Here is a 55,570-nt window from a genome sequence, read left to right on the forward strand (position 1 = left end):
TGATCGCAAGAATGAAGAAGCCCCGGAAACGGGGCTTCTTTTTTGGCTGCCCAATTGCCGGGAAGTGCCGTCAGGCGACGATCGGGCTTTCGACGCGGTTGCGGCCGAGCCGCTTGGCCCGGTAAAGCCAGGTGTCGGCGTCCCTGATCATCTGTTCGGCTGAAACCGGGCCGCTCTTCACAGTCGTCACCCCGATGCTGACCGTGGTGCTCAGCCCGGGTTCGGCCAGGGTCATGGCTGCGACCGCGGCGCGAAGACGTTCGGCGAGGATCGTCGCGTCCCCGGCGTTCAGGTCCTGGCAGACGGCGACGAACTCCTCGCCTCCATAGCGGAACAGGCGGTCGCCGCTGCGCAGCGCGCCGTCCAGCGATCGTGCGACTTCCTTCAGTACCTTGTCGCCAGTGACATGGCCGTACTGGTCGTTGATGCTCTTGAAGTGGTCGATGTCGATCATCAGCAGGCTCACCGGCATGCGGTCGGCCAGCGAGCGGTCGATCAGCGACTGTGCCACCGCTTCGAAATGTCCGCGGTCGCTTGTGCCGGTCAGCGTGTCCTTGCCGGTCTTTTGCAGCAGGTCCTCGTAGCGGTGGCGAAATGTCAGGCGATCGAAGACCTTGAGCAGTGGTTCGGGACCGGCCAGTGCCGGCCTGGTGTCGACATAGCGCAAATAGATGACGAGCATCGCGCTGTAGAGGGCCGCCGCTGCCATCTTGGCGATCCAGCCGCCATAGAGCGCGCTGATCGGCACGCCCGACACGAGGTGAAGGCCAAGAAAGAACATCAACTGGTCGAAGGTAAGAACCAGTGCGGCGCTCAGGAATATGCGCTTGAACAAGGTGTTGGCGATACGCTGGCCGAGCTTCTCGTAGATCAGGATCAGCGCGATGCTGTCGAGGAACAGCAGCGCCGTTCCCCAGACCATCAGCACGCCCATGTCGTCAAGGAAGGTCAGGTCAGGCTGGTGGCCGGGCATTTCCGCGACATCGCCATAGAGGCGCAGGATCAGGGCCAGTGCCACCATCAGGCAGTTGCCGATCAACAGCCCATAGATCGGCTGGCGCACCGTTTCGGCGTCCTCCTTGATATAGAGCAGGAGAAACATCAGCAGCTTGCCGGAGAACATGACCGTCGAGCCGGGCGATATCAGGCCGAAAGGCAGCTGAACGAAGAATACGGCGGCGAGGTAGGTCTCGAGGAAGTGCATCACCCCAAGCACGCAAACGAAGATTCCGATGCCGAATCTGTGGCGTGAATGAAAAACCGCAGCCATGGTCACGAAGTAGATCAGCGCCTGCAAGACCAGCAGCAATGCACCTGTCATGACGTGGCTGTTCCTCGCTTCCCACCCATGGCCTACCTACATCTTTACAGTGCGTAAACCGTTAATATGCCGTCGCTTCGGGGAGTTGGCATGATATGGCGCCGTCTGGGCGAGGGGCACAAGGCGCAAGTCGATTGCGCCAGACGGACGCAAGCGCTGACTTGGCCGAAAGGCCATGCTATGCGCGTTTTCGATGCCTGCTGATCCCGTATCTTCATTGCCGAGCCTGTCGACACGCCGCCTCTGGTACCTCCGAGGCGTGCGGGCCGCCTTCTCGATCCCTGGCCTGATCCTCGCCAGCGCTTTCATCGGCTTTGCCGGGCTCGCCAAGGAGGCGGGGCTAACGCTGGCGCAGACCGTTTTCATGGTCGGCATGGTCTGGGCGCTGCCGGCCAAGGTGGTGCTGATCGGCGCCATCCTGTCTGGCGCTTCGCTGCCGGCAGCGGCTTTTGCAGTCGCGCTGTCGTCGATCCGGCTTACACCGATGGTTGTGGCGCTCGTGCCCGAATTGCGTGGGCCAAAGACGCCGCGCTGGGTGCTCTATTTCCTGTCGCACTTCGTCGCCGTCACTTCCTGGGTGCTGGCGATGGAGCGGCTGCGCGGCATCCCGCGCGAACTGCGCACCAGTTATTATGCCGGGCTCGGATCGACGCTTGTCCTGTTCAACATGCTGGTCACGGCGGTTGTCTATCTCGTCGCCGACAGCCTGCCACCAGCGGTCTCGGCGGCACTGTTCCTGCTCACGCCGATGTATTTCCTGACCTCGCTGTGGGGCTCGGCGCGCGAGCGGGCAGGGCATGTCGCGATGGTCCTCGGGCTCATCCTCGGACCGCTTCTCCATCTCGTCGTACCCGGCTTCGACCTGCTCGGCGCCGGACTGATCGGTGGCGGGGCAGCCTTCGCCTGCCATCGCCTGTCGCGCCGGAAGGCACCGGCATGACCTTCGACGCAATCGACGCCTGGTGGTGGCCGTTCCTGTTCATCCTCGTCGGCGGGTGGCTCGCTACTGACGCCTGGCGCTTTCTCGGTGTCTATCTCGGCGACCGCCTCAGCGAGGATTCCGACCTGCTCGTGCTGGTCAGGGCGCTCGCCACCGCACTCGTCGCCGCCGTCATCGGCAATCTGATCGTCTTCCCCAGCGGAGCGCTCGTCGATACGGCCCTCGCCTTGCGTATCGGCGCCGCCGGCGGCGGCTTTGCTGCCTATCTGCTCTTAGGACGGAAGATACTCGTGGGTATCGTCGCGGCCGAATTCATCTTGCTGGTCGGCTTGTGGATTAAGTGAGCCAGGAATGCGAGGCGGGCCACGTCACGCTCTAGTTCACGAAGCTGCTCGAAATTCTGCATGTCATATTCACGACAGCACAATTACCGAGGTCTATAGTCCCCAAGGGGTTGGGGGACCCGTAGTGGCTGAATTACAGGCAACAAGGGCAGCACTCCGGCAAGAAACTGACGCCTTGCTGGCCGTTAAAGGGTAGGCATTGTTGTGGCGTTTGTCGCCTGGAAGGTGGCGGATCAACTCGCCCTGGCTGCAGAAAGTCGGACACTGTAGAGGCCTTTGCGCGATTGGCGGTGGGTGCCATCACCTTTGTGGTCTGGCGGCTGGGCATGGCAGTCTACGATGCGTTCGGCAGGCGGGTTGCCCAGTCGACGTTATCGCCGACCTGAAGGCGCTGCGCCAGTTACGCACCCGCCAGCGCAGCCCTGATCTTCTCCGCATTGGCCGCCAACACCTCAGGCTTCTCCATCACCGCGGCATGCCCCTTGGGAGCGACGCCTTCAAAGCGTGGGACGATGTGGACGTGGAGATGGAACACAGTCTGGCCGGCCGCTGCCTCGTTGAACTGCGAAATCACGATGCCGTCGGCATCAAAGGCTTGCTGCGCGGCTCGTGCCACCTTCTGGACTGCAGAAAACAGCTTGGCGAATGTTGCTGGCGCGGCGTCGAGGAGGTTGCGCGACGGCGTCTTGGGGACAACGAGCGTATGCCCGGTGCTCTGCGGCATCACATCCATGAACGCAACCACGGCGTCGTCTTCGTAGACCCGATGCGCGGGAATCTCGCCGCGCAGGATCTTGGCGAAGATGTTGTTTGGATCGTAAGCGGCGCTCGACATGGCCTATCCCGTTTGCTGCGATTTCGTGGTGGATGTTTCGGCGCTGGCAGGCGGAACGTCAAGCTGCGGAAGGCCGTAAGGAGCAAAGTTGAACTACATCTATCTGATCGTGGCGGTGGCCTTCGAGGTCGTCGCGACCTCCGCGCTGAAGGAAACCAATGGCTTCACGCGGCTATGGCCGTCGGTCATCGCGCTCGCTGGCTATGCCTGCGCGTTCTACTTCCTGTCGCTGGTGCTGCGCCAGGTGCCGGTCGGCATCGTCTACGCCATGTGGTGTGGCGCCGGAATCGTTTTCATCACGGCGATTGCCTGGATCTGGTTTCGTCAGGCGCTCGATCTGCCCGCGTTGATCGGAATCGGGCTGATCATGGCTGGTGTCATGGTGATCAACCTGTTCTCGAAATCGATTGTCCATTGAAGCTCAGTCGCGCCTGAACGGGCCGTGCTCCTCGAGATATTCGCCGATCTGGGCGACCTCCCGACGCTCGCGCTCGAGATACTCGGCGACCGCCCGGCGCAGGCCGGGGTGTACGATGTAGTGTGCTGATTGGGTCGTGACCGGGCGATAGCCGCGCGCCAGCTTGTGCTCGCCTTGAGCGCCTGCCTCCACGACCCTGAGCTTGCGTTCGATGGCGAAGTCGATGGCCTGATGGTAGCAGACCTCGAAATGCAGGAAGGGGTGATCCTCGATGCAGCCCCAGTTGCGGCCGTAAAGCGTGTCCGAGCCGATGAAGTTGATCGCGCCAGCGATGTAGCGCCCGCCGCGCCTAGCCATGACCAGCAGCACGTCGTCGGCCATGCGTTCGCCGATCAGCGAGAAAAACGTCCTGGTCAGATAGGGTCTGCCCCATTTGCGGCCGCCGGTGTCCATGTAGAAGGCGAAGAAGTCGTCCCAGTGCGCTTCGGTGATGTCCTTGCCAGTCAGGCGCTCGATCGAAATGCCGTCCGCCAGTGCCTCGCGCCGCTCCTTCTTCAGTGCCTTGCGCTTGCGCGAGGCAAGGGTGCAGAGGAAATCGTCATAGCTGCCGAAGCCTTCGTTGAAGAAGTGGAATTGCTGGTCAGTGCGGCGCAGGAACCCTGTGCCTTGGAGGATGTCGACTTCGTCGGCCTCGGCGAAGGTGACATGCGCTGATGACACGCCGACGCCTTCGGCGACGCTGCGCAGCGCCGTTGCCAGCGCCGCCTTTGTCGCAGGTGCCGTGGCGCCCGGAACAGCCAGCAGGCGAGGGCCGGTCGCCGGCGTGAACGGTATCGAGGCCTGGAGCTTGGGATAGTAGCGTCCACCGGCGCGTTCGAAGGCGTCGGCCCAGCCGTGGTCGAAGACGTATTCGCCTTGGCTATGCGATTTGGCGTAGCAGGCAAGCGCACCGAGAAAGGTGCCATCGGCCGTCTCCAGTCGGAGGTGGTGACCTTGCCAGCCGGTCTTGCGAACGGCGCAGCCGGACTCCTCAAGAATGCTCAGAAAATCAAATGAAATGAAAGGGTTGTAGGACGATCCTGCATTGGCTCTGGATGTCCCTGAGAGGGCGTTCCAGTCGTCGCGGCCGAACTCGCTGATGCTTGAGACGACGCGGACGGCATAACCGCCATCCGCACTCGTCGCCCCGACATCGCTCGCATTGCTCATGCGTTGTTACTTACGCTCGATAACAGCCGTTGCAAGGGTCAGGCCACCACCACGGCATCGGGATCGAAGCCTTCAAAGGTCATCTGGTCGGCTTGCGCAAAGGTCGTGCGCACGGCTTCCTGGTCGCGCACCGTCCAGGTGATGACGGGCATGGCGAGTTTGTCACGCACAAAGCTGACAAACCTGTTCGGCAGGTGCGTGACGGAGTACGACACAAACGAGATGCCGTGCGCCAGCATCGAAAAATGCGCTTCGAGCTCGTGATCCAGATCACCCCAGGCGGTCAGTCCGGCCGGAATGCCAGGCGCGTGGCGGGAGAAGTCGCGGATCAGCCAGTGATCGAACGACATGATCGCCACCTTGCCCTTGTAGTTGCGCAAGGCGGCGGCCACCCGTTCGACCAGTTCGCCGTCATGTCCGGGAATGCCCTTGAGCTCGATGACCAGCGGCACGCGTCCGTCGACCAGTTTGAGCATTTCGGCAAGGGTAGGCACGTGATCGGCGGTGCCGCCGACGCGAAGTGCCGCAAGTTCGCGTGTCGTACGCTGCCAGATGAAGCCATCCGTGCCGGTCAGCCGGTTGAGGACGTCGTCATGAAACACGGCGACGTCGCCGTTGGCGGTCAGATGCACGTCGCATTCGATGGCGTAGCCGCGCTGGGCCGCCCGCTCGAAAGCGGACAGCGTGTTTTCCCAGCATGTCTTGTTGAGGTCATGCAGGCCGCGATGGGCGATAGGGCGGGCGGTCAGCCAAGCAAGGTCGGTCATGGAGACGCTCACTCGTGCTCGATGATGGCTTCGATCTCGACTGCGGCATTCAGCGGCAGCGAAGCGACGCCGACGGCCGAGCGCGCATGCTTGCCGCGTTCGCCGAGTGCTGCGACCAGGAAGTCGGATGCGCCGTTGGCGACAAGGTGCTGCTCGGTGAAGTCGGATGACGAGGCGACAAAGACGCTGATCTTGACGATGCGCTTGATCTTTTCGAGGTCGCCAAGCGCAGCCTTGGCCTGGGCCAGGATGTTGACGGCGCACTGCCTGGCAGCTTCCTTGCCGCCTTCGACGTCGACGTCACGGCCGAGCAGGCCGGTGGCGATGAGCTTGCCATCCTTGAGCGGCAACTGGCCGGCGGTGAAGACGAGATTGCCTGATGCCATGAACGGCACGTAGTTGGCAGCGGGGGCAGCGGCTGCGGGCAAGGTGATGCCAAGATCGCTTAGCCGCTTTTCGATTGTTTCGCCCATCGTCTTTCCTTATCTCTGAGTCTCGGGTGGCGGGTGAGGCTGCGCCGAAACTGCTATGTTTGCCTCGCTTCCGCCACGACTTTTTTTAAGGTGGACCATCATTCAAGGCGGCTGGTCATGGCCGCGCCGATCGGAGCCAGTGTATGCGCGCAAAGCGCCTTGTCCTTCTTGCCACCCTGTCCACCATGCTGCTGCCATTGGCCCCGGCTCTCGCGGCTCCCGTGCTTGCGCCGCATCGCGCAGTCTACGATCTGGTACTCGACCAGGCTTCCGACCGGTCGGGAATAACCGGGCTTTCCGGCCGCATGGTCTATGAATTCAACGGCTCCGCCTGCGAGGGATATACGGTCAAGTTCCGCTTCGTGACGCAGATCGCCACCAACGAGAACACGCGGCTGACCGACCAGCAGACGACTACCTTCGAGGATGGCGAGGGCAAGAGCTTCTCCTTCGTCACAAAGTCCTTCGTCGACCAGAATCTCGACCGCGAGGTCAAGGGCACTGCGACGCGCGAAGCCAACGGGCTCAAGGTTGCTTTGGAAAAGCCTGAGGCGGGTTCGGTCGACCTCGCCAAGACTCAGTTCCCGACCCAGCACCTCGTCGAGCTGATCGACAAGGCGGAGAAGGGCGAGACCTTTTATGAAACAAGTCTGTTCGACGGCTCCGAGGATGCCGACAAGGTGATGACCACCACCGTCATCGTCGGCAAGAAGAGCGAGGCGCCCGAGACCGATCCGGAGCGTCCCGCGCTCGCGGCACTTGCCAAGGACAAGTACTGGCCGGTCGACATCGCCTATTTCGACGAGAGCAAGGGCGGCGGCGAAGAAGTGCCGGAGTACCGCATCAGCTTCAAGCTGCACGAAAATGGCCTGACACGCGACCTGGTGATGGATTACGGCGACTTCTCGATGACAGGCAAGCTGGTCAATCTGTCGCTGTTTCCGGTGCCGCAAGGCGAATGCAAGCCGTAGGCTGCAATGGCGGTCTATGTCGACGCGGCAATCTGGAAGTGGGTGGGCCATCGCTGGTGCCACCTGCTTGCCGACGACACCGACGAGTTGCATCGCTTCGCCGCCCAGTTGGGCCTGAAGCGTTCGTCCTATCAGGGGCCGCCCAAGACATCGGCGCCGCATTACGACATCACCGGGTTCGAGCGCGATCGTGCCGTGCGTCTGGGTGCGATCGAATGCAGCCGCGACGAGATCGTGGCCGTGTTTCGCCGCGTGCGCGTGCGCAACTTCAAGCGCCGGGAGCCCAAGGTTGTAGAGGATCCGGTGGAGCAGGAGCCTGGCATGTCGCGCTGGGCTGCCGGCAGTTGACCCCCTCATCTCAAGCGTAGGGAATCGCTGCCGACGATCCTGCAGCCGGGTTGCGGAAATGCCGCGCCTGGAGGCTTCCGGTGAAGAGCTGAAGCGCAGAAAGCCTCGTTTTCCGCGGTAATCAAGCCAGTCACGGGGTTGCGCTCACCAGCCAATACGTCTATATGCCGCCGCATTCCACACACGGACTTCGGTTTCTGCCCGGGAGAAATCCGGCTGAGACCCCCCGGTGGCGTTTAGAGCAATATCGCTAGAAGCGTCATGGTCCGTGGAGGCTAACCGGATAAGGAAATAACGATGGCACTGCCTGATTTCAGCATGCGCCAGCTTCTCGAAGCTGGTTCTCACTTCGGCCACCAGACCCACCGCTGGAACCCGAAGATGGCGCCCTACATCTATGGCGCCCGCAACAACATCCACATCATCGACCTCAGCCAGACCGTGCCGCTGCTGCACCAGGCGCTGAAGCAGATCTCGGACACCGTTTCGCGCGGCGGCCGTGTTCTGTTCGTCGGCACCAAGCGTCAGGCTTCGGATATCGTTGCTGACGCTGCTCAGCGTTCGGCTCAGTACTACGTCAACTCGCGTTGGCTCGGCGGCATGCTGACCAACTGGAAGACGATCTCGAATTCGATCCAGCGCCTGCGCAAGCTCGACGAGCTGCTCGCTGGCGAAGCCCACGGCTTCACCAAGAAGGAGCGCCTGAACCTCGAGCGTGAGCGCGAGAAGCTGGACAAGGCCCTCGGCGGCATCAAGGATATGGGCTCGACGCCGGACCTGATGTTCGTCATCGACACCAATAAGGAAGCCATCGCCATCCAGGAAGCCAAGCGTCTTGGCATTCCGGTTGTCGCGATCATCGACTCCAACTGCGATCCGGACAAGATCGACTTCCCGATCCCCGGCAACGACGACGCTGCCCGCGCCATCCAGCTCTATTGCGATCTGGTTGCCAAGGCTGCGATCGACGGCATCGCCCGCCAGCAGGGCGCGCTCGGTGTCGACATCGGCGCGTCGGCTGAAGTTCCGGTTGAGCCTGCGCTCGACGCGGCTCCGACGACTGAAACGCCCCAGGCGTAATCGCGAAGGCCGGGCAACCGGCCTTCCTTTTCAGGATTGGGCGCAATGAGCGCCGGCGTTCGGCGCATCATCGAACCCTCGGTGGTGCGTTCGCGCATTTTGAAGCAAAGAGGCCACAATGAGCATTTCGGCAGCACAGGTTAAAGAACTCCGCGAACTCTCGGGCGCGGGCATGATGGATTGCAAGGCGGCTCTCACCGAGACCGGCGGCGACATGGAAGCTGCGGTCGACTGGCTGCGCAAGAAGGGTATCTCCAAGGCCGACAAGAAGGCCAGCCGCACCGCGGCCGAGGGCTTGGTCGGCGTTGATGCCGGCGTGCGCGAAGCCGTCGTCGTCGAAGTCAACTCGGAAACCGACTTCGTTGCCCGCAATGCGGCCTTCCAGGAAATCGTCGGCAACGTTGCCAAGGTCGCTCTGGCCTATGGCGACACCGAAGCTGTTGCTGCTGCGAAGTATCCGGGTTCGGACAAGACCGTCGCCGACACCATCAAGGACGCTGTCGGCACCATCGGCGAAAACATGAGCTTCCGCCGTTCGGTCAAGCTTTCGGTTTCCGAAGGCGTCGTTGCGACCTACGTCCACAACGCGGTTGCCGACAACCTCGGCAAGCTTGGCGTTCTGGTTGCGATCGAGACCGCTGGCGATCACAATGCCGCCCGCGCCTTCGCACGCCAGGTTGCCATGCACGTTGCAGCGACCAACCCGCTGGCATTGACGCCTGACGAAGTCGACGCTTCGGCTGTCGAGCGTGAAAAGGCGATCTTCGCCGACCAGGCGCGTCAGTCGGGCAAGCCGGAAAACATCATCGAAAAGATGGTCGAAGGCCGCATGCGCAAGTTCTACGAAGAAGTCGTGCTGCTGAAGCAGGCTTTCGTGCTCAACCCCGACCTGACGGTCGAGGCGGCACTGAAGGACGCCGAAAAGCAGATCGGCGCGCCGGCCAAGATCAGCGGCTACGTTCGCTTCGCGCTCGGTGAAGGCATCGAGAAGGAAGAAAGCGATTTCGCAGCTGAGGTTGCGGCAGCCGTCAAGGGCTAAAAAGTAGCGCTGCATCAAGCGCTTCCTGAGGATAGCCGAAGGGCGCCGCGTGACATCGCGGCGCCCTTCGTGTATCGGAACTGCGATCTTTCAACAGCCGTGAGGAACTCATGACCGCCAAGCCGCTCTACCGGCGTGTTCTGCTTAAGGCGTCGGGTGAAGCCCTGATGGGCGAGCAGCATTTTGGCATCGATGTTTCGGTTGTCGACCGCATCGCTTCCGACATCGCCGAGGCGAGGTCGCTCGGCGTCGAGGTCGGCGTCGTCATCGGCGGCGGCAACATCTTCCGTGGCGTAGCTGTCGCATCCAAGGGGGGCGACCGCGTCACCGGCGACCACATGGGCATGCTTGCCACCGTCATCAATTCGCTGGCTCTGCGCACCTCGCTGGTCAAGCTTGGCGTCGACGCGGTTGTGCTTTCGGCCATCGCCATGCCGGAGCTGTGCGAGAGCTTCTCGCAGCGCCAGGCAACCGCCTACATGGATGCCGGCAAGGTCGTCATCTTTGCCGGCGGCACCGGCAATCCCTTCTTCACCACCGATTCGGCAGCGGCCCTGCGTGCCGCCGAGATCGGCGCCGACGCGCTGTTCAAAGGCACCCAGGTCGACGGGGTCTACTCGGCCGACCCCAAGAAGGATCCTGCCGCGACGCGCTTCGAGCATATCACGCATGCGGAAGTCATCACAAAAGGCCTGTCGATCATGGATACGGCCGCGATTGCTCTTGCGCGTGAAAACAACATCCCGATAATCGTCTATTCGATCCATGAAAAAGGCGGGTTCGGCGAAATATTGAAAGGTGGCGGCCGCTGCACGATTGTTGCGGACGCCTGACGATTGGAACGATGGTCCCGTAACTGGGACCAAGGAGACTGCAATGAGCACGGACTACAGCGATCTACAGCGCCGCATGGAAGGCGCCATCAACGCCTTCAAGCACGACCTTGCCTCGCTGCGCACGGGCCGTGCCTCGAGCAACCTGCTCGACCCGATCCATGTCCAGGCCTACGGCTCATCGATGCCGCTCAACCAGGTTGCGACGGTGTCGGTGCCTGAGCCGCGCATGATCTCGGTTTCGGTCTGGGACAAGTCGATGGTCGGCGCAGTCGACCGCGCCATCCGCGAATCGAATCTCGGTTTCAACCCGATCGTCGACGGCACCAACCTGCGCATTCCGCTGCCGGAGCTCAACGAGCAGCGCCGCAAGGAACTGGTCAAGATTGCCCACACCTACGCCGAGAACGCCAAGGTCGCCACGCGCCATGTGCGCCGCGATGGCATGGATGCGCTCAAGAAGGCCGAGAAGGATGGCGATATCAGCCAGGACGACCAGCGCGTCCAGTCGGAAAAGGTCCAGAAGCTGACCGACGATACGATCAGCCAGGTCGACAGCCTGCTTGCGACCAAAGAAGCCGAGATCATGCAAGTCTAAGCAGCCAAAGGCTGGCCTCGAAAGCGAACGGATGACTACGCCCGCGCATGTCGCGATCATCATGGACGGCAATGGTCGCTGGGCGAAAGCCCGCGGCCTACCGCGCGTTGCGGGGCATCGGGCCGGCGTCGAAGCGCTGCGCCGGACTGTTCGCGCGGCGGCGGACCTCGGCATTTCCTGGCTGACAGTCTACGCGTTTTCCTCGGAGAACTGGTCGCGGCCCAAATCCGAGGTCACCGACCTCATGGGGCTGCTCAAGATCTTCATTCGGCGTGATCTTGCCGAACTGCACAACAGTGGCGTGCGCGTCCAGATCATCGGCGACAGGGCAACGCTGCAGCCCGACATCCGCAGCCTGCTTGAGGAAGCCGAAACGCTGACATCGGGCAATGACACGCTGACGCTGGTCATCGCATTCAACTATGGCGGGCGCGACGAGATCGCACGGGCGGCGCGCCGGCTGGCGGAGGCGGTCAAGCGTGGCGACATCGCCAGCGAGCAGATCACGCCTGAGCTGTTTGCCGAAGAGCTCGACACATCCGGTATTCCCGACCCGGATCTGGTCATTCGCACCAGTGGCGAAATCCGCCTGTCTAATTTCCTGCCCTGGCAGTCGGCCTATAGCGAACTGATCTTCCAGCCTTGCTACTGGCCGGATTTCACCCGCGAGCACCTGTCGGAAGCCTTGCGCGAATATACCGGCCGCGAACGCCGTTTCGGCGGGCTTGCAGCCCGCGACGTCGCCTCGTGACCTTGCCATGAGCAATCTCCAGCTCCGGACAATTTCAGCCATCGTGCTGGCCGCTGCGGTGCTGTTGCTCACCTGGTTGGGCGGGCTGCCATTCAGGATGCTGACCGCGGCGATCGCGCTCGCCATCTTCTACGAGTGGTCGCGCATGTCGCGGCCAAACAGCGAAACCGGCTGGGCTGGCGGCAACCTCAACATGTTGCCGGAAGTGCTGATCCTGATGTTTGCCGGTGCGTTGGTCGCGGGGATTCCGGCACTCGCCCTGATCATCCTGGCCGCCGTCTTCACGCTCATCCTGTGGGGTCTGGGCAAGCTGCGCGGAGCAGGGGCGTGGGAAGCTGCCGGCTTTGGCTATGCCGCGCTCTCCGGCCTGTCTCTGGCCCTGCTGCGCGGCAACGACGCATCCGGTCTTGTCGCCATCCTGTTTCTGTTCGCGGTGGTATGGGCGACCGACATCTTTGCCTATTTTGTCGGCCGCAAGGTTGGCGGCCCCAAGCTCGCGCCAGCGATCTCTCCCGGCAAGACGCGCAGTGGCGCGGTTGGTGGCGCGGTTGGCGGCGTTGTAGCGGGGCTTTTGCTGGCCAACTTTGCCGGTAGCGGCAACCTGTTCGCCCTTGCGGCGATCGGGCTGCTGCTTTCGGTGATCTCGCAAGCAGGCGACCTGTTCGAATCATGGGTCAAGCGGCGGCATGGCTACAAGGATTCGGGTTCGCTCATTCCCGGCCATGGCGGCGTGATGGACCGTGTCGATGGGCTTGTCGCGGCCGCATTTGCCCTATACGTCATCGGCTGGATGTCCGGTTCTGCCGATCATCCTGCTCAGGGATTGTTTCCGGCCTGAGCGACCAAGCCAACGAGGCGCAAGCCTCGGGCAAGGCGCGGTGCTTCACTTGGGGCACAACGGTATCTGGTTGAGGGCTTGATTTGAGCGAGTATCTTCCCGCGTTCCTGACTACGGATGGTCTGTTGATCGGCACCATCGTGCCGTTCCTGTTCGTGCTCACCATCGTGGTGTTCGTGCACGAGATGGGCCACTATCTGGTCGGCCGCTGGTGCGGTATCGGCGTCAAAGCCTTTTCGATTGGCTTCGGACCGGAACTCCTCGGCTTCAACGACCGTCGCGGCACGCGCTGGAAGCTGTGTGCCATTCCTCTGGGTGGCTACGTCAAGTTCGTCGGCGACATGAGTGTCACCAGCAAGCCGGACAACGGCGAGGACGACAATCTCAGCCCCGCCGAGCGCAAGATCGCCTTTCATACCCAGCCGGTCTGGAAGCGCGCGGCGACGGTGTTTGCCGGCCCTCTGTTCAATTTCCTTTTGACGATCGCCGTCTTCACCGTGCTGTTTTCGGCCTATGGCCGCTACGTCATGGAGCCGACGGTTGCCGAGGTGCGCGCCGCAAGCCCGGCGGCGAATGCCGGCATGCAGCCAGGCGACCGATTCGTCAGTGTCGACGGCCAACAGGTCGAAACCTTCTCAGACGTTCAGCGCATTGTCTCCGGCCGCGGCGGTGATCCGCTTACCTTCGTGATGATGCGCGACGGCAAGGAAGTCACTGTTACCGCCACGCCAGAAATGATGGAACAGAAGGACGCGCTCGGCAATTCGGTCAAGGTTGCCGTCATCGGCGTCGTAAACAATGAGGAACTGGGGCAACCCAGGCTGATCAGCTACAGCCCGGGAGGTGCCTTTGTGCAGGCGGTTTCGGAAACCGGGCACATCATCGAGCGGACCGGCCAGTTCCTGAAGCGATTCGTCGTTGGCCGCGAGGACAAGTGCCAGCTCGGTGGACCGGTCAAGATTGCCGACATGGCAGGCAAGGCGGCACAGCTGGGCTTTGTCTGGCTGGTGCAATTGGTGGCACTTTTGTCGGTCGGCATCGGTTTTCTGAACCTTCTGCCGATTCCTCCACTCGACGGCGGCCACTTGGCGTTCTATGCAGTTGAAGCTGTCATCAGGCGCCCTGTATCCGAGCGGGCGATGGAGGCTGTATATCGTGTGGGGATGATTCTCGTGCTGGCCTTTATGGGCTTCGTTTTTTGGAACGACCTGTTTGGCTGCTGAAATCATGAAGAATTTTAGGGCCTGCAAGGGGTCCGTTGAGGGAGCGTTTACCATCCGGGGCAGTATGCGTGACGCGAAAGTCACGCTCGCTGGGGAAGTAAGCGCAAATTAACCAGAAGCCTTGCGTGTAGGGAAAATCCAGTTATTACGGTACGAGAAATTACCGCGACGTCCGGTTTTCTCGCCGTGGGGACTTCGAGAAAAGGTTGTAAAGGCCGACTATGAAGGCAGCATATAAGTTTGCGAGCGCCGCGTCCGCGGTGGCTCTATCCGCCGCTCTGGCCATTCCAGGCGCAGTGGCGGTTCAGTTTGTTGCCGTGTCAGCCGCGCAAGCGGCGGTGGTCAACCGGGTCGAAGTGCGCGGCAATCAGCGCGTCGATGCGGATACCGTCCGCAACTACATCACCATCAAGCCCGGCAAGACGTTCTCGAACACCGATATCGACGACGCCGTGAAGGCGCTGTTCGGCAGCGGCCTGTTCTCCGATGTCCGGATCAACCAGGTCGGTTCGACCCTGGTGGTTCAGGTTTCCGAGTACCAGGTCGTCAACAACGTGCTGTTCCAGGGCAACAAGAAGCTCAAGGACGCAGCCCTTGGTGGCGCGGTTCAGCTCAAGCCGCGCGGTGCGTTCTCGCAGGCCACGCTTGAGTCCGACGCCCAGTCGATCAAGGAAGCCTACAAGCGCGTCGGTCGTGACGACGTCACGGTCGGCACCAAGGTCATGGACCTCGGCGAAAACCGCGTGAACGTGGTGTTCGAGATCAACGAAGGCGGCCGCACCAAGATCGCTGCGATCAACTTCGTCGGCAACGACGCTTATGGCGACCGCCGCCTCGCAGACATCATTTCAACCAAGCGCTCGTCTTTCCTGTCGTTCATGCTGCGTGACGACATCTATGACGAAGACCGCCTGCGCGCCGACGAGGAAGCGCTGCGTCGCTTCTACTACAATCATGGCTACGCCGACTTCCAGGTTGTCTCAGCCTTTGGCGAACTCGACGAGGCAACCAACCAGTACACCATCACGATCACCGTTGACGAAGGTCAGCGCTATACGTTCGGTGACGTATCGGTTGAGAGCAGCATCCCCGAGGTCGATGGCGCGAGCCTCCAGCGTCTGGTCGAGACCCGCAAGGGCGACGTCTACAACGCCAAGGACGTCGAAGATTCGATCATCGCGATCACCGAAAACGTCGCTGGTGCTGGTTATGCCTTCGCCAAGGTGACGCCGCGCGGTGACCGCAATTTCGAAACCCGCACGATCTCGGTCGTCTACACGGTCGACCAGGGCGCCAAGGCCTATGTCGAGCGCATCGAAATCCGCGGCAACGAACGCACCCGTGATTTCGTGATCCGTCGCGAGTTCGACGTCTCCGAAGGCGATGCTTTCAATCAGGTGCTGATCCAGCGCGCCAAGAAGCGACTTGAGGCACTGAACTTCTTCGAGCGCGTCGAAGTCTCGACGGCTCCCGGTTCGCAGCCTGACCAGGTTGTGCTGGTTGTCGATCTGGTAGAGAAGTCGACCGGCGAGTTTTCGATCGGCGCCGGCTATTCGACCGGTGGCGACAATGCCGGCCCGTCGGTGGAAGGCTCGATCACCGAGCGCAACTTCCTCGGTCGTGGCCAGTTCATCAAGTTTTCGGCCGGCGGTGGCAAGAATTCGCGTGACTACAGCTTCTCGTTCACCGAGCCATATTTCCTCGGTCGCCGTATCGCTGCCGGTTTCGACGTGTTCCGTCAGACCCGCAAGTATGATCATTACGACAGCGACGTGACCGGAGGTACGATCCGTTTCGGTCTGCCTATCACCAACAATATCTCGACGCAGCTCGCTTACAACATCTCGCAGGAAGAGTATTCGCTTTCTGATGACTGTGTGACTGGTGGTGTCTATGACCCGCTGAAGTGCAATATTTCCCTGGCGATCCGCGACGGTGTCAAGGATAGCCCCTGGATCAAGTCGTCGGTCAGCGGAACGCTGGTCTACAACACCATCGACGACATGAAGAATCCGCGTAACGGCATCTATGCCAACTTCACGACTGAAGTTGCGGGTCTTGGCGGTGATGCGAAGTTCGTCAAGGTCACCGGACGCGCTAGCTACTATCAGACGTTGTCGGAAGAGCTTGATATCGTTGGTCTCGTGTCTGTTGGCGGCGGACATATCATGGGCTTCGGCGACGACGGCCTGCGTGTGTTCGATCAGTTCAAGAGCAACGATCGCATGATCCGTGGCTTCAGATATAACGGTATTGGACCTAGAGACATCGGTACCAACGAGCATCTCGGCGGTACGACCTACTTCAACGCTTCGGCTGAAACGCAGTTTCCCATCCCGGTGGTTCCTGAGAGCTTCGGTCTTCGCGGCGCCTTCTTCGCCGATGCTGCGACGCTTTATGGCAGCAAGGTCAACGGCGTTAACTTCGGAACGTCGACTGACATGGAACTGCGTGCCTCGGTCGGTGTTGGCCTGCTTTGGGCATCGCCATTCGGTCCGCTGCGCATTGACTATGCTGTACCTGTCAAGAAGGTGGACGGCGACGAGACGCAGGAATTCAACTTCGGCATTTCGACCCGCTTCTAATTGCGTGGTACAATTTTTCCGGGCCGTCACGGCCCGGAAACTCTTTGCCCGGCTTGGCTGGAACAGCATTTCATGACGGATCCGGTATTTTTTGTGCCGTCACGCCGCTACTCGGTGGGCGAGGTGGCCGGCCTTACCGGTGCGACGCTCGCCGACCCCAAACATTCTGAAATCGCCATTTCGACCATCGCAGCGGCAAGCAGCGGCGGCGATGGTGCATTGGTGTTTGTCGACGGCAAGCGCAACGCAGCACCGCTCAAGTCGCTGCATGCGGCGGCTGTCTTATGCACGGCGGATGTTGCCGACCTTGTTCCTGACGGTATTGCGATTCTCGTTTCGCCGCGGCCGCAGCAGGCCTTTGCCCGCATCGGCAGGCTGCTTTATCCAGACGCTGAGCGTCCGGTTGGCGTCAGCGGCGAAACCGGCATTTCACCATTCGCCCACATCGATCCGACCGCGCATGTCGAGGCAGGCGCCGTCATTGAGGCTGGCGTTGTGATTGGCCCGAATGCAGCTGTCGGCGCTGGCACGGTGGTGTCGGCCAACGCCGTTATCGGTCGTTCCACCCAGATCGGGCGCGACTGCTATGTCGGCCCGCACAGCTCCATCCAGTATGCACTGGTCGGCAATGGCGTGATCATCCATGCGGGTGCCCGAATAGGCCAGGATGGTTTTGGTTTTGCCGGTGGTGCACGCGGGCCGGAACGCATCCCGCAGATTGGCCGCGTTATCATCCAGGACAATGTCGAGATCGGCGCCAATTCGACGGTCGACCGCGGCGCGATGTCGGACACGATCATTGGCGAAAACACCAAGATCGACAATCTTGTCCAGATCGCCCACAACGTGCGTATTGGCCGCAATTGCGTTATTGCAGGCCTTTCGGGTATTTCGGGCTCGGTCGTCGTTGGCGACAACGTGATGATGGGCGGAGGTGTCGGCTTGGCTGATCACTTGTCGATCGGATCGGGCGCGCAACTGGCAGCGCGCAGCGGTCTGATGCACGACGTGCCTGCAGGCGAAGTCTGGGCAGGCTTTCCTGCGAAACCGATGAAATTGGCAATGCGCGAATTCGCGTTGATCAGAAAAATGGCCATTGGAAAACCAAAGGGGGGTGGGAGCAGTGACTGAGCAGGCTACCAAGACGCTCGAAGCCGTCGATATCCTCGGCCTGCACCAGCTGCTGCCGCATCGCTATCCGTTCCTGCTGATCGATCGCATCGTTGACATCGACGGCGACGATTCTGCTGTCGGCATCAAGAACGTCACGTTCAACGAGCCGCATTTCCAGGGACATTTCCCCGGACATCCGGTCATGCCGGGCGTGCTGATCATCGAGGCCATGGCACAGACGGCGGGCGCTATCTGTCTGCGGCTCATTATCGATGAGACACCGTCGCTGGTGTACCTGATGACGGTCGATGCCGCAAAATTCCGCAAGCCGGTCGTGCCTGGCGACCAGCTCCGCATTCATGTCAAGAAGATCAAGAAGCGCGGCAACATCCTGAAGTTCGCCTGCGATGCGCAAGTCGATGGCGTCACCGTCGCGGAAGCAGAGGTGGCTGCGATGATGGTGCCCAAGGAATAAGCAGCACTCTATGACCGAAACCTTTATCCATCCCGCCGCTGTCGTCGAAGCCGGTGCCCAACTGGGCGCAGGCGTGCGCGTCGGCCCGTTCTGCCATGTCAGTGCCGATGCGGTCATTGGCGACCACGTCGAGCTGATGAGCCATGTCGCGATCATGGGCGCAACGACGCTGGGCGAGGGCTGCACCGTCTTCCCGCAGGCAACCCTGGGCGCGGCACCCCAGAACAACAAGCACAAGGGCGGCCGCACGACGCTCGTGGTTGGCAAGAACTGCACAATCCGCGAAGGCGTGACCATGCATGTCGGCACCGACACCAGCCGCGGCACGACCACCGTCGGCGACAATGGCCTGTTCCTGGCCTACGCCCACATCGCCCATGACTGTATCGTTGGCGACAACGTCACGATGGCCAATGTCGCGACGCTCGGCGGCCATGTCGAAGTCGGCAACAACGTCACGCTTGGCGGCCTGTGCGCCGTCCACCAGATGACGCGTATCGGCCACCATGCCTTTGCTGGTGGCGGCGCGATCATCGATGGCGACGTCATTCCTTACGGTATGGTGATGGGCAACCGCGCCCGGCTGCGTGGGCTCAATGTCATCGGCATGCGGCGCTCCGGCCTGCCGCGCGCCGAGATCTTCGCCTTGCGCAAGGCCTACAAGATGATCTTCGACCCCACCCGGTCGGTGGCCGAGAGCATTCCGCTTGTCGAACGTGAGTTCGTCGGCTCGCCCATCGTGCGCGACGTTCTGGATTTCATCCAGGCGCGTGGCAAGCGTCACTTCACCGTTCCGCCGCTGAGAAACGCCGTCGCCGACGACGCCGCCGATGACGAAGGCTGAGGGCGGAAAAAGGATCAACCTTTCCGCGACTGACCGGGTTGCCGTCGTCGCCGGCAGCGGCCGGCTTCCCGTCAATGTTGCTGACAGCCTTGCCGAGACAGGCCACAAGCCTTTCATCGTTCTGATCGACGGCGAGTCCGATCCCGGCACGAGTCTATGGAACTACGCCGGTGAACGGCTGGCCATCGAGCAGTTCGCCTCGCTCGTGCCGCTGCTCAAGAGCCACAACATCACCCATTGCGTCCTGGCAGGCGGCATCAGCCGCCGCCCGGTGTGGCGGGCTATTCGCCCGAGCGTAGCGCTCCTGCGCGTACTGCCGCGTGCCTTGGCAGCACTTGCACGCGGCGACGACGGCCTGTTGCGTATTCTGGTCGGGACAATCGAGGACAACGGCATCAAGGTGGTTGGCGCGCATCAGGTCGTGCCCGAACTTCTGGCCGTCGAAGGCCGGATCGGCGCGCTGGCGCCTCAACAAGGTGACTGGGCCGACCTTCAAGCCGGCCGGGTGGCTGCCAGAACCATCGGCGCACTTGATATCGGCCAGGCTGCCGTCGCCATCGGCGGACGCGCGATCGCGCTTGAAGGTATCGAGGGCACCGACCTGTTGCTCGAACGTGTGCGCGACCTGCGCAACAACGGCCGCATCGCTGGCCGCAAGCGTGGCGTTCTGGTCAAATGCGCCAAGCCAAACCAGGAACTGCGCGCTGATCTGCCGACGATCGGTCCAGCAACCGTCGATGCGGCGCATGCGGCGGGCCTTGCCGGGATCGGCATCGAGGCCGGACGCTCGCTGGTGCTCGACTATGGCGAGGTTGTCGAACGCGCCGACAGGCTCGGCTTGTTCGTCATCGGCCTGTCTGACGAGGGAAAAGAGCGATGACGCAGCCAGCGCTCAAGATTGCCATTGTCGCTGGCGAGGAGTCCGGCGACCAGCTTGGCGCCGATCTCGTGCAGTCGCTGCAGCGTTTGAGCGGGCGTGAGGTCAGGCTTGTCGGAACCGGCGGCCGGCATTTGCAGGAACTTGGCCTGCAGCCGCTGTTCGATGCCGGCGAGATCGCCTTGATGGGGTTGACGGCGATCATCCGCGACCTGCCGCGCCTGGTCAGGCGGATCGGCCAGACCGCGCGTTTCGTTGCGGCGGAAAAGCCTGATTGCTTGATCACCATCGACAGTCCCGATTTCTCGTTGCGCGTCGCAAAGAAGGTGCGGACCCTCGATCCAACCGTTCCCATCGTCCACTATATCTGTCCGAGCGTCTGGGCCTGGCGGCCGGGGCGCGCCAAGGCGATGAAGCCGCATGTCGACGAGGTGTTGTGCATCCTGCCGTTCGAGCCTGCCGAACTTGCGCGCCTTGGTGGCCCGCACGGCACGTTTGTCGGCCATCGCCTGACAACCGATCCGGGCATCGCCATCGCCGCGGCGATGCAGGAGGGCAAGGCTGCACTGGCCCCTGACCGCGAAAAGACGCTTCTGCTGCTGCCGGGGTCACGCCTTAGCGAAGTGCGCAGCCTGATCGGACCGTTCGGTGAGACTGTTTCGATCCTGCGTGAACGAGGCCATCGTTTGCGCCTGCTCTTGCCGACGGTGCCGCATGTCGCGGGCCTCGTCGAAGAAGCCGTCGCCGACTGGCCGCAAAAGCCCGAGATCATTCTCGACCCGCAGCACAAGTGGCAGGCATTCGGTGAGGCCGATGCCGCGTTGATCGCGTCTGGAACCGTGTCGCTGGAACTCGCGCTCGCCGGCGTGCCGATGCTGTCGTCCTACAAGCTCGACACGCTTGCCCGGATGATCCAGAGGCTGGTCACAGTGTGGAGTGCGGCACTCCCCAACCTGATCGCGGACCGGCCGGTCGTGCAGGAAGCCTACAACGAATATGTGCGTCCGCAATGGATGGCGCGATATGTCGAGGGCCTGTTTGAAGACGGCGGCCTTCGCCATTGGCAAAAGGATGGCTTCGCCGAAATCTTCAGGCGCATGGCGACTGAACGGCCGTCTGGCGAGATTGCCGCCGAAGCGGTTCTCAAACACATCGCGAAATGAAAAAACACCCGCCTTGGCAATGGCCTGGCGGGTGTTTTTCAAGTCGGTTGCTGCCTTTGGCTGCAACACCGCCGCGTGCCTGGCCCGCGGGGGTGCAGTGCTTAGCGCTTGGCGATCGGCACGTAGTCGCGCTCGGTGGCACCGGTGTAGAGCTGGCGCGGACGGCCGATCTTCTGGCGCGGATCCTCGATCATTTCCTTCCACTGCGCGATCCAGCCGACGGTGCGGGCAAGCGCGAACAGCACGGTGAACATGGTGGTGGGGAAGCCCAGCGCCTTCAGCGTGATGCCCGAATAGAAGTCGATGTTCGGGTACAGCTTCTTTTCGATGAAGTACTCGTCGGTCAGCGCGATGCGCTCGAGCTCCATCGCGACGTCGAGCATCGGATCGTCCTTGATGCCGAGCTCGCCGAGAACCTCATGCGTGGTCTTCTGCATGATCTTAGCGCGCGGATCGTAGTTCTTGTAAACGCGGTGGCCGAAGCCCATCAGGCGGAATGGATCGTTCTTGTCCTTGGCGCGGGCAACGAATTCCGGGATGCGGTCGACATGGCCGATCTCGCTGAGCATGTTGAGCGCCGCTTCATTGGCGCCGCCATGTGCAGGGCCCCACAGGCAGGCGATGCCGGCCGCGATGCAGGCGAACGGGTTGGCGCCCGACGAGCCGGCGAGACGCACGGTCGAGGTCGAGGCGTTCTGCTCGTGGTCGGCGTGCAGGATGAAGATGCGCTCCATGGCGCGCGCCAGCACCGGGTTGACCTTGTATTCCTCGCACGGCACGGCAAAGCACATGTGCAGGAAGTTGGCAGCGAAGTTCAACTCGTTCTTGGGGTAAATGAACGGCTGGCCGATGTGGTACTTGTAGGCCATCGCAGCGATCGTCGGCATCTTGGCGATCAGGCGGATCGAGGCGACCATGCGCTGATGCGGGTCGGAGATGTCGGTCGAGTCGTGGTAGAAGGCCGACAGCGCGCCGACCACGCCGCACATCACCGCCATCGGGTGCGCGTCGCGGCGGAAGCCGGTGAAGAAGCGCGACATCTGCTCATGCACCATGGTGTGGCGCGTGACGCGATAATCGAAGTCGTCCTTCTGCGCCTTGGTCGGCAGTTCGCCGTAGAGCAAGAGGTAGCAGACTTCGAGGAAGTCGCCGTGCTCGGCGAGTTGGTCGATCGGATAGCCGCGGTGCAGCAAGACACCAGCGTCGCCGTCGATGAAGGTGATTTCCGATTCGCAGCTTGCGGTCGACGTGAAGCCCGGGTCGTAGGTGAAGGCGCCCGTTGTGGCGTAGAGCGATGCGATGTCGATCACATCCGGTCCGACCGTTCCGCCGCGGACCTTGAACTCGTGGGTCTGGCCGCGGAACTCCAGTTTGGCGGTCGAATCAGTCATCGCATACTCCTTAGTGCTGAGTTGCCGCCTTGCGCGGCGCAATCGTCATAACAAGGCAACCCATTAGGCCCGGAACGCTTGAACTCGCTTCCCAGCTTTCCCGCTGCTTTCAAATTGACCTGTTGCCGCAATGTTGCACCGCAACAGCCTCATTTCAATGCAAAACTAGGAAAGCACTGCTGACCTAATCGATTTGATCAAAAATGCGGGCTAGACTTTCGTCGCGTCCTAGAACGGCCAGGACATCGAACACCCCAGGCGAGGTGCTTTTGCCCGTCAATGCAGCCCGCAAGGGCTGGGCAACACCGCCCAATTTCAGGTTTTCTCCAACCGCAAATTCGCGGATCGCGGCTTCTGCGTTGGCTGCATTCCAGTCGCCGGCAGCAACCGTTGCAAGTGCCGCGTGCGCACCCCTGAGGATATCCTTGGCCGGGCCGGCGAGCAGGCCGGTCGCCTTCTCGTCGAGCGGCAGCGGACGCTGGGCAAACAGGAAGCCCGCACCTTCGGCCAGTTCGATCAGCGTCTTGGCGCGCTCCTTGAGGCCCGGCATGGCGGCAAGCAGCTGCGCCTTGCGCGTGTCGTCAAGCCCGCCGAGGATGGCATCGCCGCCGGGCAGATAGGGCAAGGTGGCAACGAAGATGTCGAACAGCTTGCGATCGTCCATCTGGCGCATGTGGACGCCGTTCAGCGCCTCGAGCTTGGCGAAGTCGAAGCGCGCAGCACCCTTGTTGACGTCCTCGATCTCGAACCAGCCGATCATGTCGTCGATGCTCATCACCTCGTCGTCGCCATGGCTCCAGCCGAGGCGTGCGAGGTAGTTGAGCAGCGCCTCGGGCAGGTAGCCCATGGCGCGATAGGCATCGACGCCGAGCGCGCCGTGGCGCTTGGACAGCTTGGCGCCATCCGCGCCGTGAATCAGTGGGATGTGGGCCATGACCGGCACGTCCCAGCCCATGGCAGTGTAGATGACAGTCTGGCGTGCGGCGTTGGTCAGGTGGTCGTCGCCACGGATGATGTGGGTGACGCCCATGTCATGGTCGTCGACGACAACCGCATGCATGTAGGTCGGCACTCCGTCCGAACGCAGGATGATGAAATCGTCGAGATCCTTGTTGGGAAAGCGCACATCGCCCTGCACACGGTCGAGCACCAGCGTCTCGCCGTCCTGCGGCGCCTTGATGCGGATGACCGGCTTGACGCCTGCAGGCGCCTCCGACGGATCGCGGTCGCGCCAGCGGCCGTCATAGCGCGGCGGCTTGCCTTCGGCGCGGGCCTTCTCGCGCATCTCGGTCAGCTCTTCCTGCGAGGCATAGCAATAATAGGCCTTGCCCATACGAACCAGTTCTTCGGCCACTTCGCGATGGCGCTGGGCGCGCTCGAACTGCGAGATCGGCTCGCCTTCCCAGGTCAGGCCAAGCCAGGTGAGGCCCTCGAGGATCGCGGCAGTTGCGGCATCGGTCGAGCGCTCGCGGTCGGTGTCTTCGATACGCAGCAGCATGGTACCGCCGGTGTGACGGGAATAGAGCCAGTTGAACAAAGCGGTACGCGCGCCACCAATGTGCAGATAGCCGGTGGGCGAGGGGGCGAAGCGGGTGACGACAGACATGGCGATTTCCAAGGGAGGCAGGGCGCGCTTGGGCGATAGCCGGCGGCGCATGGCGTTTGTGTGGGGTTGATGTAGCATAGAAGGTCTGGGGCGCAAGGGGCAGGCCCATGGGCGACCGCGTGCGGGAGGGGCAGGCCGGTAACAATCCGGTGGTCGAGGCGAGCGAGCGCGACTTGCTGGCCGGTTCAGTTGCGCATGATGTCGCGTGGGTACAGCCTGTGGCGCCTGACACGGGTGTGGCCATTGCTACCGGCAAGGTGCAGTTGCAGTCTTGGAACTCGTCCTGGCTGCGGCGAAAATCCTCGTTGCTGGCTGGCCAGCAGATCAACGCGCGATCCGCACTGGCTGCGATCGAAATGGAACTCGACCGCGGTGTCGCGTTCCTGCTTCTCCCGGTTTTTCTGGCCCTTGGTGCGTTGGTGTATTTTGCGCTTCCGGCCGAGCCGGATTTCGCGCCGCTTCTCGTGGCGTTTATACTTCCAGCCGTGCTGGCCTTCATCACCCGCGGACAACGGCTCCTCCACTACGCGCTCGCCTCATTTGCTGCCTGCATGCTCGGCATGGCCGTGGCAAAATTCGAAACCGATCGCGTGGCGACGAAGATGCTGGGCGCCGAAATATCGACCGCCCTTACCGGACGCGTCGCCGGAATCGATCATCTGGACAACGGCCGGGTACGGCTGACGCTCGACGTTCTGGCGACTACGCGGCCCGTCTTGCGTTATGCGCCGGAGCGGGTGCGGCTCACCGCACGCAAGCTTCCCGAAGGCGTTATGGCGGGGTCTGAGGTGACGGGGTATGCCAGGCTCATGCCGCCGTCGGGGCCGGTGCGGCCGGGAAGCTACGATTTTTCCTTCGAAAGCTACTTTGACGGCATCGGCGCCAGCGGCTTCTTCATGAAGGGGCCGGAGCTTACTGCCTCGACACAGCCACTGTCAGCCCGTGACCGTGCTTCTGCTTCGATCGAGAACGCGCGTGAAGAGATTGCCCAGCGCGTTCGCGGCCGCTTGGGCGGGCCGGAGGGCGAGATCGCGGCAGCCCTGGTTGTCGGCGTGCGCGGCGGCATCCCGGAGGACGTCAACGAGGCGCTGCGGCGTACCGGGCTTTATCACATCATCTCCATCTCAGGCCTGCACATGGCGATGGTCGCAGGCACCGTCATGCTATTGATGCGTTTTTTCTTCGCGGCCTTTCCCGCCTTCGCCTCGTGCCGGCCGGTGAAGAAATATGCGGCAGGTGCGGCACTGGTCGCCACCAGCGGCTATCTGTTTATCTCAGGCGCCGAGGTCGCGGCACAGCGCAGTTTCATCATGCTGGCGGTGATGCTGACGGCCGTGCTGTTCGACCGCGCGGCACTTACCATGCGCAACCTGGCGATCTCGGCCATCGTCATCATCCTGATTTCACCGCATGAGGTCGTCGGGCCCAGCTTCCAGATGTCGTTCGCTGCCACGGCCGCGCTTGTCGGTGCTTATGCCTGGTGGTCAGACAGGCGGGAAGAGCAAGTGCTGCGGGTCGGGCAAAGGTCGCTGCCATCGAAGCTCTGGCGCTGGCTTGCCACGGTGGCAGTCGGGCTCGTCGCAACCTCGGTGATTGCCGGGCTGGCAACCAGCGTCCTCGGCGCCTGGCATTTTCAACGCGTCTCGCCGCTCAGCCTGTTCGCCAATCTGGCCGTGATGCCGCTGGTTTCGGTTCTGGTGATGCCGTTTGCAGTCATGGCAGGCATCTTCATGCCTCTCGGACTCGACGGCATTTTTCTCGACACGATGGGCATCGGCCTGAAGGCGATGATTAGCGTCGCCACCTGGTTCTCGGAGCGTTCGCCGCTCGATGCGGTCGGCCTGGTCTCGCCGCATGCCGTGCTGTTGCTCACCACCGCACTGATCATTGCATCGACGGCAACGACCTGGCTGCGCGCCGCGGCACTGCCCTTCGCGGCTCTTGGATTGCTGATGGTTGTGGAAACGGAAACACCCGACGTTCTTGTCTCCGAAGACGGCCGCCTCGTGGGCGTGCCGTTGGCCGACGATAAGCTCGCCATCAACCGCGCCCGGCCGAACCAGTTCACCATCGACAACTGGCAGCGCGCGCTGGTGTCTGAAACGGTCGTCAGTCCGGCACGCATGCCCGCAAATGGCAGGGCTGGCGCCGGAAACTCAACCAAAGCACCCCGTGGACAAATAACCGGAGACGCAGATGTCTCCGACGTGGCTTCCTTCGTTTGCGGCGATGGGCTGTGCACCGTTGAAGAGCCGGACGGCGCGCGGATCGTTCATGCAGCGAACGCCGCAGCCGCCGGGCGCGCCTGCGCAAGCGCCGACCTCATCGTGGTCGACGATGCCACGACGAAAGATATCTGCTCGGACGTGACCGTCCTTACCAAGCGCGAGCTAGCTCGCCTTGGTAGTGCGGCGATATTCATCAAGCCGGCGACAGCATCCGGAGGCCGTAAAGTCGACATTCGCCACGCTGTGGCCGAGCCATACCGCCCATGGCACGCCCAACGTCAGTACTCACGCGAGGCGAGGGGACTGCCGCCCTACAAGCGGACCGAAAGGCGTCCAAAGGTGCCGGCGGCGGCAACCACCGCGCAACAGAAGGCGTCGACAACCGCCGCTCCGGCGCAGTTGCCAGGAACGGCACGATAGCCCCAAGTGCAGATCAGTCAGGCTGCTGCTTGCCGGATTGTGGTAGGCACAATGAACAGGTCGAGGCCACAGTCAAAACCGCATTTTCTAGCCAGCTGTCCGCAGCCTCAGAAAATCAGTAGCGGCGGATCAGCCCGACCAGCTTGCCCTGTACCTTGACTCGGTCAGGCCCGAAAATGCGGGTCTCGTAGGCGGGATTGGCAGCTTCGAGCGCGATCGAGGCGCCCTTGCGGCGGAAGCGCTTGAGCGTAGCTTCCTCGTCGTCTACGAGCGCAACGATGATCTCGCCGGGATTGGCCGTGGTCGAACTGCGAATGACGACTGTGTCGCCGTCGAAGATACCGGCCTCGATCATCGAGTCGCCCTTCACTTCGAGCGCGTAGTGCTCGCCGCCCATGATCATATCTGGCGGAACCGCAATCGAATGCGTCTTGTGCTGGATGGCGTCGATCGGCACACCCGCTGCGATACGTCCCATGACCGGAATGGTGATGGCCGAACCGGCATCGTCGTCATTGCCGGCCGACATCGAACGCGAAGGCTCGGGTTTGCGGCCAAGGCTGCCCTCGATGACGCTGGGCGAGAATTTTCGCGCCGCGTTGAGGCCGGGCGCAATGGAATCGGGCAGGCGCAACACTTCGAGCGCCCGGGCACGATTGGGTAGGCGCCTGATGAAACCACGTTCCTCGAGCGCCGTGATCAGGCGATGGATGCCGGACTTGGAGGCGAGGTCGAGGGCTTCCTTCATCTCGTCGAAGGATGGCGGAATGCCAGCTTCCTTCAGTCGCTCGTGGATGAATAGCAAAAGCTCGTGTTGTTTGCGCGTCAGCATCGCCACCCCCGAGGAATCAGAAGAAAAACAAACCCAGAACAAACACTATATGTTCCAGTTGTGTTCCGCAACTGTTGATATTTCGTAAAGGCAGAAGGCCGGTTCTCAGCGTAGCATCATGACCTGGCAGCTGCTGCCGGCTTCGACAGCCGGTGCGAAGGGCGCGCGGACGATGGCGCAGTTGGCGTCGGCCAACGTGCGCAGCATCGAGGAGTCCTGGATCAAATAGGGCGTAACGATCAGACCCTCTGATGTCTCGCGCGCAATGGCGCGGACGAAATCCTGGCGCAGGTCATTGGCCGCCATCGCCGTGTCGAGAACGCCGCTGCGGATGTCGGGCGCATAGGAACGTCCGCCGAGCTTCGCCAGCAGGGGCTTCAGGAAGATCTGCGAGCAGATCAGGCTGGCGACCGGGTTGCCTGGCAGGCCGACACAGCGGCTGGCACCAAGCCGCCCGAACATCAGCGGCTTGCCGGGACGCATCGCGATCTTCCAGAAGTCGAGGCTCATGCCGAGATCGGTCAGGACGCGGTGAACGAGGTCGTGGTCGCCAACCGATGCGCCGCCCAGAGTGACGATGACGTCGGCGTCCGCGGCGAGCGCCTTGGCAACCAGTGCGGAGATTGCATCGGTGCGGTCGGCGGCGATGCCGAGATCGAGGACACGCGCGCCGACCGACTGGACGATCGCGCCGACACCGTAGGCGTTGGAGGCAATGATCTGGTCGGGACCAGGATTGCTGCCTGGCGGCAACAATTCGTCGCCGGTGGCGATGATCGCGACCAAAGGCGCCCGCACCACTTCGACGCTGGGATGATTGGCTGCAGCGACGAGAGAGAGCCCGGCGGGGTCGAGCACGCGCCCGGTGTCCAGAATGAGGTCGCCCTGCTTGAAGTCGAGGCCCCTGGCACGAATGTTGCGGCCGGCGGCGGTCGGCTCGATCACCTCGATCTCGCCATTACCGAGATCGTTCACGTTTTCCTGGATGACGACGGTGTCGGCGCCTGCGGGCACCGGTGCGCCGGTGAAGATGCGCACCGTCTGGCCTTGCGCCACGGTTCCGGTGAATTGCTTGCCTGCCGGGGCTTCTCCAATGACCGTCAGTCGCGCCGGGAGCGCTGCGATGTCGGCGACGCGCACGGCATAACCGTCCATCGCCGAAGCGTCGAAGGGAGGCTGTGTTCGCAAGGCGTGCAAAGGCGCTGCCAGAACGCGTCCCGAAGCCTGGCCAAGGCCAACGGTTTCCGTACCGCGCGGATCAGCGCCGTCGAGCAGGCGCGCCAAAGCGTCGGCGACGGGCAGCAGCGCCATCTAGTCGGCTGCCTTGTAGTCGCCCGACTTGCCGCCAGTCTTCTCGACCAGCCTGATGCCGGAAATCACCATGCCGCGATCGGCGGCCTTGGCCATGTCATAGATGGTCAGACAAGCGACTGAGGCCGCCGTCAGCGCCTCCATCTCGACGCCGGTCTTGCCGGTAACGCGTGCCAGCGCTGTCACCCGCAGGCCGGGCAAGGCATCGTCCGGTTCGATCTCGACCGAAACCTTGGTCAGCAGGATCGGATGGCACAGCGGCACGAGTTCATGCGTTCGCTTGGCGGCCATGATGCCGGCGATGCGGGCGGTGCCGAGCACGTCGCCCTTCTTGGCGTTGCCCGACAGGATCAGTGCCAGCGTTTCCGGGCGCATGGTGACATGGCCTTCGGCGATCGCCGTGCGCGTGGTCTCGGCCTTGTCGCCGACATCGACCATGTTGGCTTCACCGGTTGTGCCGATATGGGTGAGGATGCTTGCCATGTCAGACGCTTGCAGCCTGGGGCGCGCCGTCGAGCAGCGCGCGAGTGGCCGCGGCCACGTCGGCCTGCCGCATCAGGCTTTCGCCGACGAGGAAGCTGGAGATGCCGGATTTTTGCAGGCGCAGGCAATCGGCATGGGTGAAAATGCCGCTTTCGCCGACTAGCAGCCGATCGGCCGGAACCATCGGCGCCAGACGCTCCGATGTGTCGAGACTGACCTCGAAGCTGCGCAGGTTGCGGTTGTTGATACCGAGCAAGCGCGACGAAAGCTTGAGTGCGCGCTCGGTCTCTTCTTCGTCATGCACCTCGACGAGCACGTCCATGCCGAGTTCGAAGGCCGAATCCTCGAGCCGCTTGGCGTCGTCGTCGCTGAGGCTGGCCATGATGATCAGGATTGCGTCGGCGCCCCAGGCACGTGCCTCCTGCACCTGGTAGGGCTCGAACATGAAGTCCTTGCGCAGCGCGGGCAAGGCGCAGGCGTCACGCGCGGCAGTCAGGAACTCAGGCGCGCCCTGGAAGGACGGCGTGTCGGTCAGCACTGACAGGCAGGCAGCGCCGCCGTCGGCATAGGCCTTGGCGAGTGCCGGCGGATCGAAATCGGGGCGGATGAGACCCTTGGAGGGGCTCGCCTTCTTGATCTCGGCAATGAGGCCGAAGCGGTTGTCGCTGAGCCTTGCCTCAAGTGCCGACAGGAAGCCGCGTGGCTTCGAGGCGTCGCGGGCGCGCGCCTTGAGTTCGGAGAGCGGCACGGCAGCCTTCGCAGCGGCGATCTCGTCGCGTTTGTAGGCTTCGATGCGGCGCAGGATGTCGGCCATGTCGTTATCCGTTCGAAACGGCGACCAGGCGGTCGAGCACTGCTTTGGCACGGCCGCTGTCGATCGCATCAGCCGCAAGCGGCACGCCGTCGCCGATCGTCGCTGCCTTGCCGGCAACGACGAGACCAGCGCCGGCATTCATCAGCACCGTGTCGCGATAAGCGCCCTTGGCACCTTCGAGAACGCCGCGCAGTGCCGAGGCATTGTATGCGGAATCGCCGCCGCGCAGTTCTTCGCGCGCGTGCCTGGCGAGACCAACCTGTTCAGGCGCCAGTGTGAAGGTGCTGATGACGCCGTCCCGCAGGGCAGCGACATGGGTCTCGCCGGTGGTGGTGATCTCGTCATAGCCGTCGCCATGGACGACCCAGACATGCGCGGCGCCGAGTTCCTTCAGCGTTTCGGCCACCGGCTGCACCCATTCGGGCGAAAACACGCCGACCAGCTGGCGGTTGACGCCAGCGGGATTGGAGAGCGGGCCGAGCAGGTTGAAGATGGTGCGGGTGCCGAGTTCGACACGGGTCGCGCCGACATGCTTCATCGCCGGATGATGCGCCGGCGCGAACATGAAGCCGACGCCGGCTTCATGTATGCAGCGGCCGATCGCTTCGGGCGACAGGTCGATATTGACGCCGAGTGCGGTCAATACGTCGGCGGCACCGGTCAGCGAGGACAGGCCACGGTTACCGTGTTTGGCGACAGGCACGCCTGCGCCCGCGATGACGAAGGCCGATGCCGTCGAGATGTTGACGCTGTGCGAGCCGTCACCGCCGGTACCGACGATGTCGATGGCATCGGCAGGGGCTTCGACGCGCAGCATCTTGTCGCGCATGGTGGCGACAGCACCCGATATCTCGCTGACGGTCTCGCCGCGCACGCGCAGCGCCATCAGGAAGCCGCCGATCTGGCCGGGCGTCGCTTCGCCCGACATGATAATGTCGAATGCCTCGCGCGCCTCCTCGAAGGTGAGGGGGGTGCCTGAGGCGACCTTGGCGATATGCGGCTTGAGTGCGCTCATTGCGTTCCCACCGCCAGTGCGCGCGTGATCGCCGCCTGGTTGATCGTTGCCTGGTACTCGCCCTGAAGCTGGGCGACGATCTGGTCGAGCAGGTCGTCCGACATGCCGGAGGCAAAGGACTTCTGCGCGTCCTCTGGCACAGCACTCTTGTCTGCGCCGGCCGGCTCGAACACCTCGGTGACCTTGAACAGGATCTGCGCATCACCGGCAGGGGCGGGGATGATGCCCGTGCCATCCTGGCCCATGGCGAACATCGCCGACGCACCGTCGCGGCCGAAATCGGCATCGTCGGCCTCGCGCTTGAGACCGCGCTTGGTCTGCTTCTCGAGCTTGAGTTCAGCGGCGATCACGTCGAGCGTTGCACCATCCTTGAGGCGCTTCTCGAGCTCGTCGGCCTTGGTCCTGAGGCGCTTGGTTGCTTCGGCAGCGGTCCAGTCGGCGACAACCTTCTCACGCACTTCGTCGAGTGTGCGGTCGCGGGCCGGGGTGATCTCGTCGACCTCGTAGAAGACGAAACCGTTGGTGCCGACATTGAGCGGCGGGTTTTCGGTGCCAACCTCGGCAACGAATGCTGCCTCGATCAGCTTGCGCGAGTCCGGCAGGCTGTTGACGACGGTGCCGTCCGGCTGCTGGCCAGCACGGTCGATGGCGTCGATCGTCACCATCTTGAGCTTCAGCTTGTCGGCGGCAGCCTTCATCGACTCGCCGGCGGCACGGGCGTCCTCATAGGAGTCGTGCACGTCGAGCAGGATGCGGTTGGCCTCGGCCAGCGCCAGCTCCTTGTGGATCTGGTCCTTGACTTCGTCATATGTCTTGACGGTCTCGGGCGTGATTTCGCTGACGCGTACCAGCACCGGGCCGAAAGCACCCTGGACGACGTCGCTGACCTGGTTGGCCTGCAGCGCAAAGGCGGCGTCAGCAACGGCCTTGTCGGCGATCTTGTCCTTGCTCAGCGTGCCCAGCGCCACGTCCGCCGCGGTCTTGCCCTGGTCAGCCACAATCGTGTCGAAAGTCGCACCGCCCTTGATCGCGTCGGAAGCGGCCTTGGCCGCATCGGCGCCGAGGACCAGCTGGTCGATCTTGCGCGTTTCCGCGGTGGTGAAGTGCGACTTGTTCTTGTCGTAGTCCTGGCGCGCCTGCTCGTCGGTGATGGCGGCGGGATCCATGATGTCTTCCGGCTCGAGCTTGACGTAGCTCAGCTTGCGGAACTCGGGGGCCGCGTAGTTCGTCTTGTTTTCCTCAAACCAGGCCTTGAGCACGTCGTCGGCAGGTGCTGCAATCGGTTCGACAAGCGACTTCGGCAGCGGCAGGTAGTCGATGGTGCGATCTTCGCCGCGATAGAGCGCGACAGCGCGCAGGAAGGTGTCGGGAGCCTCAAGGCCATCGGAAACCGCTTCGACGATCTGCTGTCGCACAGCAACCTGGGCGCGGTTCTTCAGATAGTCCTCGGGGCGCATGCCGATCTGGCGCAGGATGTATTCGAAGGCCTGGCGGTCGAACTTGCCGTCGGCGCCACGGAAGGTCGGATCGTCCCAGGTAAGTTCGGCGAGGCGGTCCTTGGACAGGCCGAGACCGAGCTTGCGGGCCTGTTCGTCAAGCACCGCACCGGCGACGAGCTGTGAAAGCACCTGGTTGTCGATGCCGAGCGCGTTGGCCTGGTCGCGGGTCAGGCGCTGCCCGAACTGCTGCGACATGACGTTCAGCTGACGGTCATAGGCGAGGCGGTATTCGACGCCCGAAACCGACGTGCCGCCGGCTGTCACCACCTGGTCGCTGCCAAACTGGTTGAGCATCTGGCCCGAGATGCCCCAGATCGCGAAGCTGACGACGAGGAGCAGAAGCAACAGCTTCGCAACCCAGGTTCCAGCAGCACTTCGCATCGATTCGAGCATGTATCAGATCCCGTATACGCGCATTGTCGCATGCGCCTGCATGAACGAAGCGCAATAGCGCCCTTCGCCGCCAGTGTCGATTGCTTTGTGGCTTGTTTTTGGTAGTGAGGTTGCCCGAGCGAATATCGATTTCGAGGGAACAGCACCATGACGCCAGGAATCCGCCCACTCGTTGCCGGCAACTGGAAAATGAACGGCACCAGCAACTCGCTCAACGAATTGCGCAGCATTGCCGGCGGCTTCATGAGCGGCCTGGATGCCGAGACCGACGCGCTTCTGTGCGTTCCGGCGACGCTGCTTTCGCGTGCCGCTGAGATACTGCATCGCACGCCGGTTAAGACAGGCGGTCAGGACTGTCATGCCAAGGAGAGCGGTGCCCATACCGGCGACGTCTCGGCCGAGATGCTCAAGGATGCCGGTGCCAGCCACGTCATCGTCGGCCACTCCGAACGCCGCACCGACCACGGTGAAACAGACGACCTCGTTCGCGCCAAGGCGGAAGCGGCATGGCGGGCAGGGCTGGTCGCCGTCATCTGCGTCGGCGAAACCCATGCCGAACGCGAAGGCGGAACGACGCTAGAGGTATTGTCACGCCAGATCGAGGGCTCGGTGCCGACGACCGCAACGCCCGTCAACGCCGTCATCGCCTATGAGCCGGTCTGGGCGATCGGCACCGGCTTGACGCCAACGGTGGCCGACGTCGCCGAGGCGCATGCGCATATCCGCGAGCGCCTTGCCGAGAAACTGGGTGCCTCGGCTGCCAAAATGCGCATTCTTTATGGTGGCTCGGTCAAGCCATCGAATGCCAACGAACTGCTGGCAGTCGCCAACGTCGATGGCGCACTGGTTGGAGGCGCCAGCCTCAAGGCTGCCGACTTCCTCGGCATCGCCGAGGCCTATCTCAAGCTCTGAATTGACCACACGTGACCGTTGCAAAGGCAGCGTGTCACCCCATATTCGGCCGGCGGGCTTGGAAATGCCTAGAAAGCATTGTATTGAGCCGCCTCCGGAATGCCGGGCGCTTCGGCGCGCGGCAAGTCCCCGTCAGGAAAGATCCCAGGAAGCGCAATGGAAACCGTCCTCATCGTCATTCACTTGATGGTCGTGCTCGCCCTTGTCGGCGTGGTGCTCCTGCAGCGCTCTGAAGGCGGCGGCCTTGGCATCGGTGGCGGATCAGGCTTCATGACGGCGCGCGGCGCTGCCAATGCGCTGACACGCGCCACGGCCATCCTAGCGACGGTGTTTTTCGTGACGTCGCTGACCTTGTCGATCGTCGCTCGTTATGGTGCGAAGCCGACCGATATCCTTGACCGCGTGCCGACTACCCAGGGTGGAACCACTGGCGGCAAGGGCGTTCTCGACCAGCTCGGCGGCTCGACCACCCCTGCCGCACCCGGCACTGCCGCTCCGGCTGCCCCGGCATCCGACGCGACGGCGCCTGCGACTCAGCCGGCTGCGCCCGCCGGCTCGGGCACCGAGCAGCCCGCTCCGGCAGCCCCTGCGACGCCGCAGGTTCCTAACTAATCATTTACCCTTTGCCGCAACCTGTTGTTGTTTGAACACAGTTGCGGCAAATGCCGCATAAATCACGACAATTCGATTGGTCAGCCGGTGGTGCCTCCCTTGAGGCGCCTCCGGCTAATCGATTATAGCTGGGTTGCGGCATTTCGGCGGGGGAGCCTTGGGGGCACTGCGCGTTGTCGCAAGAAAATTTGCGTTGAACGTTCGGGATCCTTCGCCATGCAGCTCCGCCGCATCCTTCTTGCTGGCCTTTGCGCCACCTTCATGAACTCGACAGCCTTCGCCGCCACCTCGGCGGGCACGGTTGCTGCACCGCAGCCTGTCGCAAGCGACGTTATCGCTGTTGCCGCCAAGAGCGACGCAGCCGAGCTCAAGCTGCTCAAGAAAAAGAAGAAGCCCAGCGACGAGGATTTGTCGCGAATCAAGGACCTCGAGGCCAAGATCAAGGCCGACAAGGAAGTAGCCCGGCTGAAGATGCTCGAGGCCAAGAAGATGGCGATGCGGGCCGCTGCCAAGGCAAAGGCCGAGCAGGCGCGCGAACTCGCCCGCCTGAAGAAGACCGAAAAGGCGACCGTCCAGGTTGCCGCGGCGGCTCCCGCGCCCAAGCGCAACACGCAGCCGATCGAAGTGATGAAGCCGATCGAGCCGCTGACGCCAGATGCGATTGAAGTCGCTTCGAGCGGCAACAATGGCGAACTGCGCAGCGAGAGCCAGGAGCGTCCGCGCCAGACCGGCCTGCTCGCCGGCATCTTCGGCGGCAGCGCGCCGCAGCAGTCGATGCTGCCGCAGACGCGCGCCCTCGACGCCGTGCTGCAGGCCAAGCAGGCCAAGAAGCAGTTCAAGGTGAAGTCCGACTTCGAGCCGCAGGAAGTATCGTTCCCCGGCTACGAGCGTGGCCAGATCGTTGTCGATACCGGCTCGCGCTACCTCTATCTGATCGAATCGTCTTCGACGGCGCGGCGCTATGCCATCGCGGTCGGCCGCGAAGGCCTGGAATTCAAGGGCAAGGCGACCATCGGCGACAAGCAGGAATGGCCGCGCTGGATCCCGACAAAGGAAATGCAGGAACGCGAGCCCAGGAAATACGGCCAGTACAAGGACGGTATGAATGGCGGGCCGGAAAACCCGCTCGGCGCGCGTGCCATCTACCTTTACCAGGGCAAGAAGGATACCCATATCCGTATCCATGGTACCAATCAGCCGCAGACGATCGGCACGAACTCTTCGAACGGTTGCTTCCGCATGGTCAACGACCATGTCATGGATCTCTACAGCCGCGTGAGGATGGGCTCAGAAGTCATCGTCATGTAAGGCGTTTTCAAAACGCTGATAGCGGGCCGGCGGTCACGCCGGCCTTTTTGTTTGCGCGCCAACCAGGCAGCAATGTTGAACAGCCACATAGGGAAAAGTCCGACGCGGCGGATTTTTCTCTGGCGGAATCGATTTGGCCGCGTTAAGCGATGAATCCCATGGCGCGATATGTTTTTATTACCGGCGGCGTGGTCTCTTCCCTTGGAAAAGGCATAGCCGCAGCGGCCCTCGGGGCTCTTCTGCAGGCACGCGGATATCGCGTGCGCATCCGAAAACTCGACCCGTATCTCAATGTCGACCCGGGAACGATGTCGCCTTACCAGCATGGTGAGGTGTTCGTGACCGACGACGGGGCGGAAACCGATCTCGATCTCGGTCACTACGAGCGCTTCACCGGGCGTTCGGCGAACCAGAGCGACAACATCACCACCGGTCGCATCTACAAGAACATCATCGAACGCGAGCGGCGCGGCGATTACCTCGGTGCGACCGTGCAGGTCATTCCGCACGTCACCGACGAGATCAAGAACTTCATCCTCGACGGCAATGACGAGTACGACTTCGTGCTGTGCGAGATCGGCGGTACCGTTGGCGACATCGAAGCGATGCCGTTCCTCGAGGCGATCCGCCAGCTCGGCAACGACCTGCCGCGCAACAACGCGGTCTACGTCCATCTGACGCTGATGCCCTACATCCCAACGGCAGGCGAGCTGAAGACCAAGCCGACGCAGCATTCGGTCAAGGAACTGCGCTCGATCGGCATCGCACCCGACATCCTGCTGGTGCGCGCCGACCGCGACATCCCGAAGGAAGAGCGCCGCAAGCTGTCGCTGTTCTGCAATGTGCGTGAATCGGCTGTCATCCAGGCGCTCGATGTCGGCCACATCTACGACGTGCCGCTGGCCTACCATAAGGAAGGCCTCGACTCGGAAGTCTTGGCGGCCTTCGGCATCGATCCGGCGCCCAAGCCGCGTCTCGATCCCTGGCAGAACGTGTCGCAACTAATCCACAATCCGGAAGGCGAGGTCACCATCGCCGTGGTCGGCAAATACACCGGCCTCAAGGATGCCTACAAGTCGCTGATCGAGGCGCTGTCGCATGGCGGCCTCGCCAACAACGTCAAGGTCAAGCTCGACTGGATCGAGAGCGAGGTCTTCGAGAAGGAAGACCCCGCACCGTTCCTCGAAAAGGTCCACGGCATCTTGGTGCCCGGCGGTTTCGGCGAGCGCGGCTCGGAAGGCAAGATCCTGGCGGCCAAGTTCGCGCGCGAGCGCAAGGTGCCGTATTTCGGCATCTGCTTCGGCATGCAGATGGCCTGCATCGAGGCGGCCCGTTCGCTTGCCGGCATCGAGAATGCCTCGTCGACCGAGTTCGGCTCGACCAAGGAGCCGGTCGTCGGCCTGATGACCGAATGGCTCAAGGGCAACATGCTCGAAAAGCGCAAGGCAGCGGGCGACCTCGGCGGCACGATGCGCCTCGGTGCATTCGAGGCCAAGCTGGCAGAAGGTTCGAAGATCGCCGAGATCTATGGCGATACCGACATCTCCGAACGCCACCGCCACCGCTATGAGGTCAACATCGACTACAAGGACCGCCTCGAAGAGTGCGGCCTGGTGTTTGCCGGCATGTCGCCCGACGGCGTGCTTCCCGAGACGGTCGAATACCCTGACCATCCCTGGTTCATCGGCGTGCAGTACCATCCGGAGCTGAAGAGCCGTCCGCTGGAACCGCATCCGCTGTTTGCAAGCTTCATCGAAGCCGCCGTCGAACAGAGCCGGCTGGTCTGATATCCATGCGCGCCGTCGTGACTTCGCCGGCGCGCATCATCTCCCAGTGGCTGCGCCGCGCATGACCACCTATGTCGCGCTCCTCTACAGCATCGTGCTTGGCCCCGGCCGGCGCGTCGTCATGTCCGATCTGCGCGACATGGCCACGGACCTCGGCCTCGGCAATCCACGCACGCTGGTTGCGACAGGAAATCTCGTCTTCGAAGCCGAGGGCAAGTCGGTTTCAGGTCTGGAGCGCGAACTCGAAGGCGCCTTCAGCCCGAAATTCGGCAAACATGTCGACATCATCGTGCGAGATGCTGCCGCCTGGCAGAAACTTGTCGCTGCCAACCCGTTCCCCGAAGAATCCGAGCTTCATCCCGACCAGGTCGGCGTACGGGTGATGCGCGCACCGGTAACAGCTGAAGTCATGGAGCGGCTTCGCCCCTATACCGCCGCCGACGAAAAGCTCACTTCGGTCGACGGCGACATCTGGCTCTATTTCTCCCGCAGTACCGCCTCGTCCAGGCTGCTCGGCGCGCTGACGCCCAAGCGCGCCGGTGGCATCGGCACCTCACGTAACTGGAACACCGTGCGCCGGCTCGGCGACATGGTGGCATCGTAAGGCGCAAAGGGCGCAGTCTTGCTTCAGATCAGGATTTCAGGCACAGCGCAGCCATGACCAAAAGCCCTTCCGAAAGCCCGCGCCCGCTCGACCATGTGGTCCTGCCCACCGCCGATCTGGCACTTGCACGGCAACGGCTTACGACGCTCGGCTTCAGTGTCTCGCCGCAAGGCACACATCCCTTCGGCACGATCAACTGCTGCGTCTATCTCGGCGACGGCACCTTCCTGGAGCCACTGGCGATCGGCGACAAGGCTGCCGCCGGCAAGGCGGTTAGTGAAGGCAATGTCTTTGTCGCCCGTGACCGCGCGTTTCGTGATGCCCATGGCGACGAAGGTTTTTCGGCCGTGGTGTTCGGAACCGACGACGCTGACACTGACCATGGTGTGTTCGTTGCTGCAGGCGTTTCCGCCGGACCGAGGCTCGATTTCTCGCGTCCTTTCGTCGACGGGTCGGGCAAATCCGACCAGGCATCGTTCCGGCTGGCCTTCGCGGCTCAACCGAGCGCTGACGCGGATGCCTTCTTCTTCACCTGCGAGCGCGCCAATGTTCCTGCGGTCGACCGATCGGCGCTGCAGGCGCATGCCAATGGTGCCCAGCGCGTTGTCGAAATCGAGCTGGCTGCCTGCGACGTCGTGGCGGCGGGCAAGCTGCTTGCCACCGTTGCACGCAGCAAGGCCGATGGCGTTGGCGTGCCGCTCGCAAACGCGCTGCTTTCGATCCGCACCGCACCTGATGCCGCCGGCATTCGCCTTGAAACGCTGGTTTTTGCCGTCAACGACCTTGCCGCGACAAGAGCGCTTCTTGTCGAACGCGCCATCGAACACGATCTCAAGGGGCAACGCCTTGTGGTGCCAGCGGCGCCGGGGCAGGGTGCGACCTTCATATTCGAGGACCTGAAATGACCAAGCCGAATGCAAATGTGACGGTCGGCAAGACCCTCATTGCCAATGACGCGCCGCTGTCGCTGATCGCCGGCCCCTGCCAGTTCGAATCGCGCCAGCATGCCTTCGATATGGCCGGCAAGCTCAAGGAGCTGACCCAGAAGCTCGGCATCGGCTTCGTCTACAAGTCGAGCTTCGACAAGGCCAACCGCAGTTCGCTGTCGAGCACGCGCGGTGCCGGCCTCGATGCCGCGCTGCCCGTTTTCGCCGACCTGCGCAAGGAACTCGGCGTCACCGTCATCACCGACGTTCACACCGAAGAGCAGTGCGCCATCGTCGCCGAAGTTGTCGACGTGCTACAGATCCCGGCCTTCCTCAGCCGCCAGACCGACCTGCTCATCGCCGCTGCCAAGACCGGCAAGGTCGTCAACGTCAAGAAGGGCCAGTTCCTGGCGCCCTGGGACATGAAGAACGTGGTCGCCAAGGTGACCGGCTCGGGCAATCCGAACGTTCTGGTGACCGAGCGGGGCACGTCCTTTGGCTACAACACGCTGGTCTCCGACATGCGCGGCTTGCCTGTCATGGCCGACATCGGCGCGCCTGTGATCTTTGACGCCACCCATTCGGTTCAGCAGCCGGGCGGGCAGGGTGCCACCTCGGGCGGCGAGCGCCGCTTCGTCGAGACGCTGGCACGTGCGGCCGTCGCCGTCGGCGTTGCCGGCGTATTCATCGAAACGCATGAGGATCCCGACAACTCGACCTCGTCGGACGGCCCCAACATGGTCCCGTTCAAGGACATGCCGGCCTTGCTCGAACGCCTGATGGCCTTCGATCGCATCGCCAAGGGCTAACGCTGGCGCCTGTAACTCCAGCTTGAGCCCGGCCTGCGCCGGGCGTACGCTTCCTCCGCGACTGAGCGTATCAGCTGGAGGAATCCCATGTCTGTTGCCCGCGTTACAGAAATCACCTCATCGTCGACCAAGAGCTTCAAGGACGCCATCGAAGAGGGCATCGCGCGCGCCTCGAAGACGCTGAAGAATGTCGAGGGCGCCTGGATCCAGGACCAAAAGGTGGTCGTTGAAAACGGCAAGATCGTTGCCTACCGCGTCAACATGAAGGTGACCTTCATCCTCGCCGACTGATCGCACACACTATCGGGAAATGTTGGAACCTCCACGCCGGGGGCCCGTTACCCCTGCACCCCAACCAACGAGGAGCAGGATCATGACGACCCAGACTGGTCATACCACGGCCATTCCCGCATCGCGGGTCATCGGCACCGGTGTCTACAACACCTCCGGCGAAACCATCGGCACGATCGAGGATGTCATGCTCGACAAGACGTCGAACGGCATCATGTTCGCCGTCATCGGCTTCGGCGGCTTCCTGGGCATTGGCGAGCGCTACCACGCCATTCCGTGGTCGTCGCTTGACTTCGACAAGGGCCGCGGCGGCTATGTCGTCCCGTTCTCCAAGGAGCAGCTCAAGGCGGCACCTTCCTACTCGGTCAACGAACTGACCGAGGACGACGGTCGCCTGGCGCGCGATGCCTCGTATGAGCACTATCGCGTCGAACCCTATTGGCACTGATCGTGCGGAAGCAAAAAGCCCCGCCGAAGCGGGGCTTTTCTTTTGTGCCGGCGACTTACCTGGGTGTCGGAAGAGTTCGCACCTGCGACACGCCTTGCGGGGGCGGTTGACTGTCGCATGAGGTCAGAAACGCTGCGGCGATGAAGAACAAACTCAAGATACCACTTAACTCGGACATGGCGAAACTCCCTCTGTTTCGCCCCGCGCGCCCGCAGTTTACCCGAAAGTTTGGCCGATGCCTGCCTGATCGGATGAATTATGATGACAGCGTTTTGTCTAAAGTGAATCCGGCGGCTGACGCAGCGTGATATTTGGCCGCCCGCGATTGCCTTTTCCTGATCTTTGGCTAAGACGGGCGCGGAAATCCAACCGATCCATCTGCGATCAGCTCCCGGGGATGCCTCACATGACAGCAATCATCGACATTATCGGCCGCGAGATTCTCGACAGCCGCGGCAACCCCACCGTCGAGGTGGATGTTGTCCTCGAAGACGGCTCGATGGGCCGCGCGGCCGTTCCCTCAGGCGCCTCGACCGGCGCGCATGAGGCCATGGAACTGCGTGACGGCGGCCCGCGCTATCTCGGCAAGGGCGTCGAGCGCGCTGTCGAAGCCGTCAATGGCGAGCTGTTCGAGGCGATCGGCGGCATGGAAGCCGAAAACCAGATTCACATCGACCAGACGATGATCGAGCTCGACGGCACGCCCAACAAGAGCCGCCTCGGCGCCAACGCCATCCTCGGTGTGTCGCTTGCCGTTGCCAAGGCTGCTGCCGAGGCGTCGGGTCTGCCGCTCTACCGTTATGTCGGCGGCCCCAACGCCCGTGTCCTGCCGGTGCCGATGATGAACATCATCAATGGCGGCGCGCATGCCGACAATCCGATCGACTTCCAGGAATTCATGATCATGCCGATCGGCGCGCCTTCGCTGCGCGACGCAGTGCGCTGGGGCTCGGAAATCTTCCACACCCTCAAGAAGGGTCTGAAGGACGCCGGCCACAACACCAACGTTGGTGACGAAGGCGGCTTCGCGCCGAACCTCAAGAGCGCCCAGGCAGCTCTCGACTTCGTCATGGCCTCGATCGAAAAGGCTGGCTTCAAGCCGGGCGAGGACGTTGCCCTTGCGCTCGATTGCGCTGCGACCGAGTTCTTCAAGGACGGCAACTACGTCTACGAAGGCGAGAAGAAGACCCGCGATCCCAAGGCTCAGGCCAAGTACCTCGCCAAGCTCGCTGCCGACTATCCGATCATCTCGATCGAAGACGGCATGTCCGAGGACGACTGGGAAGGCTGGAAGTACCTGACCGACATCTGCGGTGACAAGGTTCAGTTGGTGGGCGACGATCTGTTCGTCACCAACTCGGCCCGCCTGCGCGACGGCATCAAGATGGGCGTCGCCAACTCGATCCTGGTCAAGGTCAACCAGATCGGCACGCTGACCGAGACGCTCGACGCCGTCGAGACCGCGCACAAGGCGAGCTACACCGCCGTCATGTCGCATCGCTCGGGTGAAACCGAGGATTCGACGATCGCCGATCTCGCTGTCGCCACCAACTGCGGACAGATCAAGACCGGCTCGCTGGCTCGCTCGGACCGGACCGCCAAGTACAATCAGCTGATCCGCATCGAAGAAGAGCTGGGCCGGCAGGCGCGCTTTGCCGGCAGGTCAATTTTGCGCGGCTGATCCGATGGGCACATCAGGCGGGCGTCAAAGCGAGAGATCAAACAGACTGGCTTTCTGCCTGCTGATGGCCGCCGCCTTCAACTGGCTTCCTGCGTCGCCCGCACTGGCGCAGGATTCGGCGGACGGTTTCCGTTCGCCGACCGGCAACATCCAATGCATGTTCTTCGACGACGATGCATCGATACGCTGCAACATCGCCGACAAGACAACGCCACTGCCACCGCGCCCGCAGGACTGCGAACTGGACTGGGGCAATGATTTCGGCCTGGATGAAACGTCGAGACGCGGTGTGCTGGTGTGCGCCGGCGACACGATCGTCGGCGACTATCCGGAATTGGCCTATGGCGAGACTTTCGAGCGCGGAAACATCAGCTGCGTCTCCGAGCGCTCGGGCGTGACCTGCACCAACGGGCAGGGTGCGGGGTTTGCGCTTTCGCGGGCGCAGCAGCGGCTGTTTTGAATCTGACGCGGTTTTTCGTGCGAAACGAGACTGTCGTAACCCGACATTAAGTATGATTGGGCAACAAGGGTGCAAAAGGTTTTGCGCACCATGTGGACACGTCAGCACAAGCAGAGAAACACTGGACGCCTGATCGTCCCGGCGCTTGCGGCGATGTTCCTGTCCTATTTCGGCTTCCACGCCTATCACGGTGAATTCGGCATCTATTCCAAGTATCGGCTCGAAGCACGTGCCGTCGAACTCCAGGCGCGTCTCGACACGGTCAGGGCTCAGCGTCTCGACGTCGAGCGCCGCGTGCACATGCTCCACGACGGCTCGCTGGAGAAGGACATGCTTGACGAACAGGCGCGCAACGCCTTGAATATGTCCCATGCTGATGAGCTGACCATAATGCGGCCATCCGGGCGCCGTATTAACTGACTTCCGGTTAATCAGCAAGAAATCCAACGTTTTTAGACGCTTAACCGCATGCCTGCTATGCATTTTTCCGCATGGCGCAGCGTCACTCACCATGCTAGCGTTTGGTCATGGAGAGGAGAGATTATGCATGATCTCCTCATTGTCCGCAAAGAGACGCCACTAGGGAGTGATGCATGGCCACCGCAGCCAAAAAAGCGCCTGCCAAATCTAAGTCTGACTCAAAATCCCTTTCAGCGCCGGTCACACCCAAGCCGGTCGAGTTCACCAAGGAACAGGACCTCGCCGCATATCGCGAGATGCTTCTGATCCGTCGCTTCGAGGAAAAGGCCGGCCAGCTCTACGGCATGGGCTTCATCGGCGGCTTCTGTCACCTTTACATTGGTCAGGAGGCGGTCGTTACCGGCCTGCAGATGTCGCTGATCGAAGGCGACCAGATGATCACCGCCTACCGCGATCACGGCCACATGCTTGCCATGGGTCTGTCGGCGCGCGGCGTCATGGCGGAACTGACCGGGCGTCGGGGCGGCTTGTCGAAAGGCAAGGGCGGCTCCATGCACATGTTCTCCAAGGAAAAGCATTTTTACGGTGGCCACGGCATCGTCGGCGCCCAGGTGTCGCTCGGCACGGGTCTGGCCTTCGCCAACCGCTACCGTGAAAACCCGAATGTCTCGGTGACCTATTTCGGCGACGGCGCTGCCAACCAGGGCCAGGTCTACGAAAGCTTCAACATGGCTTCGCTGTGGAAGCTGCCGGTGATCTACGTCATCGAAAACAACCGCTACGCCATGGGCACCGCGGTCTCGCGCGCTTCGGCCGAGACCGATTTCTCGCAGCGCGGCGTCTCCTTCAAGGTTCCCGGTATCCAGGTCGACGGCATGGATGTGCGTGCGGTCAAGGCCGCCGGCGATCTGGCCACCGAATGGTGTCGCTCCGGCAATGGCCCCATCATCCTGGAGATGCAGACCTACCGTTACCGCGGCCACTCGATGTCCGACCCGGCGAAGTACCGCTCCAAGGACGAAGTGCAAAAGATGCGCTCCGAGCACGACCCGATCGAACAGGTCAAGGCACGCCTCATCGCCAAGAAGTGGGCCAGCGAAGACGACCTCAAGGCGGTCGACAAGGACGTTCGCGACATTGTGGCTGACGCCGCAGACTTTGCTCAGACCGATCCAGAGCCGGATGTTTCCGAGCTGTGGACGGACATTCTGATCTAAGGGAGGGCGAAAAGATGCCAATCGAAATTCTCATGCCTGCGCTCTCGCCGACGATGGAAGAGGGCAATCTGTCGAAGTGGTTGAAGAACGAAGGCGACAAGATCGTCGCCGGCGACGTCATCGCTGAAATCGAAACCGACAAGGCGACCATGGAAGTGGAAGCCGTTGATGAAGGCACCTTGGGCAAGCAGCTGATTGCTGCCGGCACCGAAGGCGTCAAGGTCAACACGCCGATCGCCGTGCTGCTGCAGGATGGCGAAAGCGCTGCCGATATCGGCAAGGGTGCTGCGCCTGCCAAGGCTGAGGCACCTGCCGCCGCGGCGCCCGCCGCTGCTCCGGCTGCCGCCGCCCCGGTTGCTGCCGCGCCGAAGACCGAAGTCGCCGCCGATCCCGACATCCCCGCCGGCACCGAAATGGTGTCGACGACTGTCCGCGAAGCTCTGCGCGACGCAATGGCCGAAGAGATGCGCCGCGATGGCGACGTCTTCATCATGGGTGAGGAGGTTGCCGAGTACCAGGGCGCCTACAAGATCACCCAAGGCCTGCTGCAGGAATTCGGTCCGCGCCGTGTCGTCGATACGCCGATCACCGAGCACGGCTTTGCCGGCGTCGGCGTCGGCGCTGCGATGGCCGGTTTGAAGCCGATCGTCGAGTTCATGACCTTCAACTTCGCCATGCAGGCGATCGACCAGATCGTCAATTCGGCCGCCAAGACGCTCTACATGTCGGGTGGCCAGATGGGCGCGCCGATCGTCTTCCGTGGGCCCAGCGGTGCGGCCGCCCGCGTCGCCGCCCAGCACTCGCAGTGCTATGCGGCATGGTACAGCCATATCCCGGGCCTCAAGGTGGTGATGCCGTATTCGGCCGCCGACGCCAAGGGACTGCTAAAGGCTGCGATTCGCGATCCGAACCCGGTCATCTTCCTTGAAAACGAAATCCTCTACGGTCACTCCTTCGACGTGCCGAAGCTGGACGATTTCGTGCTGCCGATCGGCAAGGCGCGCATCCACAAGACCGGCAAGGACGTCACTATCGTCTCGTTCGGCATCGGCATGACCTACGCGATCAAGGCTGAAGCCGAACTGCGCGGCATGGGCATCGATGCCGAAATCATCGACCTGCGCACCATCCGTCCGCTCGACTTCGACACCATCATCGCCTCGGTCAAGAAGACCAACAGGCTGGTTGTCGTCGAAGAGGGCTTCCCGCAGTCCTCGGTCGGCGATCACATTGCCAACCAGGTGTCGCAGCGCGCCTTCGACCATCTCGATGCGCCTGTCATCACCATTGCCGGCAAGGACGTGCCGATGCCTTACGCCGCCAATCTCGAAAAGCTCGCTCTGCCGAATGTCGGCGAAGTGATCGAGGCGGTCAAAGCAGTCACGTATCGCTGACACGGGCGGGAGGTCATCATGCCGATCAATATCACCATGCCTGCCCTTTCGCCGACCATGGAAGAGGGCAATCTGGCCAAATGGCTGGTCAAGGAAGGCGACAAGGTTTCGCCCGGCGACGTGATCGCCGAGATCGAAACCGACAAGGCGACGATGGAAGTCGAATCCGTCGATGAAGGCGTTGTCGCCAAGCTGCTGGTTCCGGCCGGCACCGAAGGCGTCAAGGTCAACGCGCTGATCGCGATCCTCGCCGGCGAAGGCGAAGATGTCGCTGCCGCAGCCAAGGGCGGTGATGCCGCTCCTGCAAAGGCAGAGGCTGCCAAGGCCGAAGCTCCGGCCGCAGCGGCCGCGCTTGCGGCTCCTGCTGCTGCGCCGGTTGCCGCTGCTCCGGCAGCTGCGCCCGCCGCCGCTGCCACCAACGGTTCTGCCGCATCGGCAGCCGACGGTCGCACTTTTGCATCGCCGCTTGCCCGCCGCATTGCCAAGGATGCCAATGTCGACATTCTGGCCGTTGCCGGCACCGGCCCGCATGGCCGTGTCGTCAAGGCCGACGTCGAAGCAGCGATTGCAGGTGGTGGCGCCAAGGCCGCACCTGCTGCCAAGGCTCCGACAGCAGGTGCTGCTGCGCCTGCGCCGAAAGGCATGTCGGACGACCAAGTGCTCAAGCTGTTCGAAGAAGGCAGCTACGAGCTCATCCCGCACGACAACATGCGCAAGACGATTGCGCGTCGTCTGGTCGAAGCCAAGAGCACGATCCCGCATTTCTACCTGACGCTCGATTGCGAGATCGACGCGCTGCTGGCGCTCCGCGCCCAGCTCAACGCGGCGGCTCCGGTGCGCAAGACCGAAAAGGGCGACGTGCCGGCCTACAAGCTGTCGGTCAACGACATGATCATCAAGGCCATGGCGCTGGCGCTGACGGCCGTTCCGGATGCAAATGTGTCGTGGACCGATCAGGCGATGGTCAAGCACAAGCACGCCGATGTCGGTGTCGCCGTGTCGATCCCGGGCGGCCTGATCACCCCGATCATCCGTCAGGCTGACATCAAGACGCTGTCGGTCATCTCCAACGAGATGAAGGACCTTGCCGGCCGGGCCCGCAACCGCAAGCTCAAGCCCGAGGAATACCAGGGCGGCACCAGTGCCGTGTCCAACCTCGGCATGTTCGGCATCAAGGACTTCTCGGCTGTCATCAACCCGCCGCACGCCACCATCCTGGCTGTCGGCGCGGGTGAGGAGCGGGCGGTCGTCAAGGGCGGCGAGATCAAGATCGCCAATGTGATGTCGGTGACGCTGTCGACCGACCACCGCGCTGTCGATGGTGCGCTCGGTGCCGAACTTCTCTCGGCCTTCAGGCGCTTTATCGAAAACCCGATGGGCATGCTGGTGTAGTTTTCCCCATTTCCCCTCCCGCAAGGGAGGGGATTCGAGGACTTCGATCATGAAGACTGTGCTTTGCTACGGCGACTCGCTGACCTGGGGCTACGATGCCGCGGGGCCTGGCCGTCATGCCTTTGAAGACCGTTGGCCGAGCGTCCTGCAGACGGAACTCGGCGCCGGCGTCAATGTCATTGCCGAGGGCCTCAACGGCCGCACCACGGCTTTCGACGACCATCTCGCTGCCGCCGACCGAAACGGCGCGCGCCTGTTGCCGACGATCCTCGGCACGCATGCGCCGATCGATGTTGTCGTCATCATGCTCGGCGCCAACGACATGAAGCCATGGATCCACGGCAACCCGCTGGCCGCCAAGCAGGGCATGGCGCGGCTGGTCTCGATCGTCCTTGGCTATGATCACGGCATGGACTATCCGGCGCCCCAGATCCTGCTCGTTTCGCCTCCCGCCGTCAGTCGCACCGAAAATGCCGAGTTCAAGGACATGTTCGCCGGCGGCGACGAGGCCTCCAAGCAACTGGCACCGCTCTATGCGGCGCTTGCCGACGAGGTCGGTTGCGGCTTCTTCGATGCCGGCTCGGTAGCCGAAACCACGCCGCTCGACGGCGTCCACCTCGATGTCGAGAACACGCGGGCGATCGGCCACGCGCTTGCGCCGATCGTGCGCGTGATGCTGGAGCTCTAGGGTTTGGCCGGCGTTGTCACCATCCGCAAGGCTGAGCGGCGCGACGCCGCCGAGCTTGCCATCCTCGTCGACCTGTCGTCGCACGGGCTTGCGTCATGGCTCTGGTATGGCGCTGTGCTGGAAGGCACTGCGCAGACCGCGCTCGAACATGGCCGCAATCAGCTGAGCTGCGACGACGACCGTGCCGGCTGGAAGAATGCCAGCCTCGCCCAGGTTGATGAAGAGATCGCCGGCGTGGTGATCGGCCATGTCGTCGAGCCATCCTTCGCCGACGAGGAAGCGCCCCACCAGGTGTTCGAGCCGATCCTCGTGCTCCAGCAACAGGCTATCGGGCATTGGTTCATCGACAGTGTCGGGGTCTATTCGCAGCATCGCGGACGCGGCATCGGCCGAAAGCTTGTCGATCATGAGCTCGTGCGCGCCGGCGTTCGGCCGGTCAGCCTGATCACCGAAAGCGACAACGACGTGGCACTCGGCCTCTACAAATCCTGCGGTTTCGAGGAAATCGCGCGCCAGCCATCCGTATCGACCGACACCTACAGTAAGCAACACGACTGGGTGCTGCTCACGCGCAGCGCGACCTGAACAAGAGGCACACTCAATGGCTGACAATTACGACGTCATCATCATCGGCTCCGGCCCCGGCGGCTACATCGCGGCGATCCGTGCCGCCCAGCTCGGCCTCAAGACCGCCGTCGTCGAGCGCGAGCACCTCGCCGGCATCTGCTCCAACTGGGGCTGTATCCCGACCAAGGCGCTGCTGCGCTCCGCCGAGGTGCTGCATCTCGCCGAGCACGCCAAGAATTACGGCCTGAAGCTCGAGGGCTCGATCTCGCCCGACCTCAAGGCCATCGTCGAGCGTTCGCGCGGCATCGCCCAGCGCATGAATGGCGGCGTTGGCTTCCTGATGAAGAAGAACAAGGTCGACGTCATCTGGGGCGAAGCCAAGCTGACCAAGCCCAGCCAGATCGTCGTTTCCAAGTCGTCGAAGAAGCCGATGGAGCCGCAGGCGCCACTGCCCAAGAACACGTTGGGCGAGGGCACCTACTCAGCCAAGCACATCATTGTCGCCACTGGTGCGCGGCCGCGCGCGCTGCCCGGCATCGAGCCGGACGGCAAGCTGATCTGGACCTATTTCGAGGCGATGGTGCCGCCGGAAATGCCGAAGTCGCTGCTGGTCATGGGCTCGGGTGCCATCGGCATCGAATTCGCCTCGTTCTATCGCACGATGGGTGTCGAGGTGACCGTCGTCGAGGTGATGCCTGCCGTCATGCCGGTCGAGGATGCCGAAATCTCGGCCTTCGCCAAGAAGCAGTTCGAAAAGCAGGGCATGAAGATCCATCTCGAGGCCAAGGTCACCAAGGTCGAGAAGGGCGCCAATTCGGTCACCGCTCATGTCGAGATGAAGGACGGCAAGGTCGAGAAGATCACCGCCGACCGGATGATCTCGGCCGTCGGCGTCCAGGGCAACATCGAAAACATCGGTCTCGAAGCACTTGGCGTGAAGACCGAGCGCGGCTGCATCATCATCGACGGCTACGGCAAGACCAACGTGCCTGGCATCTACGCCATCGGCGACGTCGCCGGCCCGCCCATGCTCGCGCACAAGGCCGAGCACGAGGCCGTCATCTGCGTTGAAAAGATCGCCGGCCTGCCGAATGTCCATCCGATGGACAAGCTCAAGATCCCGGGCTGCACCTACTGCAACCCGCAGGTCGCTTCCGTCGGTCTGACCGAAGCCAGGGCCAAGGCCGAGGGCAAGGACATCCGCGTCGGACGCTTCCCCTTCGTTGCCAACGGCAAGGCGATCGCGCTCGGCGAGGACCAGGGCATGGTCAAGACCATCTTCGACAAGAAGACCGGCCAGCTGCTTGGCGCGCATCTCGTCGGTGCCGAAGTCACCGAGCTGATCCAGGGTTTTGTCGTCGCGATGAACCTTGAGACCACCGAAGAAGAACTGATGCACACCATCTTCCCGCATCCGACGATCTCGGAAACGATGAAGGAAAGCGTGCTCGACGCCTACGGACGTGCGCTCAACGCATAACGCCCACGCATCGGCGCGCCTGTTGCGGCGCGCCTGATGGAACTATATCAGCAGAACGTCCGCGACTGGCCGGAGACGACTGATGGAACAGAGTTACGGGATCATGGGCATGCCGGGCGTCGGCTTCTTCGGCATGCTGCTGGTCGGATTCCTTGCCGGCTACGTCGCCGAGCGCACGATGAATCGCGACCATGGCTTCTTGACCAACATCCTCGTTGGCATCGCCGGATCGTTTGTCGGCGGCACTCTGGCGGGGCTGCTCGGTATCAATTATTACGGGTTCATGGGCAATCTCATCGTCGCCATCGCCGGCGCGCTGATCCTGCTCTGGATTTTCGGCCGCTCGCAATCGCCGCGGCCTTGATAGGATAGACTGATGGTCACCGTTCTCGATCTCAAAGACCGTCCGCGCGTGCGGCACCCGGAAAAGGCCCATCGGCCCGACCAGGAAGTTCTGCGCAAGCCGGACTGGATCCGCGTCAAGGCGCCGGTCTCGCGTGGCTATCAGGAAACGCGCGAGATCGTGAAGTCACACAAGCTGGTGACCGTCTGCGAAGAGGCCGGCTGCCCCAACATCGGCGAGTGCTGGGAAAAGAAGCACGCCACCTTCATGATCCTGGGCGAGATCTGCACCCGCGCCTGCGCCTTCTGTAATGTCGCGACCGGCATCCCGACCGCCGTCGATCCCAATGAGCCGGAGAGCGTTGCCCAGGCCGTGGCCAAGATGGGCCTGACCCATGTCGTCATCACCTCGGTCGATCGCGACGATCTCGCCGACGGTGGCGCCCAGCATTTCGCCGACGTCATCCACGCCATCCGCAGGCTTACGCCGCAGACGACGATCGAAATCCTGACGCCGGATTTCCTGCGCAAGGAAGGCGCGCTTGAGATCGTCGTTGCCGCCCGTCCGGATGTCTTCAACCATAATCTGGAAACCGTGCCGTCGAACTACCTGACGGTGCGTCCCGGCGCGCGTTACTTCCATTCGATCCGCCTGTTGCAGCGGGTCAAGGAACTTGATCCCTCGATCTTTACCAAGTCCGGCATCATGGTCGGCCTGGGTGAGGAACGTCACGAAATCCTTCAGCTGATGGACGACCTGCGCACTGCCAATGTCGACTTCATGACCATCGGCCAGTATCTGCAGCCGTCGAAGAAGCACCATCCGGTCAAGAAATTCGTGACGCCGGACGAATTCGCATCCTACGCCACTGTCGGCAAGTCCAAGGGCTTCCTGCTTGTCGCGTCGAGCCCGCTGACGCGCTCGTCGCATCATGCCGGCGACGATTTCGCCAAGCTGCGAGCCGCGCGTGAAGCGCTGCTCGCCAAAAAGGCCTGATCAGCGCGGAATGCCAAAATTTGAAACCACGCGCCATGTCGGCCATCCGCCTGACAAGATGTTCGCCCTGGTTGCCGACGTGGAGAGGTATCCTGAGTTTCTGCCGCTTTGCGAAGCGCTCAACGTCCGCTCGCGGCGCGAGCGCGACGGGCGCGAGATTCTCGTTGCCGACATGACCGTCGGCTACAAGGCGTTCCGCGAGACCTTCACCACCCAGGTTCTGCTCACGCCTGCGGAGAACACCATCGACGTCAAATATCTCGATGGTCCGTTCCGCTATCTCACCAATGAATGGAAATTCGTCGCGGCACCCGACGGCGGCTCCGGCGTCGAGTTCTTCATCGACTACGAGTTCAAGAACCGCATCCTGGGCGCACTGATGGGCACGATGTTCGACCGCGCCTTCCGCATGTTCGCCGAAGCCTTCGAAAAGCGGGCGGATGCGATCTATGGGCCAGTGAAGCCGGCCTGACCCACTGCGCGCAGTCCTAACCCAAGTGCCGTCCTGACCGTCTCGCGACGGATGAAGTCACGGCCCTTTTCATCGAAGATCCGGAACTCGGCTTCGACAGGCATTCCTTTCCTGGCGACAGCGAACCAGACGAGGCCGACAGGCTTTTCGGCCGAGCCGCCGCCTGGACCGGCAACGCCCGTTACAGCCAGCGCCAGGCCGGCCCGCGAATGGGCAAGCGCGCCGGCTGCCATTTCTAGCGCCGTTTCGCGCGACACGGCGCCATGCGCCTTGAGCGTCGCTTCGGAGACGCCGAGCATGTCCATCTTGGCGTCGTTGGAATAGGTGATGAAGCCGCGATCGACGACGGCTGACGAACCGGCGATGTCGGTCAGCGCTGCAATGATCATGCCGCCGGTGCAGCTTTCGGCAGTTGCGATCATCGTGCCCTGGGCAAGGCAGGCGTCGAGCAAGGTCGAGGCGAGGGCGGAGACGTCGCTCATTCCGGCAATTCGCCGGGATAGACCACGCTTGCGGTGGCAATCGCTGCGATACCTTCCTCGCGGCCGATGAACCCCAACCTCTCGTTGGTGGTTGCCTTGATCGAGATGCGGTCGGGCGAAATGTGCAGCATGTCCGAAAGTTCAGCCGTCATCGCCTCGCGATGCGGTCCGACCTTCGGCGCCTCGCAGATCAGCGTGATGTCGGCGTTGGCGATGCGGCCGCCACGACCACGAACAATCTTTGCCGCGTGCTCGACGAACTGGCGCGAAGCAGCGCCCTTCCACTGCGGGTCGGATGGTGGGAAATGGGTGCCGATGTCGCCGGCTCCGCAGGTGGCAAGCAGCGCGTCGGTCAGTGCGTGCAGACCAACATCGGCGTCGGAATGACCGTTCAGTTTCTTTGAATGCGCGATCTTCACACCGCACAGCCAGACGTGATCGCCCGCTTCGAACGAGTGCACATCGTAGCCGTTGCCGGTGCGAACGTCGGGAAAGCTGGTTGCTTGGCCGGAAAGGCGCTGGTCGGCCATGGCGATGTCCTTAGCCCAGGTGAGTTTGACGTTGTCCGGCGAGCCGAGCACCAGGCGCACCGGGATGCCGGCCCATTCGGCGATGGCGGAATCGTCGGTGAAGTCGCTGCGCCCAGCCTCGAAGGCGCGCTGGTGCGCGGAAAAGATCGGCTCGAATGGAAAGCCTTGCGGTGTTTGCGCCGAATGCAGCCCAGCACGCGGTACGGTCTCGGCGACCGTGCGGTCGAAGGCTTCCTTCTTCAACGTATCAGATACCGGCAGCGACGGCAGCGAGCCGTGGCTGGCGTCGATCCCCGCTATGGCGCGGTCGATGACCTCGGGGCCGATGAACGGCCTGACGCCGTCATGGATCAGCACGGCGTGCGGCTTGGCTTCCTGCAAGGCGATGAGCGCAAAGCGCGTCGAATCCTGGCGTGTGGCGCCGCCGACGACTGTGGTGACTTGCGCGGCCAGCTCGCCGGCCGCCGTTGCAAAAAGCTCGCCATCGTCGGCGTGGATGGCAACGGCGATCGAACCGACGCGCGGATGGTCGAGAAATGCCTTCAGCGTGTGCCAGATCACCGCTTTGCCGCCGATCCGGCGATATTGCTTCGGACCGTCAGCCTGGCCGGCGCGCTCGCCGCGCCCCGCCGCTACGACGACGACGGCGACCTTGGAATTCTGCGGGTTCGGAAACGGCTTCGGATTCATGAGCAGAGGCTTAGCCGCGAGGCCTGCGTAAGGCCAGAGGAATCCAGAAAGCGCCGCATTCGGCTGTCATTTCGCAGTTGCACAATGATCTAACAGTGGCTACTCATTGTGCATCGGTGAATGGTGCTTTGTTTTTGTGCATGACTGATCTGGAAAAACTCGGTGAGCCGCTTTCGATCGGCGATGTGACGATCCGCAATCGGGTGTTCCTGGCGCCGATGTCGGGTGTCACCGACGAGGCATTTCGCACGCGCGCTTATGCCCATGGCGCCGGTCTGGTCGTGTCGGAGATGGTCGCCAGCGGTGAACTCGCCAAAGGGCGTGGCTCCAGCGGTTTTCGCATCCGCCATTCCGGCTTGCCGGTCCACATGGTGCAGTTGGCCGGCCGCGAGGCAGCCCACATGGCCGAAGCGGCGCGCATCGCCGTTGGCGAAGGTGCCGATGTAATCGATATCAACATGGGTTGCCCGGCAAAGAAGGTTACCGGCGGCTATGCCGGCTCGGCGCTGATGCGCGACCTCGACTACGCGCTGACCTTGATCGACGCCGTCGTGGGCGCCGTCGACGTACCCGTGACCCTCAAGATGCGTCTGGGCTGGGACGATGATGTGCTCAACGCGCCTGAACTGGCCCGGCGCGCCGAGCAGGCCGGCGTCAGGATGGTCACTGTACACGGCCGCACGCGCTGCCAGTTCTATCAGGGCAAGGCCGATTGGCGCGCCATTGCAAGGGTCAAGCAGGCGGTCAGCATTCCCGTTGTCGCCAATGGCGATGTGGCAACAGCTGAAGATGCCGCCGGCATCCTCGAACAATCGGGCGCCGATGCGGTCATGGCAGGGCGCTCGCACTACGGCGCACCATGGACCGCAGGCACGATCGCCGCCGCCGCAGGTAAGAGCGCTGCAACTGCAGTGCCCCGGTCATCCCTTGATATGGCCGACTATATCGTTGCCCACTACGAGGACATGTTGGTGCTCTACGGCATCGAGAGCGGCCTGCGCCAGGCGCGCAAGCACCTCGGCTGGTATCTCGATCGCCACACCACCGAACTGCCTGATGAACTGCGCCGCAGTGTGTTGACCTCGTTTGAGCCGCAGCAGGTGATTTCTTCATTGCGTGAAGCGCTTGCGGCTTTTGGCGAAAGTGCCTTTGAGAGGAATGCGGCATGAGCTTCGACCGAGTGCCTACGTCCCGTCAGGTCGATGCCGCGCAGATTGTGCTCAACACGATCCGCCGCCCGGTCATCATGATCGGGCCGGACAATTTCATCACCTTCGCCAACGCCGACGCCGAGGATTTCTTCCGCTCCAGCGCGGCAATGCTGTCGCGCAGCGAGCTGTCGCGTTTCGTGCCCTTTGGCAGCCCCATCCTGCAACTGGTTGAGCAGGTGCGTGTACGCAACACGCCTGTTAACGAGTACCGCGTCGATGTCTCTTCGCCCCGGCTCGGCATCGAGAAGATGGTCGACCTTTACGTCGCTCCGGCGTCGGAGCTGCCGGGTTCGGTGGTCGTGATGTTCCAGGAACGCTCGATGGCCGACAAGATCGACCGTCAGATGACTCATCGCGGTGCTGCGCGCTCGGTCACCGGGCTTGCCGCCATGCTGGCGCATGAGATCAAGAACCCGCTTTCCGGTATCAGGGGCGCGGCACAGCTTCTCGAGCTGAATGCCTCCGACGACGATCGTTCGCTGACCCGGCTGATCATCGATGAAACCGACAGGATCGTTTCGCTTGTCGACCGCATGGAAGTGTTTTCCGACGAGCGGCCGATCGACCGCTATCCCGTCAATATCCACGTCGTGCTCGACCATGTGAAGGCGCTGGCCAGGAACGGCTTTGCCAATGGGATCAAGATCCTGGAGGATTACGATCCATCGCTGCCACCTGTTTATGCCAATCGCGACCAGCTGATCCAGGTCTTCCTTAACCTGGTCAAGAACGCCGCCGAGGCGATCGGCCATGACCCGCATGGCGAGATTACGCTTTCGACCGCCTTCAAGCCCGGGATCCGCATGTCGATCC

Annotated in this window: 57 protein-coding genes and 1 pseudogene (2 of these 58 running past the window's edge); 43 read left to right on the forward strand and 15 right to left on the reverse strand. The window is 62.6% G+C overall.

From position 1 onward, the window contains the following. Positions 1–3: the 3' end of an ATP-dependent Clp protease ATP-binding subunit ClpA gene (gene clpA, locus IHE39_RS22695; protein ID WP_184767599.1), read on the forward strand. The gene continues 2,469 nt to the left of window position 1, outside the view; the window shows 3 of its 2,472 coding nt (coding positions 2,470–2,472); its start codon lies off the left edge, out of view; its stop codon occupies positions 1–3. A 67-nt stretch (positions 4–70) separates the two neighbouring features. On the opposite strand, the gene IHE39_RS22700 is transcribed toward clpA, so the two are convergent. Next, entirely contained in the window at positions 71–1,321 is a 1,251-nt protein-coding gene (locus IHE39_RS22700) for a GGDEF domain-containing protein (RefSeq protein WP_192568054.1), read from the reverse strand. 193 nt (positions 1,322–1,514) lie between these two features. Here IHE39_RS22700 and IHE39_RS22705 point away from each other — a divergent pair, with 193 nt between their 5' ends. Then, a complete protein-coding gene (locus IHE39_RS22705; RefSeq protein ID WP_192568055.1) occupies positions 1,515–2,261 on the forward strand; it encodes an AzlC family ABC transporter permease in 747 nt (248 codons plus the stop codon). Then, a complete protein-coding gene (locus IHE39_RS22710) occupies positions 2,258–2,605 on the forward strand; it encodes an AzlD domain-containing protein (protein ID WP_184767602.1) in 348 nt (115 codons plus the stop codon). Before IHE39_RS22705 ends, IHE39_RS22710 begins: the two co-directional genes overlap by 4 nt. A 400-nt stretch (positions 2,606–3,005) precedes the next feature. Here IHE39_RS22710 and IHE39_RS22715 read toward each other — a convergent pair whose 3' ends face one another. Beyond that, positions 3,006–3,440: an HIT family protein gene (locus IHE39_RS22715; protein WP_192568056.1), complete on the reverse strand. Its 435-nt coding sequence runs from the start codon at positions 3,438–3,440 to the stop codon at positions 3,006–3,008. A gap of 88 nt (positions 3,441–3,528) precedes the next feature. Here IHE39_RS22715 and IHE39_RS22720 point away from each other — a divergent pair, with 88 nt between their 5' ends. Continuing rightward, complete coding sequence (locus tag IHE39_RS22720) at positions 3,529–3,858, forward strand: DMT family transporter (RefSeq protein WP_192568057.1); 330 nt, start codon at positions 3,529–3,531, stop codon at positions 3,856–3,858. A gap of 3 nt (positions 3,859–3,861) precedes the next feature. Here IHE39_RS22720 and IHE39_RS22725 read toward each other — a convergent pair whose 3' ends face one another. Genes IHE39_RS22725 through IHE39_RS22735 form a run of 3 tightly spaced genes read right to left on the reverse strand, consistent with a single transcriptional unit; the run spans position 3,862 to position 6,307 of the window. Then, a complete protein-coding gene (locus IHE39_RS22725; RefSeq protein ID WP_192568058.1) occupies positions 3,862–5,067 on the reverse strand; it encodes a GNAT family N-acetyltransferase in 1,206 nt (401 codons plus the stop codon). Positions 5,068–5,105: 38 nt separating this feature from the next. Beyond that, positions 5,106–5,834, reverse strand: a complete 729-nt coding sequence (locus IHE39_RS22730) for a glycerophosphodiester phosphodiesterase (protein ID WP_184767606.1) — start codon at positions 5,832–5,834, stop codon at positions 5,106–5,108. Positions 5,835–5,842: 8 nt separating this feature from the next. Then, positions 5,843–6,307, reverse strand: a complete 465-nt coding sequence (locus IHE39_RS22735; RefSeq protein WP_184767607.1) for a RidA family protein — start codon at positions 6,305–6,307, stop codon at positions 5,843–5,845. Between the two features lie 143 nt (positions 6,308–6,450). Between IHE39_RS22735 and IHE39_RS22740 the strand changes: the two genes are divergently transcribed. The 15 genes and pseudogenes from IHE39_RS22740 to lpxB all read left to right on the forward strand — a co-directional run bounded on the left by IHE39_RS22740 (position 6,451) and on the right by lpxB (position 21,045). Then, positions 6,451–7,278: a cell envelope integrity EipB family protein gene (locus IHE39_RS22740; protein WP_184767608.1), complete on the forward strand. Its 828-nt coding sequence runs from the start codon at positions 6,451–6,453 to the stop codon at positions 7,276–7,278. A gap of 6 nt (positions 7,279–7,284) precedes the next feature. Beyond that, a pseudogene (locus IHE39_RS22745) lies at positions 7,285–7,557 on the forward strand (DUF4031 domain-containing protein); the annotation flags it as partial. A 366-nt stretch (positions 7,558–7,923) separates the two neighbouring features. Next, the gene (gene rpsB / locus IHE39_RS22750; RefSeq protein ID WP_184767610.1) at positions 7,924–8,706 is read left to right on the forward strand and encodes a 30S ribosomal protein S2; all 783 of its coding nucleotides are present in this window, start codon (positions 7,924–7,926) and stop codon (positions 8,704–8,706) included. 118 nt (positions 8,707–8,824) lie between these two features. After that, positions 8,825–9,745 carry a translation elongation factor Ts gene (tsf, locus tag IHE39_RS22755; protein WP_184767611.1) on the forward strand — a complete coding sequence of 307 codons (921 nt, stop codon included), beginning with the start codon at positions 8,825–8,827 and terminating at the stop codon, positions 9,743–9,745. Positions 9,746–9,855: 110 nt separating this feature from the next. After that, entirely contained in the window at positions 9,856–10,578 is a 723-nt protein-coding gene (pyrH, locus tag IHE39_RS22760; RefSeq protein ID WP_184767612.1) for a UMP kinase, read from the forward strand. Positions 10,579–10,621: 43 nt separating this feature from the next. Next, the gene (gene frr, locus IHE39_RS22765) at positions 10,622–11,176 is read left to right on the forward strand and encodes a ribosome recycling factor (protein ID WP_184767613.1); all 555 of its coding nucleotides are present in this window, start codon (positions 10,622–10,624) and stop codon (positions 11,174–11,176) included. Next, the gene (locus IHE39_RS22770) at positions 11,142–11,927 is read left to right on the forward strand and encodes an isoprenyl transferase (protein ID WP_281399395.1); all 786 of its coding nucleotides are present in this window, start codon (positions 11,142–11,144) and stop codon (positions 11,925–11,927) included. Before frr ends, IHE39_RS22770 begins: the two co-directional genes overlap by 35 nt. A 7-nt stretch (positions 11,928–11,934) precedes the next feature. Continuing rightward, a complete protein-coding gene (locus tag IHE39_RS22775; RefSeq protein WP_192568061.1) occupies positions 11,935–12,765 on the forward strand; it encodes a phosphatidate cytidylyltransferase in 831 nt (276 codons plus the stop codon). An 83-nt stretch (positions 12,766–12,848) separates the two neighbouring features. Then, positions 12,849–13,988 carry an RIP metalloprotease RseP gene (rseP, locus tag IHE39_RS22780; protein ID WP_184767616.1) on the forward strand — a complete coding sequence of 380 codons (1,140 nt, stop codon included), beginning with the start codon at positions 12,849–12,851 and terminating at the stop codon, positions 13,986–13,988. 221 nt (positions 13,989–14,209) lie between these two features. Further along, on the forward strand, positions 14,210–16,573 hold the full coding sequence (gene bamA / locus IHE39_RS22785; protein WP_192568062.1) for an outer membrane protein assembly factor BamA: 2,364 nt from the start codon (positions 14,210–14,212) through the stop codon (positions 16,571–16,573). Positions 16,574–16,645: 72 nt separating this feature from the next. Beyond that, positions 16,646–17,704, forward strand: coding sequence for a UDP-3-O-(3-hydroxymyristoyl)glucosamine N-acyltransferase (lpxD, locus tag IHE39_RS22790; protein ID WP_192568063.1), 1,059 nt, complete (start codon positions 16,646–16,648; stop codon positions 17,702–17,704). Next, positions 17,697–18,161 carry a 3-hydroxyacyl-ACP dehydratase FabZ gene (fabZ, locus tag IHE39_RS22795; protein WP_184767619.1) on the forward strand — a complete coding sequence of 155 codons (465 nt, stop codon included), beginning with the start codon at positions 17,697–17,699 and terminating at the stop codon, positions 18,159–18,161. The genes lpxD and fabZ overlap by 8 nt, the downstream gene beginning before the upstream one ends. Before the next feature lie 10 nt (positions 18,162–18,171). Then, positions 18,172–19,005, forward strand: a complete 834-nt coding sequence (lpxA, locus tag IHE39_RS22800; protein ID WP_192568064.1) for an acyl-ACP--UDP-N-acetylglucosamine O-acyltransferase — start codon at positions 18,172–18,174, stop codon at positions 19,003–19,005. Next, positions 18,992–19,885, forward strand: a complete 894-nt coding sequence (locus tag IHE39_RS22805) for an LpxI family protein (protein ID WP_192568065.1) — start codon at positions 18,992–18,994, stop codon at positions 19,883–19,885. The genes lpxA and IHE39_RS22805 overlap by 14 nt, the downstream gene beginning before the upstream one ends. After that, entirely contained in the window at positions 19,882–21,045 is a 1,164-nt protein-coding gene (lpxB, locus tag IHE39_RS22810; protein WP_192568066.1) for a lipid-A-disaccharide synthase, read from the forward strand. Before IHE39_RS22805 ends, lpxB begins: the two co-directional genes overlap by 4 nt. A 101-nt stretch (positions 21,046–21,146) precedes the next feature. Here lpxB and gltA read toward each other — a convergent pair whose 3' ends face one another. Together gltA and gltX are read right to left on the reverse strand one after the other, a co-directional pair. Next, positions 21,147–22,436, reverse strand: coding sequence for a citrate synthase (gltA, locus tag IHE39_RS22815; protein WP_067962369.1), 1,290 nt, complete (start codon positions 22,434–22,436; stop codon positions 21,147–21,149). 184 nt (positions 22,437–22,620) lie between these two features. Continuing rightward, positions 22,621–24,048, reverse strand: a complete 1,428-nt coding sequence (gltX, locus tag IHE39_RS22820; RefSeq protein ID WP_192568085.1) for a glutamate--tRNA ligase — start codon at positions 24,046–24,048, stop codon at positions 22,621–22,623. Between the two features lie 101 nt (positions 24,049–24,149). Between gltX and IHE39_RS22825 the strand changes: the two genes are divergently transcribed. Next, positions 24,150–26,690 (forward strand): ComEC/Rec2 family competence protein, encoded by a 2,541-nt coding sequence (locus IHE39_RS22825; RefSeq protein ID WP_192568067.1) that lies wholly within the window; start codon positions 24,150–24,152, stop codon positions 26,688–26,690. 115 nt (positions 26,691–26,805) lie between these two features. Here the strand turns inward: IHE39_RS22825 and lexA are convergent, their stop codons facing one another. The 6 genes from lexA to IHE39_RS22855 form a co-directional block, all read right to left on the reverse strand. Next, positions 26,806–27,522 (reverse strand): transcriptional repressor LexA, encoded by a 717-nt coding sequence (gene lexA, locus IHE39_RS22830; RefSeq protein ID WP_184767624.1) that lies wholly within the window; start codon positions 27,520–27,522, stop codon positions 26,806–26,808. A 105-nt stretch (positions 27,523–27,627) separates the two neighbouring features. After that, the gene (locus tag IHE39_RS22835) at positions 27,628–28,833 is read right to left on the reverse strand and encodes a molybdopterin molybdotransferase MoeA (RefSeq protein WP_192568068.1); all 1,206 of its coding nucleotides are present in this window, start codon (positions 28,831–28,833) and stop codon (positions 27,628–27,630) included. Continuing rightward, a complete protein-coding gene (gene moaC / locus IHE39_RS22840) occupies positions 28,834–29,316 on the reverse strand; it encodes a cyclic pyranopterin monophosphate synthase MoaC (protein WP_192568069.1) in 483 nt (160 codons plus the stop codon). Between the two features lies 1 nt (position 29,317). After that, positions 29,318–30,130, reverse strand: a complete 813-nt coding sequence (trpC, locus tag IHE39_RS22845; RefSeq protein ID WP_192568070.1) for an indole-3-glycerol phosphate synthase TrpC — start codon at positions 30,128–30,130, stop codon at positions 29,318–29,320. Positions 30,131–30,134: 4 nt separating this feature from the next. Next, positions 30,135–31,145 carry an anthranilate phosphoribosyltransferase gene (gene trpD, locus IHE39_RS22850; RefSeq protein ID WP_192568071.1) on the reverse strand — a complete coding sequence of 337 codons (1,011 nt, stop codon included), beginning with the start codon at positions 31,143–31,145 and terminating at the stop codon, positions 30,135–30,137. Further along, positions 31,142–33,037 carry a peptidylprolyl isomerase gene (locus IHE39_RS22855; RefSeq protein WP_192568072.1) on the reverse strand — a complete coding sequence of 632 codons (1,896 nt, stop codon included), beginning with the start codon at positions 33,035–33,037 and terminating at the stop codon, positions 31,142–31,144. Before IHE39_RS22855 ends, trpD begins: the two co-directional genes overlap by 4 nt. 147 nt (positions 33,038–33,184) lie before the next feature. On the opposite strand from IHE39_RS22855, the gene tpiA reads away from it, so the two are divergent. The 21 genes from tpiA to IHE39_RS22960 all read left to right on the forward strand — a co-directional run bounded on the left by tpiA (position 33,185) and on the right by IHE39_RS22960 (position 51,844). Beyond that, positions 33,185–33,949 carry a triose-phosphate isomerase gene (tpiA, locus tag IHE39_RS22860; RefSeq protein WP_192568073.1) on the forward strand — a complete coding sequence of 255 codons (765 nt, stop codon included), beginning with the start codon at positions 33,185–33,187 and terminating at the stop codon, positions 33,947–33,949. Between the two features lie 156 nt (positions 33,950–34,105). Continuing rightward, complete coding sequence (gene secG, locus IHE39_RS22865) at positions 34,106–34,561, forward strand: preprotein translocase subunit SecG (RefSeq protein WP_184767631.1); 456 nt, start codon at positions 34,106–34,108, stop codon at positions 34,559–34,561. Between the two features lie 216 nt (positions 34,562–34,777). After that, complete coding sequence (locus tag IHE39_RS22870; protein WP_192568074.1) at positions 34,778–35,869, forward strand: L,D-transpeptidase; 1,092 nt, start codon at positions 34,778–34,780, stop codon at positions 35,867–35,869. Between the two features lie 149 nt (positions 35,870–36,018). After that, positions 36,019–37,656 (forward strand): CTP synthase, encoded by a 1,638-nt coding sequence (pyrG, locus tag IHE39_RS22875; RefSeq protein ID WP_281397471.1) that lies wholly within the window; start codon positions 36,019–36,021, stop codon positions 37,654–37,656. Positions 37,657–37,717: 61 nt separating this feature from the next. Continuing rightward, positions 37,718–38,260, forward strand: coding sequence for a DUF1697 domain-containing protein (locus IHE39_RS22880; RefSeq protein ID WP_192568075.1), 543 nt, complete (start codon positions 37,718–37,720; stop codon positions 38,258–38,260). Between the two features lie 53 nt (positions 38,261–38,313). After that, positions 38,314–39,165: a VOC family protein gene (locus IHE39_RS22885; RefSeq protein ID WP_192568076.1), complete on the forward strand. Its 852-nt coding sequence runs from the start codon at positions 38,314–38,316 to the stop codon at positions 39,163–39,165. Next, complete coding sequence (gene kdsA, locus IHE39_RS22890) at positions 39,162–39,995, forward strand: 3-deoxy-8-phosphooctulonate synthase (RefSeq protein WP_192568077.1); 834 nt, start codon at positions 39,162–39,164, stop codon at positions 39,993–39,995. The genes IHE39_RS22885 and kdsA overlap by 4 nt, the downstream gene beginning before the upstream one ends. 87 nt (positions 39,996–40,082) lie before the next feature. Then, complete coding sequence (locus IHE39_RS22895) at positions 40,083–40,286, forward strand: dodecin family protein (RefSeq protein WP_115731878.1); 204 nt, start codon at positions 40,083–40,085, stop codon at positions 40,284–40,286. A gap of 82 nt (positions 40,287–40,368) precedes the next feature. Continuing rightward, a complete protein-coding gene (locus IHE39_RS22900; protein WP_184767637.1) occupies positions 40,369–40,734 on the forward strand; it encodes a PRC-barrel domain-containing protein in 366 nt (121 codons plus the stop codon). Between the two features lie 406 nt (positions 40,735–41,140). Further along, positions 41,141–42,415, forward strand: coding sequence for a phosphopyruvate hydratase (gene eno, locus IHE39_RS22905; RefSeq protein WP_184767638.1), 1,275 nt, complete (start codon positions 41,141–41,143; stop codon positions 42,413–42,415). Positions 42,416–42,479: 64 nt separating this feature from the next. Further along, positions 42,480–42,875, forward strand: coding sequence for a DUF6636 domain-containing protein (locus IHE39_RS22910; protein ID WP_184767639.1), 396 nt, complete (start codon positions 42,480–42,482; stop codon positions 42,873–42,875). Between the two features lie 90 nt (positions 42,876–42,965). Next, positions 42,966–43,295, forward strand: a complete 330-nt coding sequence (locus tag IHE39_RS22915) for an FtsB family cell division protein (RefSeq protein WP_192568078.1) — start codon at positions 42,966–42,968, stop codon at positions 43,293–43,295. 173 nt (positions 43,296–43,468) lie between these two features. Then, positions 43,469–44,512: a pyruvate dehydrogenase (acetyl-transferring) E1 component subunit alpha gene (pdhA, locus tag IHE39_RS22920; protein ID WP_184767641.1), complete on the forward strand. Its 1,044-nt coding sequence runs from the start codon at positions 43,469–43,471 to the stop codon at positions 44,510–44,512. A 14-nt stretch (positions 44,513–44,526) separates the two neighbouring features. Then, positions 44,527–45,906: a pyruvate dehydrogenase complex E1 component subunit beta gene (locus IHE39_RS22925; protein ID WP_184767642.1), complete on the forward strand. Its 1,380-nt coding sequence runs from the start codon at positions 44,527–44,529 to the stop codon at positions 45,904–45,906. A gap of 18 nt (positions 45,907–45,924) precedes the next feature. Beyond that, positions 45,925–47,298 (forward strand): pyruvate dehydrogenase complex dihydrolipoamide acetyltransferase, encoded by a 1,374-nt coding sequence (locus tag IHE39_RS22930; protein WP_192568079.1) that lies wholly within the window; start codon positions 45,925–45,927, stop codon positions 47,296–47,298. A gap of 49 nt (positions 47,299–47,347) precedes the next feature. Next, positions 47,348–47,986, forward strand: a complete 639-nt coding sequence (locus tag IHE39_RS22935; RefSeq protein ID WP_184767644.1) for an SGNH/GDSL hydrolase family protein — start codon at positions 47,348–47,350, stop codon at positions 47,984–47,986. 3 nt (positions 47,987–47,989) lie between these two features. Continuing rightward, entirely contained in the window at positions 47,990–48,571 is a 582-nt protein-coding gene (locus IHE39_RS22940) for a GNAT family N-acetyltransferase (protein ID WP_184767645.1), read from the forward strand. Between the two features lie 16 nt (positions 48,572–48,587). Continuing rightward, positions 48,588–50,033, forward strand: a complete 1,446-nt coding sequence (gene lpdA, locus IHE39_RS22945; RefSeq protein WP_184767646.1) for a dihydrolipoyl dehydrogenase — start codon at positions 48,588–48,590, stop codon at positions 50,031–50,033. A gap of 82 nt (positions 50,034–50,115) precedes the next feature. Further along, positions 50,116–50,397 (forward strand): GlsB/YeaQ/YmgE family stress response membrane protein, encoded by a 282-nt coding sequence (locus IHE39_RS22950; protein WP_184767647.1) that lies wholly within the window; start codon positions 50,116–50,118, stop codon positions 50,395–50,397. A gap of 12 nt (positions 50,398–50,409) precedes the next feature. After that, positions 50,410–51,372, forward strand: coding sequence for a lipoyl synthase (lipA, locus tag IHE39_RS22955; RefSeq protein ID WP_184767648.1), 963 nt, complete (start codon positions 50,410–50,412; stop codon positions 51,370–51,372). A 10-nt stretch (positions 51,373–51,382) separates the two neighbouring features. Then, positions 51,383–51,844, forward strand: coding sequence for a type II toxin-antitoxin system RatA family toxin (locus tag IHE39_RS22960; protein WP_184767649.1), 462 nt, complete (start codon positions 51,383–51,385; stop codon positions 51,842–51,844). Here IHE39_RS22960 and IHE39_RS22965 read toward each other — a convergent pair. Both IHE39_RS22965 and IHE39_RS22970 read right to left on the reverse strand, forming a co-directional pair. Next, positions 51,820–52,326, reverse strand: a complete 507-nt coding sequence (locus tag IHE39_RS22965; protein WP_184767650.1) for a CinA family protein — start codon at positions 52,324–52,326, stop codon at positions 51,820–51,822. The genes IHE39_RS22960 and IHE39_RS22965 overlap by 25 nt on opposite strands. Then, a complete protein-coding gene (locus IHE39_RS22970) occupies positions 52,323–53,546 on the reverse strand; it encodes a bifunctional 2-C-methyl-D-erythritol 4-phosphate cytidylyltransferase/2-C-methyl-D-erythritol 2,4-cyclodiphosphate synthase (RefSeq protein ID WP_192568080.1) in 1,224 nt (407 codons plus the stop codon). The genes IHE39_RS22965 and IHE39_RS22970 overlap by 4 nt, the downstream gene beginning before the upstream one ends. A 140-nt stretch (positions 53,547–53,686) precedes the next feature. On the opposite strand from IHE39_RS22970, the gene dusB reads away from it, so the two are divergent. Beyond that, the gene (dusB, locus tag IHE39_RS22975) at positions 53,687–54,715 is read left to right on the forward strand and encodes a tRNA dihydrouridine synthase DusB (protein ID WP_192568081.1); all 1,029 of its coding nucleotides are present in this window, start codon (positions 53,687–53,689) and stop codon (positions 54,713–54,715) included. Then, positions 54,712–55,570, forward strand: the 5' portion of a protein-coding gene (locus tag IHE39_RS22980) for a two-component system sensor histidine kinase NtrB (RefSeq protein WP_192568082.1). Its footprint extends 284 nt past the window's final position; the window shows 859 of its 1,143 coding nt (coding positions 1–859); it begins with the start codon at positions 54,712–54,714; the stop codon falls past the right edge of the window. Before dusB ends, IHE39_RS22980 begins: the two co-directional genes overlap by 4 nt.

This window comes from Aminobacter carboxidus (assembly GCF_014863355.1).
In the GTDB taxonomy this organism is placed as follows: Bacteria; Pseudomonadota; Alphaproteobacteria; order Rhizobiales; family Rhizobiaceae; genus Aminobacter; species Aminobacter carboxidus.

Excerpts from the sequence above, each read along its gene's own strand:
- IHE39_RS22700 (WP_192568054.1), bottom strand. The coding sequence starts at position 1,321 with ATGACAGGTGCATTGCTGCTGGTCTTGCAGGCGCTGATCTACTTCGTG.
- IHE39_RS22705 (WP_192568055.1), top strand. The coding sequence starts at position 1,515 with ATGCCTGCTGATCCCGTATCTTCATTGCCGAGCCTGTCGACACGCCGC.
- IHE39_RS22710 (WP_184767602.1), top strand. The coding sequence starts at position 2,258 with ATGACCTTCGACGCAATCGACGCCTGGTGGTGGCCGTTCCTGTTCATC.
- IHE39_RS22715 (WP_192568056.1), bottom strand. The coding sequence starts at position 3,440 with ATGTCGAGCGCCGCTTACGATCCAAACAACATCTTCGCCAAGATCCTG.
- IHE39_RS22725 (WP_192568058.1), bottom strand. The coding sequence starts at position 5,067 with ATGAGCAATGCGAGCGATGTCGGGGCGACGAGTGCGGATGGCGGTTAT.
- IHE39_RS22730 (WP_184767606.1), bottom strand. The coding sequence starts at position 5,834 with ATGACCGACCTTGCTTGGCTGACCGCCCGCCCTATCGCCCATCGCGGC.
- IHE39_RS22735 (WP_184767607.1), bottom strand. The coding sequence starts at position 6,307 with ATGGGCGAAACAATCGAAAAGCGGCTAAGCGATCTTGGCATCACCTTG.
- IHE39_RS22740 (WP_184767608.1), top strand. The coding sequence starts at position 6,451 with ATGCGCGCAAAGCGCCTTGTCCTTCTTGCCACCCTGTCCACCATGCTG.
- rpsB (WP_184767610.1), top strand. The coding sequence starts at position 7,924 with ATGGCACTGCCTGATTTCAGCATGCGCCAGCTTCTCGAAGCTGGTTCT.
- tsf (WP_184767611.1), top strand. The coding sequence starts at position 8,825 with ATGAGCATTTCGGCAGCACAGGTTAAAGAACTCCGCGAACTCTCGGGC.
- pyrH (WP_184767612.1), top strand. The coding sequence starts at position 9,856 with ATGACCGCCAAGCCGCTCTACCGGCGTGTTCTGCTTAAGGCGTCGGGT.
- frr (WP_184767613.1), top strand. The coding sequence starts at position 10,622 with ATGAGCACGGACTACAGCGATCTACAGCGCCGCATGGAAGGCGCCATC.
- IHE39_RS22775 (WP_192568061.1), top strand. The coding sequence starts at position 11,935 with ATGAGCAATCTCCAGCTCCGGACAATTTCAGCCATCGTGCTGGCCGCT.
- bamA (WP_192568062.1), top strand. The coding sequence starts at position 14,210 with ATGAAGGCAGCATATAAGTTTGCGAGCGCCGCGTCCGCGGTGGCTCTA.
- lpxD (WP_192568063.1), top strand. The coding sequence starts at position 16,646 with ATGACGGATCCGGTATTTTTTGTGCCGTCACGCCGCTACTCGGTGGGC.
- lpxA (WP_192568064.1), top strand. The coding sequence starts at position 18,172 with ATGACCGAAACCTTTATCCATCCCGCCGCTGTCGTCGAAGCCGGTGCC.
- IHE39_RS22805 (WP_192568065.1), top strand. The coding sequence starts at position 18,992 with ATGACGAAGGCTGAGGGCGGAAAAAGGATCAACCTTTCCGCGACTGAC.
- lpxB (WP_192568066.1), top strand. The coding sequence starts at position 19,882 with ATGACGCAGCCAGCGCTCAAGATTGCCATTGTCGCTGGCGAGGAGTCC.
- gltA (WP_067962369.1), bottom strand. The coding sequence starts at position 22,436 with ATGACTGATTCGACCGCCAAACTGGAGTTCCGCGGCCAGACCCACGAG.
- IHE39_RS22825 (WP_192568067.1), top strand. The coding sequence starts at position 24,150 with ATGGGCGACCGCGTGCGGGAGGGGCAGGCCGGTAACAATCCGGTGGTC.
- lexA (WP_184767624.1), bottom strand. The coding sequence starts at position 27,522 with ATGCTGACGCGCAAACAACACGAGCTTTTGCTATTCATCCACGAGCGA.
- IHE39_RS22835 (WP_192568068.1), bottom strand. The coding sequence starts at position 28,833 with ATGGCGCTGCTGCCCGTCGCCGACGCTTTGGCGCGCCTGCTCGACGGC.
- moaC (WP_192568069.1), bottom strand. The coding sequence starts at position 29,316 with ATGGCAAGCATCCTCACCCATATCGGCACAACCGGTGAAGCCAACATG.
- trpC (WP_192568070.1), bottom strand. The coding sequence starts at position 30,130 with ATGGCCGACATCCTGCGCCGCATCGAAGCCTACAAACGCGACGAGATC.
- trpD (WP_192568071.1), bottom strand. The coding sequence starts at position 31,145 with ATGAGCGCACTCAAGCCGCATATCGCCAAGGTCGCCTCAGGCACCCCC.
- IHE39_RS22855 (WP_192568072.1), bottom strand. The coding sequence starts at position 33,037 with ATGCTCGAATCGATGCGAAGTGCTGCTGGAACCTGGGTTGCGAAGCTG.
- tpiA (WP_192568073.1), top strand. The coding sequence starts at position 33,185 with ATGACGCCAGGAATCCGCCCACTCGTTGCCGGCAACTGGAAAATGAAC.
- secG (WP_184767631.1), top strand. The coding sequence starts at position 34,106 with ATGGAAACCGTCCTCATCGTCATTCACTTGATGGTCGTGCTCGCCCTT.
- IHE39_RS22870 (WP_192568074.1), top strand. The coding sequence starts at position 34,778 with ATGCAGCTCCGCCGCATCCTTCTTGCTGGCCTTTGCGCCACCTTCATG.
- pyrG (WP_281397471.1), top strand. The coding sequence starts at position 36,019 with ATGAATCCCATGGCGCGATATGTTTTTATTACCGGCGGCGTGGTCTCT.
- IHE39_RS22880 (WP_192568075.1), top strand. The coding sequence starts at position 37,718 with ATGACCACCTATGTCGCGCTCCTCTACAGCATCGTGCTTGGCCCCGGC.
- IHE39_RS22885 (WP_192568076.1), top strand. The coding sequence starts at position 38,314 with ATGACCAAAAGCCCTTCCGAAAGCCCGCGCCCGCTCGACCATGTGGTC.
- kdsA (WP_192568077.1), top strand. The coding sequence starts at position 39,162 with ATGACCAAGCCGAATGCAAATGTGACGGTCGGCAAGACCCTCATTGCC.
- IHE39_RS22895 (WP_115731878.1), top strand. The coding sequence starts at position 40,083 with ATGTCTGTTGCCCGCGTTACAGAAATCACCTCATCGTCGACCAAGAGC.
- IHE39_RS22900 (WP_184767637.1), top strand. The coding sequence starts at position 40,369 with ATGACGACCCAGACTGGTCATACCACGGCCATTCCCGCATCGCGGGTC.
- eno (WP_184767638.1), top strand. The coding sequence starts at position 41,141 with ATGACAGCAATCATCGACATTATCGGCCGCGAGATTCTCGACAGCCGC.
- IHE39_RS22910 (WP_184767639.1), top strand. The coding sequence starts at position 42,480 with ATGGCCGCCGCCTTCAACTGGCTTCCTGCGTCGCCCGCACTGGCGCAG.
- IHE39_RS22915 (WP_192568078.1), top strand. The coding sequence starts at position 42,966 with ATGTGGACACGTCAGCACAAGCAGAGAAACACTGGACGCCTGATCGTC.
- pdhA (WP_184767641.1), top strand. The coding sequence starts at position 43,469 with ATGGCCACCGCAGCCAAAAAAGCGCCTGCCAAATCTAAGTCTGACTCA.
- IHE39_RS22925 (WP_184767642.1), top strand. The coding sequence starts at position 44,527 with ATGCCAATCGAAATTCTCATGCCTGCGCTCTCGCCGACGATGGAAGAG.
- IHE39_RS22930 (WP_192568079.1), top strand. The coding sequence starts at position 45,925 with ATGCCGATCAATATCACCATGCCTGCCCTTTCGCCGACCATGGAAGAG.
- IHE39_RS22935 (WP_184767644.1), top strand. The coding sequence starts at position 47,348 with ATGAAGACTGTGCTTTGCTACGGCGACTCGCTGACCTGGGGCTACGAT.
- lpdA (WP_184767646.1), top strand. The coding sequence starts at position 48,588 with ATGGCTGACAATTACGACGTCATCATCATCGGCTCCGGCCCCGGCGGC.
- IHE39_RS22950 (WP_184767647.1), top strand. The coding sequence starts at position 50,116 with ATGGAACAGAGTTACGGGATCATGGGCATGCCGGGCGTCGGCTTCTTC.
- lipA (WP_184767648.1), top strand. The coding sequence starts at position 50,410 with ATGGTCACCGTTCTCGATCTCAAAGACCGTCCGCGCGTGCGGCACCCG.
- IHE39_RS22960 (WP_184767649.1), top strand. The coding sequence starts at position 51,383 with ATGCCAAAATTTGAAACCACGCGCCATGTCGGCCATCCGCCTGACAAG.
- IHE39_RS22965 (WP_184767650.1), bottom strand. The coding sequence starts at position 52,326 with ATGAGCGACGTCTCCGCCCTCGCCTCGACCTTGCTCGACGCCTGCCTT.
- IHE39_RS22970 (WP_192568080.1), bottom strand. The coding sequence starts at position 53,546 with ATGAATCCGAAGCCGTTTCCGAACCCGCAGAATTCCAAGGTCGCCGTC.
- dusB (WP_192568081.1), top strand. The coding sequence starts at position 53,687 with ATGACTGATCTGGAAAAACTCGGTGAGCCGCTTTCGATCGGCGATGTG.